The organism is Exiguobacterium artemiae, from assembly GCF_033342815.1.
Taxonomy (GTDB): Bacteria; Bacillota; Bacilli; order Exiguobacteriales; family Exiguobacteriaceae; genus Exiguobacterium_A; species Exiguobacterium_A artemiae_A.
In genome coordinates, this window is sequence record NZ_JAWPEN010000012.1 from 1 (window position 1) to 57671 (window position 57671).

The 57671-nt window shown below is 45.9% G+C and carries 52 protein-coding genes (1 of these 52 running past the window's edge); 36 read left to right on the forward strand and 16 right to left on the reverse strand.

Annotated elements, in window-relative coordinates; translation table 11 throughout:
• Window positions 1-161: 161 nt before the first annotated feature.
• Genes R7V76_RS11530 through R7V76_RS11540 form a run of 3 tightly spaced genes read right to left on the reverse strand, consistent with a single transcriptional unit; the run spans window position 162 to window position 1001 of the window.
• The gene (locus R7V76_RS11530; RefSeq protein WP_026833750.1) at window positions 162-413 is read right to left on the reverse strand and encodes a GlsB/YeaQ/YmgE family stress response membrane protein; all 252 of its coding nucleotides are present in this window, start codon (window positions 411-413) and stop codon (window positions 162-164) included.
• Between the two features lie 33 nt (window positions 414-446).
• The gene (locus R7V76_RS11535) at window positions 447-698 is read right to left on the reverse strand and encodes a GlsB/YeaQ/YmgE family stress response membrane protein (protein ID WP_026833749.1); all 252 of its coding nucleotides are present in this window, start codon (window positions 696-698) and stop codon (window positions 447-449) included.
• 51 nt (window positions 699-749) lie between these two features.
• Window positions 750-1001 carry a GlsB/YeaQ/YmgE family stress response membrane protein gene (locus R7V76_RS11540; RefSeq protein WP_318092593.1) on the reverse strand — a complete coding sequence of 84 codons (252 nt, stop codon included), beginning with the start codon at window positions 999-1001 and terminating at the stop codon, window positions 750-752.
• Between the two features lie 331 nt (window positions 1002-1332).
• Here R7V76_RS11540 and R7V76_RS11545 point away from each other — a divergent pair, with 331 nt between their 5' ends.
• Both R7V76_RS11545 and R7V76_RS11550 read left to right on the forward strand, forming a co-directional pair.
• Entirely contained in the window at window positions 1333-2073 is a 741-nt protein-coding gene (locus R7V76_RS11545) for an ABC transporter ATP-binding protein (protein ID WP_318092594.1), read from the forward strand.
• Window positions 2070-3209 carry an ABC transporter permease gene (locus tag R7V76_RS11550; RefSeq protein WP_318092596.1) on the forward strand — a complete coding sequence of 380 codons (1140 nt, stop codon included), beginning with the start codon at window positions 2070-2072 and terminating at the stop codon, window positions 3207-3209. The genes R7V76_RS11545 and R7V76_RS11550 overlap by 4 nt, the downstream gene beginning before the upstream one ends.
• A gap of 63 nt (window positions 3210-3272) precedes the next feature.
• Here the strand turns inward: R7V76_RS11550 and R7V76_RS11555 are convergent, their stop codons facing one another.
• On the reverse strand, window positions 3273-4568 hold the full coding sequence (locus R7V76_RS11555) for an ammonium transporter (protein ID WP_318092598.1): 1296 nt from the start codon (window positions 4566-4568) through the stop codon (window positions 3273-3275).
• Window positions 4569-4685: 117 nt separating this feature from the next.
• Here R7V76_RS11555 and R7V76_RS11560 point away from each other — a divergent pair, with 117 nt between their 5' ends.
• From R7V76_RS11560 to mscL, 7 genes are all read left to right on the forward strand, one after another.
• Window positions 4686-4988, forward strand: a complete 303-nt coding sequence (locus R7V76_RS11560; protein WP_012369603.1) for a MerR family transcriptional regulator — start codon at window positions 4686-4688, stop codon at window positions 4986-4988.
• 142 nt (window positions 4989-5130) lie between these two features.
• Window positions 5131-6177, forward strand: coding sequence for a uroporphyrinogen decarboxylase (gene hemE / locus R7V76_RS11565; RefSeq protein ID WP_012369604.1), 1047 nt, complete (start codon window positions 5131-5133; stop codon window positions 6175-6177).
• On the forward strand, window positions 6174-7106 hold the full coding sequence (gene hemH, locus R7V76_RS11570) for a ferrochelatase (RefSeq protein WP_214765673.1): 933 nt from the start codon (window positions 6174-6176) through the stop codon (window positions 7104-7106). The genes hemE and hemH overlap by 4 nt, the downstream gene beginning before the upstream one ends.
• Complete coding sequence (gene hemG, locus R7V76_RS11575) at window positions 7096-8520, forward strand: protoporphyrinogen oxidase (protein ID WP_318092601.1); 1425 nt, start codon at window positions 7096-7098, stop codon at window positions 8518-8520. The genes hemH and hemG overlap by 11 nt, the downstream gene beginning before the upstream one ends.
• A gap of 135 nt (window positions 8521-8655) precedes the next feature.
• Window positions 8656-10116, forward strand: a complete 1461-nt coding sequence (gene cls / locus R7V76_RS11580) for a cardiolipin synthase (protein ID WP_318092602.1) — start codon at window positions 8656-8658, stop codon at window positions 10114-10116.
• Window positions 10117-10189: 73 nt separating this feature from the next.
• Window positions 10190-11083: a Cof-type HAD-IIB family hydrolase gene (locus R7V76_RS11585; protein ID WP_318092603.1), complete on the forward strand. Its 894-nt coding sequence runs from the start codon at window positions 10190-10192 to the stop codon at window positions 11081-11083.
• A 20-nt stretch (window positions 11084-11103) separates the two neighbouring features.
• Window positions 11104-11493, forward strand: coding sequence for a large-conductance mechanosensitive channel protein MscL (mscL, locus tag R7V76_RS11590; RefSeq protein WP_318092604.1), 390 nt, complete (start codon window positions 11104-11106; stop codon window positions 11491-11493).
• A 56-nt stretch (window positions 11494-11549) separates the two neighbouring features.
• On the opposite strand, the gene R7V76_RS11595 is transcribed toward mscL, so the two are convergent.
• Window positions 11550-13724: an ATP-dependent helicase gene (locus R7V76_RS11595; RefSeq protein WP_318092606.1), complete on the reverse strand. Its 2175-nt coding sequence runs from the start codon at window positions 13722-13724 to the stop codon at window positions 11550-11552.
• 225 nt (window positions 13725-13949) lie between these two features.
• Between R7V76_RS11595 and R7V76_RS11600 the strand changes: the two genes are divergently transcribed.
• Window positions 13950-14444 carry a GNAT family N-acetyltransferase gene (locus R7V76_RS11600; protein WP_318092608.1) on the forward strand — a complete coding sequence of 165 codons (495 nt, stop codon included), beginning with the start codon at window positions 13950-13952 and terminating at the stop codon, window positions 14442-14444.
• A gap of 69 nt (window positions 14445-14513) precedes the next feature.
• On the opposite strand, the gene R7V76_RS11605 is transcribed toward R7V76_RS11600, so the two are convergent.
• Both R7V76_RS11605 and R7V76_RS11610 read right to left on the reverse strand, forming a co-directional pair.
• Window positions 14514-15974 carry a sucrose-6-phosphate hydrolase gene (locus tag R7V76_RS11605; protein WP_318092610.1) on the reverse strand — a complete coding sequence of 487 codons (1461 nt, stop codon included), beginning with the start codon at window positions 15972-15974 and terminating at the stop codon, window positions 14514-14516.
• Between the two features lie 89 nt (window positions 15975-16063).
• Window positions 16064-17662, reverse strand: coding sequence for a sensor domain-containing diguanylate cyclase (locus R7V76_RS11610; protein WP_318092611.1), 1599 nt, complete (start codon window positions 17660-17662; stop codon window positions 16064-16066).
• 328 nt (window positions 17663-17990) lie between these two features.
• Between R7V76_RS11610 and R7V76_RS11615 the strand changes: the two genes are divergently transcribed.
• Window positions 17991-18908 carry an ABC transporter ATP-binding protein gene (locus R7V76_RS11615; protein WP_318092613.1) on the forward strand — a complete coding sequence of 306 codons (918 nt, stop codon included), beginning with the start codon at window positions 17991-17993 and terminating at the stop codon, window positions 18906-18908.
• Window positions 18886-19629, forward strand: coding sequence for an ABC transporter permease (locus R7V76_RS11620; protein ID WP_318092615.1), 744 nt, complete (start codon window positions 18886-18888; stop codon window positions 19627-19629). Before R7V76_RS11615 ends, R7V76_RS11620 begins: the two co-directional genes overlap by 23 nt.
• Before the next feature lie 56 nt (window positions 19630-19685).
• Here the strand turns inward: R7V76_RS11620 and R7V76_RS11625 are convergent, their stop codons facing one another.
• Window positions 19686-20312, reverse strand: coding sequence for a YczE/YyaS/YitT family protein (locus tag R7V76_RS11625; protein ID WP_214765734.1), 627 nt, complete (start codon window positions 20310-20312; stop codon window positions 19686-19688).
• Between the two features lie 171 nt (window positions 20313-20483).
• Here R7V76_RS11625 and R7V76_RS11630 point away from each other — a divergent pair, with 171 nt between their 5' ends.
• The 15 genes from R7V76_RS11630 (at window position 20484) to R7V76_RS11700 (ending at window position 35251) form a co-directional block, all read left to right on the forward strand.
• Complete coding sequence (locus R7V76_RS11630) at window positions 20484-21047, forward strand: glycerol-3-phosphate responsive antiterminator (RefSeq protein ID WP_214765647.1); 564 nt, start codon at window positions 20484-20486, stop codon at window positions 21045-21047.
• Between the two features lie 189 nt (window positions 21048-21236).
• Complete coding sequence (locus tag R7V76_RS11635; protein WP_214765644.1) at window positions 21237-22061, forward strand: MIP/aquaporin family protein; 825 nt, start codon at window positions 21237-21239, stop codon at window positions 22059-22061.
• 34 nt (window positions 22062-22095) lie between these two features.
• A complete protein-coding gene (gene glpK, locus R7V76_RS11640; RefSeq protein ID WP_290829954.1) occupies window positions 22096-23586 on the forward strand; it encodes a glycerol kinase GlpK in 1491 nt (496 codons plus the stop codon).
• A gap of 134 nt (window positions 23587-23720) precedes the next feature.
• Complete coding sequence (locus R7V76_RS11645) at window positions 23721-25376, forward strand: glycerol-3-phosphate dehydrogenase/oxidase (RefSeq protein WP_318092622.1); 1656 nt, start codon at window positions 23721-23723, stop codon at window positions 25374-25376.
• A gap of 155 nt (window positions 25377-25531) precedes the next feature.
• Window positions 25532-26694 (forward strand): IS3 family transposase gene (locus R7V76_RS11650; protein ID WP_318092623.1). Its coding sequence is split into 2 segments (ribosomal slippage): window positions 25532-25808 and window positions 25808-26694, totalling 1164 coding nucleotides; the frame shifts between segments, so codons are not numbered across the junction.
• Between the two features lie 202 nt (window positions 26695-26896).
• On the forward strand, window positions 26897-27580 hold the full coding sequence (locus R7V76_RS11655) for a DsbA family oxidoreductase (RefSeq protein WP_318092624.1): 684 nt from the start codon (window positions 26897-26899) through the stop codon (window positions 27578-27580).
• Window positions 27581-27610: 30 nt separating this feature from the next.
• Window positions 27611-28600 carry a lipoate--protein ligase gene (locus R7V76_RS11660; RefSeq protein WP_318092626.1) on the forward strand — a complete coding sequence of 330 codons (990 nt, stop codon included), beginning with the start codon at window positions 27611-27613 and terminating at the stop codon, window positions 28598-28600.
• Between the two features lie 51 nt (window positions 28601-28651).
• Entirely contained in the window at window positions 28652-29539 is an 888-nt protein-coding gene (locus R7V76_RS11665) for an SDR family oxidoreductase (RefSeq protein ID WP_012369624.1), read from the forward strand.
• A 124-nt stretch (window positions 29540-29663) separates the two neighbouring features.
• Window positions 29664-31208, forward strand: coding sequence for a fatty acid--CoA ligase family protein (locus R7V76_RS11670; protein ID WP_318092687.1), 1545 nt, complete (start codon window positions 29664-29666; stop codon window positions 31206-31208).
• A gap of 75 nt (window positions 31209-31283) precedes the next feature.
• On the forward strand, window positions 31284-31718 hold the full coding sequence (locus R7V76_RS11675) for a methylglyoxal synthase (RefSeq protein ID WP_012369626.1): 435 nt from the start codon (window positions 31284-31286) through the stop codon (window positions 31716-31718).
• A 97-nt stretch (window positions 31719-31815) separates the two neighbouring features.
• Window positions 31816-31971 carry a hypothetical protein gene (locus R7V76_RS11680; protein WP_318092628.1) on the forward strand — a complete coding sequence of 52 codons (156 nt, stop codon included), beginning with the start codon at window positions 31816-31818 and terminating at the stop codon, window positions 31969-31971.
• Between the two features lie 125 nt (window positions 31972-32096).
• Entirely contained in the window at window positions 32097-32762 is a 666-nt protein-coding gene (locus tag R7V76_RS11685; RefSeq protein ID WP_012369628.1) for a response regulator transcription factor, read from the forward strand.
• Complete coding sequence (locus R7V76_RS11690) at window positions 32759-34132, forward strand: sensor histidine kinase (RefSeq protein ID WP_318092631.1); 1374 nt, start codon at window positions 32759-32761, stop codon at window positions 34130-34132. Before R7V76_RS11685 ends, R7V76_RS11690 begins: the two co-directional genes overlap by 4 nt.
• A 119-nt stretch (window positions 34133-34251) precedes the next feature.
• A complete protein-coding gene (locus R7V76_RS11695; protein ID WP_318092633.1) occupies window positions 34252-34737 on the forward strand; it encodes a competence protein ComK in 486 nt (161 codons plus the stop codon).
• Between the two features lie 103 nt (window positions 34738-34840).
• Window positions 34841-35251, forward strand: a complete 411-nt coding sequence (locus tag R7V76_RS11700) for a hypothetical protein (RefSeq protein WP_214765630.1) — start codon at window positions 34841-34843, stop codon at window positions 35249-35251.
• A 100-nt stretch (window positions 35252-35351) separates the two neighbouring features.
• Here the strand turns inward: R7V76_RS11700 and R7V76_RS11705 are convergent, their stop codons facing one another.
• Window positions 35352-35693 (reverse strand): hypothetical protein, encoded by a 342-nt coding sequence (locus R7V76_RS11705; protein WP_012369632.1) that lies wholly within the window; start codon window positions 35691-35693, stop codon window positions 35352-35354.
• Window positions 35694-35752: 59 nt separating this feature from the next.
• On the reverse strand, window positions 35753-36133 hold the full coding sequence (locus R7V76_RS11710) for a truncated hemoglobin (protein WP_318092636.1): 381 nt from the start codon (window positions 36131-36133) through the stop codon (window positions 35753-35755).
• Window positions 36134-36472: 339 nt separating this feature from the next.
• Between R7V76_RS11710 and addB the strand changes: the two genes are divergently transcribed.
• The 9 genes from addB to R7V76_RS11755 all read left to right on the forward strand — a co-directional run bounded on the left by addB (window position 36473) and on the right by R7V76_RS11755 (window position 51974).
• On the forward strand, window positions 36473-39904 hold the full coding sequence (gene addB, locus R7V76_RS11715; RefSeq protein WP_318092637.1) for a helicase-exonuclease AddAB subunit AddB: 3432 nt from the start codon (window positions 36473-36475) through the stop codon (window positions 39902-39904).
• Window positions 39901-43452, forward strand: a complete 3552-nt coding sequence (addA, locus tag R7V76_RS11720) for a helicase-exonuclease AddAB subunit AddA (protein WP_318092638.1) — start codon at window positions 39901-39903, stop codon at window positions 43450-43452. The genes addB and addA overlap by 4 nt, the downstream gene beginning before the upstream one ends.
• 147 nt (window positions 43453-43599) lie before the next feature.
• Complete coding sequence (locus R7V76_RS11725) at window positions 43600-43977, forward strand: response regulator (protein ID WP_012369636.1); 378 nt, start codon at window positions 43600-43602, stop codon at window positions 43975-43977.
• Entirely contained in the window at window positions 43958-46522 is a 2565-nt protein-coding gene (locus R7V76_RS11730; protein ID WP_318092639.1) for an ATP-binding protein, read from the forward strand. The genes R7V76_RS11725 and R7V76_RS11730 overlap by 20 nt, the downstream gene beginning before the upstream one ends.
• A gap of 62 nt (window positions 46523-46584) precedes the next feature.
• On the forward strand, window positions 46585-46965 hold the full coding sequence (locus R7V76_RS11735) for a DUF1516 family protein (RefSeq protein ID WP_290829981.1): 381 nt from the start codon (window positions 46585-46587) through the stop codon (window positions 46963-46965).
• A 151-nt stretch (window positions 46966-47116) separates the two neighbouring features.
• Window positions 47117-48115: a class I SAM-dependent methyltransferase gene (locus R7V76_RS11740; RefSeq protein ID WP_318092640.1), complete on the forward strand. Its 999-nt coding sequence runs from the start codon at window positions 47117-47119 to the stop codon at window positions 48113-48115.
• 106 nt (window positions 48116-48221) lie between these two features.
• A complete protein-coding gene (locus tag R7V76_RS11745; protein ID WP_318092641.1) occupies window positions 48222-49712 on the forward strand; it encodes a phytoene desaturase family protein in 1491 nt (496 codons plus the stop codon).
• On the forward strand, window positions 49709-51181 hold the full coding sequence (locus tag R7V76_RS11750) for a phytoene desaturase family protein (RefSeq protein WP_318092646.1): 1473 nt from the start codon (window positions 49709-49711) through the stop codon (window positions 51179-51181). The genes R7V76_RS11745 and R7V76_RS11750 overlap by 4 nt, the downstream gene beginning before the upstream one ends.
• Window positions 51147-51974: a phytoene/squalene synthase family protein gene (locus R7V76_RS11755; protein WP_318092648.1), complete on the forward strand. Its 828-nt coding sequence runs from the start codon at window positions 51147-51149 to the stop codon at window positions 51972-51974. The genes R7V76_RS11750 and R7V76_RS11755 overlap by 35 nt, the downstream gene beginning before the upstream one ends.
• A gap of 432 nt (window positions 51975-52406) precedes the next feature.
• Here the strand turns inward: R7V76_RS11755 and R7V76_RS11760 are convergent, their stop codons facing one another.
• The 6 genes from R7V76_RS11760 to ybaK all read right to left on the reverse strand — a co-directional run.
• A complete protein-coding gene (locus R7V76_RS11760; RefSeq protein WP_318092650.1) occupies window positions 52407-53879 on the reverse strand; it encodes a phytoene desaturase family protein in 1473 nt (490 codons plus the stop codon).
• 15 nt (window positions 53880-53894) lie between these two features.
• Entirely contained in the window at window positions 53895-54971 is a 1077-nt protein-coding gene (locus R7V76_RS11765) for a glycosyltransferase (RefSeq protein WP_318092651.1), read from the reverse strand.
• Entirely contained in the window at window positions 54968-55666 is a 699-nt protein-coding gene (locus tag R7V76_RS11770) for a lysophospholipid acyltransferase family protein (protein WP_318092652.1), read from the reverse strand. The genes R7V76_RS11765 and R7V76_RS11770 overlap by 4 nt, the downstream gene beginning before the upstream one ends.
• Window positions 55635-56393 carry a carotenoid biosynthesis protein gene (locus tag R7V76_RS11775; RefSeq protein ID WP_318092653.1) on the reverse strand — a complete coding sequence of 253 codons (759 nt, stop codon included), beginning with the start codon at window positions 56391-56393 and terminating at the stop codon, window positions 55635-55637. Before R7V76_RS11775 ends, R7V76_RS11770 begins: the two co-directional genes overlap by 32 nt.
• A 120-nt stretch (window positions 56394-56513) precedes the next feature.
• Window positions 56514-57260, reverse strand: coding sequence for a CDP-diacylglycerol--serine O-phosphatidyltransferase (gene pssA / locus R7V76_RS11780; protein WP_318092655.1), 747 nt, complete (start codon window positions 57258-57260; stop codon window positions 56514-56516).
• A gap of 21 nt (window positions 57261-57281) precedes the next feature.
• A protein-coding gene (ybaK, locus tag R7V76_RS11785; RefSeq protein ID WP_318092656.1) for a Cys-tRNA(Pro) deacylase crosses the window boundary here: on the reverse strand, window positions 57282-57671 show its 3' portion. 78 nt of this gene lie beyond the right edge of the window; 390 of the gene's 468 nt are visible here — the last part of the coding sequence; the start codon falls outside the window, past its right edge — the gene reads right to left on this strand; its stop codon occupies window positions 57282-57284.

A 57671-nucleotide genomic window follows, 5' to 3' on the forward strand; every position in this document is an offset into this window, starting at 1 on the left:
CATTTCACTTCGCTTGAATATACGTTTTTGCCCATGCAAAAACACCTCCGATGCTAGTACTTTTTAAAAGTGTACCACTCCGAAGGTGTTTTATATTGTCTCAAAATTTTAGGTTAGCCCAGGAGATATAAGATCTCCCGTGGTTTTTTCTGTACATTAGATTATCGTTTGTTCACCGCACGAAGGATGAACGATACGATTAAGATTAAGATGATTGCACCAAGGATAGCTGGTACGATTGCGAAACCGGCAACTGACGGTCCCCAACTTCCGAAAAGAGCTTGTCCGATCATTGAACCAACGAAACCTGCGATAATGTTACCGATGATACCACCTGGTACATCTTTACCGAGAATAAGACTTGCTAACCAACCAATAATACCACCAACGATTAAAGCCCATAAGAATCCCATTTAAAACACTCCTTTTAGTTTTAGTAGTTTAAATTATTTGCGACGTACTGAACGAAGAATCAACGATACGATGAAGATTAAGATGATAGCACCGAGGATAGCCGGAATAATTGCGAATCCGCCGACGACAGGTCCCATTGTTCCAAAGATTGCTTGACCGATCATTGCTCCGACGAAACCAGCGACGATGTTACCGATGATACCACCCGGTACGTCTTTTCCGATGATGAGACTAGCTACCCATCCGATTAATCCACCAACGATTAAAGCCCATAAGAATCCCATTTAAAAACACTCCTCCAATAAAATTTACGTTCTAATTGTTATCTCAAAAAATTATTTACGACGTACTGAACGAAGAATCAGTGATACGATGAAGATTAAGATGATTGCACCTAAGATAGCTGGAATAATTGCGAATCCACCAACAACAGGACCCATTGTTCCAAAGATTGCTTGACCGATCATTGCTCCGACAAAACCAGCAACGATGTTACCGATGATACCGCCTGGTACGTCTTTCCCGATGATGAGACTAGCTATCCATCCGATTAATCCACCAACGATTAAAGCCCATAAGAACCCCATTCGGAACCCTCCTTTTCTTACTTTAGATTTACCTGTTTTCAGGCAGTTGTAAACACATTGAAAGATGAAAGCCTTTAAATAATCATTTCAACCAGTGAGGTAAAAACATTAAAATTAAAATGGCTAGACGATTATACCAGTTACCTCTCGAAGAAACTCGTATTTAAAATGCTACTTTCAATTTCTGTAAGTCGTTTTCATATATTGATGTAACGATTACACTTAGAGTAATTACCGTAAAAAGATGTATTCAAACCTTTTCTTAATAAAAAAATGACTCAAACTAGAAAAGTGAGAATGAATTGTCTAGGATGGTTAATGAAGGGAGTCGATGAGTGTGTTATTAAAAATAAATGATTTATCTGGGGGATATGGAGCAAAAAAAGTCCTCCATGACATTAATATATCGGTAAATCGAGGAGAGCTTGTTGGATTAATCGGTTTAAACGGTGCCGGTAAATCGACGACGATTAAACATATCCTTGGTTTGTTACCGGTCAAGTCAGGAGAAGTTCTGATCAACGGGGTCAGTTTAGAACAGGATGAACAAACATACCGGAAACAAGTCGCCTATATTCCGGAACAGCCGATGTTATATGAACAATTGACATTACGCGAACATTTGCGTTTGATGGCGCAAGGGTATGCCGTCGAGGAGAAGCAGGCGCAAGAACGAATGAATCATTACGCAGAACGGCTCCGGATGACCAAACAGCTGGAATGGTTTCCGAGTGTTTTTTCCAAAGGGATGAAACAAAAGGCGATGATTCTCTGTGCCCTGGTGACAGGCAGCGAGCTGCTGATCGTCGATGAACCGTTTGTTGGACTCGATCCACTTGCGATTCGGGAACTGCTGACGATTTTCAGTGAATTAAAAGCAGACGGGAAAGGAATCTTGATGTCGACCCATATTTTAGAGACGGCAGAACGTCATTGCAACCGGTTCATCTTGTTGCATGAAGGACGGATTGCAGCGGAGGGGACGACGGAAGATCTTCGAAATCGCTACGATTTGATGGACGGTTCCCTTGATGACATTTACGTCGCTGCCATCGAGGAGGCAGAACGATGACAAGTTCTGTTTTATGGCATACACGATACCAGGCTGCCATGGCGGAGATGACGAAGTATACCCGGTATATGGCGAACGGCGGATTGCTGTTTACGGTCTATTTCGTCGTCTTATACGGTCTTGTCGTGTACGGTCGATTTTTGGATCAGCTCGATCCATCGTTTCCGGGAAATCTGGTCATGGGCAGCTTGTTCATCTTGTTGGCGTTTTACCGCTCGACACGGACGTTTTTGACAGAGGCGGACCAAGTCTTCCTGCTTCCGAGTCTGCCGCACCTTGCAGGGTATATGAAGCGAATCAGGGTATATAACGCTCTGTTTGGTATGATCCGGGCAGTGATCCCGTTTCTCGCGGTTGCTGTATTATATGTGCGGACAGAAGAGACTTCACCCATCGGATTGTTCATTCTGTTTGTGGCCTTAAGCATGATTGGTGCCGCAGCTAATTTATCAAAACTTGAAGGGGTTGGTCATCGGCTAGTCCTCTTATACGCAACCGGTGCCGGAATTCTTGTTATGCTCGGAATGGGTTCATTCAGCATCGTAGTGACGAGTCTTTTGTTGTTGACGCTCCATTTGAAGAAACAGGAGCAGTTGCCGTTAATGGACTGGATTGCGTTAGAACAGGAATCACGTGATCGTTTTTACCGGATTGCGAACTGGTTTGTTGATGTACCACGCCTGTCGACGACATACAAACGGCGCCGGCTGTTGAGCCATCTCGTCGAAAAAATCGGATTCGACCGGAAGCGGACGTTTGATTACCTGTACATGAAACAATTTATTCGAAGTACGGACGGAATCGGTTTAATCGTTCGTTTGACACTAATCGGCGCCGTCTTCATGTGGCTCGGGAAAGACAATGAATGGTTAGTAGTGCTTGCCATACCCGCCTTCAGTGGATTAACCAGCTTTCAATTGGCACCGTTCACCCGGGCCATCGATTCCCATCTGTTGACCCGCCTGTTGCCGTTTGGAGACGCTACGGCGTCAAAACGGAAAGTCCTCCGAATCACTTCATTTTTACAAGTGGTGGTTTTAACGGGAATCGGATATGTGATCAGCGGTTTTCCGACTGTTATCGCAGGCGCTGTTTTAGCACTCGTGATCGCTGAATATTATGCGAGGAAAAAATAACCGTAGAATCAAAGACAAAACACCCCTTTGCCGTCACGGCGAAGGGGTGTTTGACGGTAAAATTCAGTTGACCTTTTCAGTCGATTCTTCTTCATACGTAGGATGCAACTCTTTGCTGACCGGTGCAGGGAGGTCATAAGAAGCTTGTCCATGCTCGGCAACGTCCAGTCCACGGAGTTCATCTTCACGCGTAATCCGGAGACCGATTGTCACATCGAGTAACTTGAGGAAGACATAACTTAGGACACTGACGACGACGACGGCAAAGACGACGCCGAGTGCTTGCACCCCAAGTTGTGTAAAACCGCCGCCGTAAAACAATCCGGCTTGTCCGATGCCCGTAATTTCAACAAGTCTCGGTGAAGCGAAGAATCCGGTAGCGAGTGTCCCCCAAATCCCGGCCACACCATGCACGGAGAAAGCACACAATGGATCATCGACGCGACGGGCAAGCAGGATACTGGTTCCGTACGTGATGACACCTGCGAGGAAACCGATTACGACGGCTCCCCATGGTTCGACGAAGGCACAAGCGGCTGTGATGGCGACGAGAGCAGCCAGGACGCCATTGATGATCGACGGGATATCTGCGACCCGACGGTGCCAGAAAGAAATGGCGAGTGCACCAAGCGCACCGGCAGCGGTCGCAAGTAAAGTCGTCAAGGCGACATAACTGAAGAATCCGTCAGCAATCGTTAACGTCGAGCCGGCATTGAATCCGAACCAACATAACCAAAGGATGAACGCACCGACAACGGAGTAGATGACGTTATGGCCAAGTAACGGCGTTTTTTCTGCTCCGATCCGCTTTTTCAAGATTAAAGCAGCGACGAGAGCGGCAATCCCACCTTGTAAGTGGACGACGGTCGAACCGGCGAAGTCTTGCATCCCGAGAGAACCGAGGAAACCGCCGGCCCAGACGGAACGGGCGATGATTGGATAGATAATGGCGACGAAAAATGTTCCGAACAATAGATAGACAGAAAGTTTTGCGCGTTCCGCAAAACCGCCCCAAGCGATGGCGAGAGATACGGCAACAAACGATAGTTGGAAAAGGAATTTAACATCGATGGTTACATTTGACCAGTCAAGACTCGAAAATCCTCCTTGAAGGAAAAATCCTTCTGTTCCAATCAAACTAGGACCATCACCAAACGTCAGACCGAATCCGATTGCCCAAAAAGCAAGGGCGGCAACGGAGAAGCTGATTAATTGCTTAACCGCGACGTGCCCGGCATTCTTCGCCCGTAACATGCCTGTTTCAAGTAATAAAAATCCAATCTGCATCGTAAAGACGAGTAACGTAGCGAATAAGACATAAAACGTATCAACCGAGACTAACATTTCTTCTAAGTTCATCGTCGTTCCTCCTTTATCAATTTAAAGTATGTGTTTACTTTAGACGGAAATCCTTTCCAAGAAACGTCTTGTGTCAGAAAATCTGACATGGTATTTTGAAGGAAAGGAGTGACGAAGATGAACTACCGGGAGAAGAAGGTGATGACGATTGGGATTGTCTGTGAATTGACCGGGTTATCAGAACGTCAAATTCGTTACTATGAAGAACGGAAATTGATTTTTCCGGAGCGGACGAACGGAAAAACAAGAAAATACTCATTTACAGACATTGAACGATTGGTAGAAGTTGCGGAAAAGATCGAAGATGGGTGGCGGACACACGAAATCCGTGAAAAGGAACGGAAAGTAACGGAACAACAACGTTCGGATTTAATTCGAGGACAGTTGAATGCTGCCTTCGGACTTTACAAGAAACGGTGAACATTTGATGAACGGGTAACAGAACTGTAATTTTGTAAACGATTTATTGGCACACCGTTCTGAATTTCAGATATAATGTTTCTGTGTTCACAAACTTATCGTGCGTTATTTTGGGGCGTTAGAACGAGTAAAAGGGGTAGTTATGATGAAAAACTTTAATGATACATTTTTGCGGGCCATTCGTGGCGAAGAAGTAAGCCATGTACCGGTCTGGTATATGCGGCAAGCAGGTCGGTATCAAGCCGAGTATCGTGAAATCAAGAAGACACGGACACTTTTTGAGATTACACATGATCCTGAGTTGTGCGCCTATGTGACAGAACTGCCGGTCAAACAATTGGGAGTCGACGCGGCGATCCTCTATAAGGATATTATGACGCCGTTGCCTTCAATGGGTGTTGACGTCGAGATCAAAAGCGGCATCGGTCCTGTCATTGCTAATCCAATCCGGACAATGGATGATGTTCAAGCGCTCCAAACCTTTAAAAAAGAAGATATTCCCTACATTTTCGAGACGATTAAATTATTACGCGAACGTCTTGAAGTACCGTTGATCGGTTTTTCGGGAGCACCGTTTACATTAGCGAGCTATATGATCGAAGGCGGACCGTCAAAAGGGTATCATAAGACGAAAGCATTGATGTATGGTCACCCTGATGTCTGGCATGCTTTAATGGAAAAACTCGGAGACATGGTCATCGATTATATCAAAGCGCAAGTCGATGCCGGTATCCAGGCGTTTCAAATCTTCGATTCGTGGGTCGGTACGACGAGTCGCAACGATTATGTCCTTTACATCAAACCGACGATGGAACGTATTTTCACGGAATTAAAAGAAACAGGCGTTCCGATGATCATGTTTGGTGTCGGAGCAAGTCACTTGGCAGAAGAATGGCATGACCTTCCGCTCGACGTCGTCGGACTCGACTGGCGTTTGTCGGTAGACGCGGCACGCGAACGCGGATTGACGAAAACCTTGCAGGGGAATCTTGATCCATCTTATCTGCTTGCTCCATGGGAGATTCTTGAAGCTAAAACAAAAGAAATCCTTGATATGGGCATGAAACGCCCTGGTTTCATCTTTAACTTAGGGCACGGCATCTTCCCGGAAGTGGATCCGGAAGTCTTAAAACGTCTCACTGCATATATCCATGATTACTCGAAAGAAAAAATGGAGGTAGCGAAATGAAAACACTAGGATTACTCGTCATGGCGTATGGTACGCCTTACAAACCGGAAGACATTGAACGGTACTACACACATATTCGCCGTGGGCGGAAACCGTCTCCAGAAGCATTGGCTGAACTGACAGAACGGTATGAAGCAATCGGTGGTGTTTCACCACTGGCACAAGTCACGATTGATCAGGCGGAAGAACTGCACCGCCAACTGACTGAAAAATATGCAGGCGAAATCGAATTCAAACTGTATCTCGGTCTGAAGCATATCGAACCGTTCGTCGAAGACGCCGTGGAACAAATGGCGAAAGACGGGATCACGGAAGCGGTCACGGTTGTACTGGCACCACACTACTCGACGTTCAGCATCCGTTCATACAACGGTCGTGCAAAAGAAGTAGCAGACAAACACGGCATCCATTTAGCTTCTGTTGAGTCATGGTACAAAGAAGAAGCTTTCATCGACTGGTGGGGAACGGAAATCCGGAAAACATTTGATGCGTTACCGGTACCGGAAGATAAAGCAGTCCTTGTCGTCTCAGCCCACAGTTTACCGGAAAAAATCATTGCGAACGGTGACCCATACCCGGAACAATTAAAAGAGACAGCAGATTTGATTGCGGCCCGCGCCGGTGTCAAGCATATGATCACAGGCTGGCAGTCAGCTGGCCAAACGCCAGAACCTTGGCTCGGACCAGATGTACAAGACTTGACGCGTGACGTCTATGAAGCAGAAGGATACGAAGCATTCGTCTACGTTCCGGTCGGATTCGTCGCCGATCACTTGGAAGTCCTGTTCGACAATGATTATGAGTGTAAAGTCGTCTGTGACGAACTCGGCATCCATTACGCACGTCCAATCATGCCGAACGCAGATCCTGCCTTCATGAAAGCGGTCACTGAGGCTGTTTCAAAACAGGTCGGCAGTTATGTCAAGTAAACGTCTCGTCATCGTCGGCGGTGGTATTACTGGTCTTGCCGCTGCCTATTACGCAGAACGTGCCTTTCCCGATTTGAACATTACATTGCTTGAAGCCGGAGAACGTCTTGGCGGGAAGGTCGCGACGTACCGGGAAGACGGTTTTACGATTGAGCGTGGACCGGATTCTTACGTCGCCCGCAAACACATTTTGACGGATTTGATTGAAGCAATCGGACTTGGTGAAAAACTGGTCCGAAACAATACATCCCAAGCGTTCATTTTGGATACGGGTGGCCTTCATCCGATTCCGAAAGGCGCTGTCATGGGCATTCCGACGGATCTTGACTTGTTCCGGCAAACGACGTTACTGACAGAAGAGGAGAAACAGGAAGTCGCAGACTTGCTGTTGCATCCGTCTGACAGTCTGAGGATTCCGGAACAGGACATTCCGCTCGGTGAATATTTGCGTCCGCGGCTCGGTGATGCATTAGTTGAAAAACTGATTGAACCGTTGCTGTCCGGAATTTATGCCGGCAACATCGATCAGATGAGTACGTTTGCGACCTATCCGCAGTTCGTCGCGAATGAACAAAAAGCCGGCTCGTTATTTGAAGGAATGCGTCTGATGCGTCCGCTCGATCAATTGCCGCAAACTCCCCAGACAACAATTAAGGCAACGGGACAGTTCTTATCGCTTGAAACAGGACTCGAATCGTTGATTGAACGGTTGGAAGAGGTGCTCGAACGGTCAGAAATTCGTCTCGAAACCCCATTACTGGCGATCTCACGTGAAGATGGACGATACCGGCTGAAAACGGACCACGGTCCAGAGTACGCCGATTATGTCCTCTTGACGATTCCGCATCCGCAAGTCGTTCAACTGTTACCGGATGCTCATTTACCGGAACTTGAGCAGTTAACGACCCACTCGACGGCAACGGTGACGATGATTTTTGATCAACAGGAGTCGCTGCCGATTGAAGGAACAGGTTTTGTCGTCAATCGACGGGCACCGTACTCGATTACGGCCTGTACGGCGATTGATCAAAAATGGAATCATTCGGCTCCCGATCACACGGTCCTTCGGGCATTTGTCGGACGACCGGGGAATGACCATCTGGTTCATGAATCAGATGAGGTATTGCAACAGGCCGTGCTTCAGGACTTGGAAAAGATCTGTGGTCGGACGTTAGAACCGAAGCAGGTCATCATCAGCCGTTTGATGGATGGTCTTCCTGCTTACACCGTCGGTCATGCTGACCGGATTCAGCGTGTCCGGGAAGAAGTGTTGGCACAATACCCAGGCATTTATCTCGCTGGTCTTGCCTATGACGGGGTCGGATTGCCGGATTGTGTAGCCAGTGCGAAAACAATGATTGAATTGATTGAACTCGAACAATCCCATACGGATGAATCCGTCAACAAATCATAATCAGTTTCTCCAGTGTATGAAACTCCACTAGTTTAGGAGTTTCATACACTTTTTTGTTTTATCTGTAGTGAAAATAAGGAATACCTTATACATTCGATTGAAAAAGGCGACAGGTGAAAAAAAGGAGGGAATCCAGTGCTTGACGTGTTGAGTACGATGCTCGTCATATTGGCCTACGGCTTGATTATCGTAAATGTATTGGCGGTCATCACCGTCATTTTTTTAGAGCGGCGGGATGTCGGCGCAACGTGGGCGTGGGTCTTGATTTTATATTTTGTTCCGCTAGTCGGGTTCCTGATTTACTTATTTTTTGGACGTCTTTTGAAAAAAACGAATTTTTATCACGTCGAACAAACAGAGCAACAAGAGCAGACGCGACGTGTTGCTCTGCAACTGACTGAGCTCGACAAGCATGAGACACAACAGCGTCATCCAGCAATCATCCGGTACGATCAATTGATCCGGATGAATTTGACATCAAATGATGCGTTGCTCAGCTTTAAAAATGATGTCGTGATTTTATCGGACGGTGAACAAAAATTCAATCGAATGATGACCGATATTTTAAACGCGGAACACGAAATCAACATCCAGTATTACATCATTCAAAAGGATTCACTGGGACAGGCCTTGATTGCCGCTTTGACGAACAAAGCGAAACAGGGAATCAAAGTCCGGTTACTGTATGATGCGGTCGGATCCCGCGATTTAAAACGATCCGACTTTAAGGAATTAATGAAACATGACGGAGAAGTGTACGCCTTTTTCCCGCCGACAATCGGTTTGATCAATTTCCGTCTCAACAACCGGAACCATCGGAAGTCCTGTATCGTCGATGGGAAGATTGGTTATATCGGCGGTTTTAACGTCGGAACAGAGTATTTGGGAATCGATGAAAAATTCGGCTACTGGCGCGACACGCATTTCCGGTTGGAGGGAGAGGTCGTTCACGATCAACTGGACCGATTCATCTTGGATTGGAACCAGGCCAGCGACAACTATACGCCTAAAAATACTTTTTATTATGGCGCCCACTCGGTTGAACAGGAATTGCCGATGCAGATTGTGACGTCCGGACCGGATTCGAAAACGGAACATCTCAAGAATCTGCTGATTAAAATGATTTCATCCGCGAAACACTCGATTTATATCCAGTCACCTTATTTCATCCCGGATACGAGTTATATGGACGCTTGTAAGATGGCATTGCTGTCGGGTGTGGAAATCCGAATCATGATTCCGAACAAACCGGATCATCCGTTTGTTTACTGGGCGACGACAGCAGCAGCCGGAGAACTGATTGATTACGGAGCGAAAATCTATACGTATGAACCTGGATTTCTTCATGCCAAAACGATTGTCGTCGATCGGGAAATCGCTTCCGTCGGAACGACGAATATCGATGCCCGGAGCTTCCGATTGAATTTTGAGATGAACTCAATCGTTTACGACCGGCATGTTGCTGAAGAATTAGCCCGTTTGTTCGAAGCAGATTGTCTTGTCTGTGAGCAGCTGACCGCTGAAAAATATGCGGAACGATCCCGGTTCGTTAAGTTTAAAGAAAGTATTTCCCGCTTGCTGTCACCGATTCTTTGACGGGAATCAAATGGGTCACAACAGGAATATCATCTTGAAAATGGTATAGTAAAATGGAAAAAGATAAAGGAGAGTGAACGTTTTGGCAAAAGCAATCAAATTATTGATCTCAGACATGGATGGTACGGTGTTATCCAGCAAACAGAAAATAGAACCGGAAACGATTGCGGCAATTGAAGCTGCAAAAGAACAAGGCGTTGATTTTGCGATTGCAACAGGACGAAATTACTTAAATGCAAAAGAATTGACGGACGAGGCGGGCATTACGTGTCCGATCATCGCTTCTAACGGGGCACGTGTGTTGACTGCTGACGGTGAAGAACTGAGTGCAACGACACTGACGACTGAACAGGCGCAACAAATCTACGGCATCATCAGTCAGTATGAAGTTTTCTTCGAGATGTTTTGTGATAAAGGACTGGTCACAGCGCAAGGAGCGACGATTGACGCCGCTTATGATTCGCTGAAAGAAATGAGTCAGGAAAGTGACCGGGCCAAAAATGTCCTGGAATTTTTCCATGACCGGTATTATGTCAACGAAGATGTCAAAATGATTGACGGTTTCCGCTCTTTCATCCGCAACCAGACCAAACAAGTCTTTAAATTCATTTCTTTCTCATTTGATCAGGAGTTGATGAAGAAAATTTGGGAAGAAATCGAACAAAAAGTGGAGGGTGTATACGTGACATCATCCGGGCATGACAATATCGAAGTCATGGCACTCGGTGCCGACAAAGGAACGGCGGTCAAAACGTTGGCAAACCACCTAGGTTTCTCAATCGACGAAGTGGCGGTCATTGGCGATAACTTAAACGATGTTCCGATGTTTAAAGTAGCCGGTATGGCCATTGCGATGGGGAATGGTCACGAGGACGCCAAAGCAGCGGCTCATCAAGTGACGAAAACCAATAATGAGAATGGTGTCGGTTATGCGATTCGTCAGTTGGCCGACGGATCATGGACATGAAATGAGAGGGGCAACCGACAGTGTTCAAAGCGTTTAAAGAGTTTGCATTTCGCGGAAATGTCATCGACCTGGCAGTAGGGGTCATCTTGGGGGCGGCTTTCAGCGGTATCATCAAGTCGCTGGTCGACAGCATCTTCATGCCGTTGATCGGGATCATCATTGGTGGAATTGATGTCAAAGGATTGTCGGTCGAGGTCGGAAATGCTAATTTGTTATACGGTCAATTCCTGCAAGCAAGCATCGAGTTTATCCTGATTGCGTTTGCGTTATTTTTATTCGTTAAAGGCATCAATGCTTTTCGCCGGAAAGAGGAGACGACAGAAGAAGTCGCAGCTCCGACGACGGAAGAAAAACTGCTCACGGAAATCCGTGATGCATTGGTCCGTCAACAGGATGAACGGATGAAATGAATAATCAAAGACGCACTTACTCCGGAACATGATCCGGATGGTAAGTGCGCCTTTTTTTATAAAATCGTTAACAGATGATTTTCAGAACAGACTTGAAGGGACAGTTGTTTATCGATGCCTTTATCGAATTGAATCTCAAGAACATCGTCCATCAAATGGACAATCGTTCCGTCGCCAAACGATTTATGACGAATCCGCATATTTTTCTCGACTTGAAGAAGTGGCCCGGCAGGTTTTTCATTCAAACGCGAAGCATAGCGGGCTTCTTTTTGTGTTTTTTGATCCGGATTAAGAATATGGCGGATATTTGCGATGAATAAGGATTCCTCGACCGGCTTTGACTTATACCGGTAAGACAACAGATGAAGATCATGCCGTGCGCGTGTCATTCCGACATAAAACAGGCGGACGGCTTCTTCCATTTCTTCGAGTTGTCCGTCTTTGTAAGATTTAATATTATCCGACGATGGAAGCACACCGTTGATTAAATCGATCATAAAGACACGATCGAACTCGAGTCCTTTGGCACTGTGAAAAGTCGATAAGGTGACGGCATTTTGCTGTTTGTTCGACTTCGCTTGACGCATGAGTTGTTCGAGGTGCACAATCCGCTCTTTAAAGGCAAGGGAAGTCGGAAGATCACTTGCGACATTTTCAATCGTATTGAGCATCTCGAGTAAAAAATCAATGCTGAATCCAAGGCTGTCACTCATTTTTTTTAGATTTTTTTCATAACCGAGTTCATTGCGAATCAGTGCCAAAGCAGCAGCCGGACGGGCGGTTTGAATAGCAGCAAAGACGGATTTAATGGTTTTTAACTGTTTTTTTTGATAAAACTTCATCTCGACATGTTGAAGCAGCAAATCAAAGACGTTTTCGCCGTTCTGCAATTCATAAAGACGCTGTAATTGAACTTTTGAGATGTACCCTGCAAATTTCGTATGAATTTGCGCCAAAATCTTAACATCAGAAGGATCGTTTGCTAGTTCGATAAAATGTAAGACATCCTTTAAAACCCAATGGCTAAAGAATTTGTGATCGACGTCCTTGATGTAAAAAGGAATTCCGGCTAAATCAAGTGCATTCATGATGTTGATGGATGATGAGTTGTTGCGGTACAAAATCGCTACCTCTTTGAAATTCGTTTCCTCGCGTAATTGGCGAATGACATACCGTGTTTGGTCTTCGTAAGCGGGTAACGTCTCAACCGTGATGGCACGCGAAGAAGGATTCTCTGTATACATCTTTTTCGGATAACGGACCTTATTCCGCTGGATGAACCGATTGGCAGTCTCAACAATCTCTTTTGAAGAACGATAGTTTTGTTCCATGTACAATACAGTCGCGTCGGGATACGTATCCTTAAAGTGGATGATTTTTGATACATCAGCGCCACGCCAACTGTACAGCGTCTGGTCATCATCGGCGACGACACAAAGGTTGTTGTGAGGCAGAGCCAGTTTTTCGACGAGTTGATGCTGCACGAGAGAAGTATCCTGACTTTCGTCCGTTAAAATATATTCGAAGCGCCGTTGATATGAGGCGAGTAATGCCGCATCCTCCGAAAGGATCGTATTGGCATACGTCAGCATATCATCGAAGTCCATCAGTGGATGGAGCGGATCCCGCAACTTAAATTGTTCATAAGCGGAGTAAATCTCCGGAAAATGTTTAATGGTTGTCTTTAATGTTTCAATGTCCTTCGTTGCCAATAAACGGTTTTTAACGAAGGAAATCATACGCAGTAATTCATCCATCTGATCTTCCGTAATGACACTCCGGTTGATTTCCTGGAAAATCCGGCGAAGAATCATCCGCTTATGCAACGGCTGCTCCGGACGATGTGTTGCCGTTTTTTCAATGGCGCCTTCGATGATCGTATACTGAAGGCGATGTGTGGACGCATAATCACGGACGACTTGGAAAGCAAAACTGTGGATAGTCGAGAAAGAAGCCGTTGTTCCGATTAAATGATGAAACCAGTCATGAAAGCGTTCTGCCATCTCATAAGCAGCAGCTTTGCTGAAAGTTAATCCCAGGATGGACCGGGGATTCACCTTTTTCTCAAGGATCAAATAGGCAATTTTAAAATTTAATGTTGTCGTTTTTCCTGAACCCGGGGAAGCGAGTAATAAGAGCGGACCTTGATCGTGCTCAATCGCTTGGCGTTGGACCGCATTTAATTTGGTTCCGGTTTCGATCTCCATCCGTTCGAAAAAGTCTGGGGACATCGGTTTATTCACCTCTTACCTTTATATACTCAATTTTCTTTTCTTAGTTTAGCATTTTCAGTCGGACAATTGATTAAGTCTACACAAGAAGTGGAATATAAGTAAAGATAAAATCTTTTACACGAACGTTCCTGAAGCATTGGCTAAAACATCTAGAACATGTAAAATGGAAATAGATGTAAGGGGAGTGTTGTGTCTCCTTGACTAATGGAAGGCGGAAAAAGTATGTCTCAAGTAAAGCTGTTTATGTATACCAACGAACACTATGAACAATGTGATGCGTTTATTCTTCCGGAGGAACAAATCCAATTTACGACTTTTCCGACCGAGGTCGTGTCGGAAGCATTAAGCAATCCAGACAAGTTTCCGGTCGTCATTAAAAAAGAAACGGAAGTCGTCGGATTTTTCATCCTGCATTTAAATCCTCCGAAAACCCACCGGACGGATGAACGCAGTGTCCTGTTGCGGGCTTTTTCGATTGATGCCAGACACCAACAGCAAGGATATGCCAAAGAAGCGATGATGCAACTTCCTGCCTTCGTAAACGAACATTTTCCGGAAGTAACGGCGATTACGTTAGCGGTCAACAAAAAGAATATCGCAGCAAAATCTTTGTACTTCAAAACAGGTTATGTCGATACCTTGCAATCTGTCATCGGTCCGATCGGCGAACAACACATATTAGCCTTTGATCTTCAAAAAGAGACGGCTCCGCAATAAAAAACACATTCCTCAGCTGATTGTCTGTGAGGAATGTGTTTTTTTGTCGTGAAGATCATGGTCGATGATTTACAGGCTGTAAATCGCCAGATGCGCCGTCGCGTCACCGGTCAGAACGATGCCTTGGCTCGTCGTCTTCGGGAAAATCCGGGCGGAAGCCACGGCCTCCCCGTCATTTAGAAAAACTTCGACGGATGAACGATCGACGAACACGCGTAAAGTATGCAATGGTTCAGTCAGTGTGATCGAACGGGTCGTCCCATAGTCGAGTGCCGGTACTTCTGCACCTGACGATGCACGGTCCATTGTGAATCGTTTTGTTTGTTGATCGTATCGCAGAACCGTTTGTTCCTGGTCACTGACCCGGAGCTTCACCTCTAATTGATCAGAAGAAAGCTGCAACTGAGACAGTTCGAGCTCGAAAATTTCTGCTTGTGCAGGCAGGAGTTGATCTACCAATTCCAGTTCCTGTTCATATAACGTTTCTTTCCGGAGGGATGTCAGTTCCTGGGCGGGTTTTTGACGCAATCGCTGATTTTCGAGTGTCAGTTCTCGCGGTAACGTCAAACCGTGTGCCCAGTTATAGCGGTCACTTGGATACGAGATGTCAGGTAGTCCCATCCAGCCGACAAGAATCCGGCGTCCGTCTGCTGCGAGTGTCGTTTGCGGAGCATAAAAATCAAATCCGAAATCCAGTTCAACAAAATCTTCATGTTGGAAAGTGAGTTCCGGCAGGGCGAGTGGTTGTCCCAACAAGTATCCGGATTGGAAGATATTTTGATACCGGTCGTCCTCAGGGGAAATCCCTTGCGGACTGAACAATAAGAGTCCTTTTCCGTCGAGTTCAAAATAATCAGGGCACTCCCACATATAACCGAATTGATCATATTCGGTTTTAAGTTCACCCATCAACGTCCAGTTTTCCGCATCCTTTGACTGGTACATGACCGTACAGCCGCTTAAATCATCGCGTTGAGCTCCGATGATGCAATACCATGTATCATGATGCTGAAATACTTTAGGGTCCCGGAAGTGTTCGGTATAGCCGGTTGGAACATCCGGAATAGCGGGAGGCAGATGCTTTTCAATCCGACCGTCCGAACGAAGATGGCCGACGATTTGACTCGTGTGGCGATTCCATTCGGCATCCCGTTTGTTTCCTGTATACATAATATGGACCTGATCATTTTTGACGAAACCACTTCCGGAGTAAGCACCATGTGAATCAGGATCGTCGTTCGGAATAAGGGCTGCCCCCTCATCGAACCAATGCACTAAATCCTTTGAAGTCATATGGTACCAATACTTCAATCCGTGGACAGGGCCAAGCGGAAACCATTGATAAAAGAGGTGGTACGTCCCTTTGTGATAGACAAACCCGTTCGGATCGTTCAATAAACCGGTTGGAGGTTGAATGTGGAAAGAAAACCGCCAAGGTGAGTTCCGTACTTCTTCTTTCATGAGTTGATACACTTCCGGTGCAAGATCGGAAAGCGGGCGATAACGTGCTTCGCGTGTCCACTGATTCATGTTGTCAGCTCCTTGTTGTAAGTAGTTGGGGATTGCTTCTTCTATGCGTTCACATTACGGAGAAGCGATGATCTTGTCAATAACGTCTCTTAGTGATGGAAGGTCAAGCATCCTTTGCCCTGGTGTTTTGAATCGTACAAGGCAATATCCGCGCGGTGAATGACCTGTTCGATCGATTCTTCCGCCGAACGGATGGCGACGCCGATACTGGCTCCAATCAATAACGTTTGTTGATTCAGAAGATAGGGATAAGAAAGTGTATGGATGATGTCTTTTCCATACCGGTCGATCTCTTCTGTCGGAATCGACTCATTCAAGACAATTAAAAACTCATCGCCACCAAGCCGTGCTGCAAGACCTTCATAACGTAAGGACTTTTGAAGACGGTCGGCGACTTCGATTAACAATAAATCACCCATGGCATGACCATACTGGTCGTTGACAGCTTTGAAGCCGTCTAAATCCAGATACAGATAAATCTGATCATGCGTTTTACGGGACAGCCCATCCAAATAATCAGATAGACCATACCGGTTCGGCAGACCGGTCAAAGCATCGTGAAGGGCGAGTGACTCATACGTTGTCCGTTCTTGCTCGGTATGGGTTAATTTCGTCGTTAGTTCGCGTAACGCGACGGACAATACTTCAATCTCACGAATCCCGGTATGTGCCGGAATCGATTTGGATCGATCGTGCTGCATAGCTTCTGCTGCCAGTGTGATTTTCTTTAAGGGGCGGGTCAACAGTCTGGCTACGAACCAACCGATGATGGCCGTCAGCAGAGAAGCAATCAATCCGGCAATCAAGATGTAATTTCTCAGAGTGCTTGCGTCTGAAAAGGCAACTTGGCTCGGTTGGCGAACAAGAACGGTCCAGCCGAGCCCGTCGTAGTTTTTATACCCTTTACTTTGGGCGACCCCGGTTAAGTATTCTTGATCATTTTCCCAGTCGGAGATCCGGTATCCTTTTTGATTTCCGGCTAACCAGGAAGACGGTAAGTTTTTTCCGCGCCACTGCTTTGGACCGAGAAGGACAGTTCGATTTTGTTTGCTGACGATGAAAAATTCAACGTCTTTAATTTGCGCCGTAGAACTTTGGAAACTTTGTTCGATTTCCTTGGCCCACTCAAAGCTGAGATGAGTGGCGAGAACACCAGTCATTTTTCCGTTCGTGAACAACGGTGTGCTGATATCAACGAATTGCAACGGTTCGCCGCTCGGATTAGGGAGCAATTTGGCCAGTAAAACCGCATCGTGTACATCTCCGACGAATGGCTTTTTTTGTGCTTCCTGAAAGACAGGGCGCGCTTTGATTGATTGGCCTTCTAATACTTTTCCCGTTGAAGCAATGACTTGCCCATCGGGATTCATCACACCAATCCATGAAAAATCAGGAATTTGTTGTTGCAACTGTTCCAGCGTATTCCGTGTTTCAGCCGGATTTTTCCCGTCCTGAATCGTTGGTAAAGTCCGTAAGACATTGACTTCGGCAGTACGGGACCACATGTAGTGATCGAGTTTATCGGATAATTGATAAGCTGTGGCGGACAAAGTTGTTCCTACTTCATCCTTTAGGCGGTCTGTTGCACGATTACTGATTAAAAATGTCAGAGAAAGTGTCATGACGAAAAAAAGACCAGCAATCAACAAAGCGAGTAAGACATCAAAACGGATAGAAAATTTCTTCATAAATAAACTCCAATTCCATTAATGAGATAAACAGGATTCTTCTCATTATTTTAGCATATGATCATCGAATGATTTCATTTTGATGAAAACTTCGACGGGGTGATTGTGACTGGATATTCCGTTAAATAATCGATTGCCTGATTGGACATTTTTTTGTCATAGGAACAAATTGAAACGGCATTGGTTTCCTTCGCTTACCTGGGGTAATGGATAACCCTAAGTATACAAGTTTAAACTGGAAACGGATTACATAATTGTAAGGATAGGAACTTTTTTATTCGATATCACGTACACTGAAGTAAGAACAACAGCAAGAGGAGGAAAAATGATGCTGAAAATCGAGCACGTATCAAAACGTCTAGGCAAAGAGCAGATTTTAAAGGATGTCAGCTTTGAAGTGGCACCTGGAGAAGTGTTTGGATTTCTTGGACCAAACGGGGCCGGGAAGACGACGACCATCCGAATCATAACAGGGCTACTCGAGCAAGATGAGGGAACGGTCACCGTCAATGGATTCGACGTCGTCCATGAACGCTCAAAAGCTTTGACACAAATCGGAGCGATCGTTGAGAATCCGGCTTTCTACACATATATGACAGGCAAACAAAATCTGGTTCATGCAAAGAACCTGATTCCGGGTTTGAGTCAGGTTGACTATGAGGCATTAGCGAAACTCGTTGGGCTTGAAGGAAAACTGTCTAAAAAAGTCGGAGAATATTCACTAGGAATGAAACAGCGTCTTGGAATTGCCCGCGCCTTGTTACATAATCCACGGGTGCTGATTTTAGATGAGCCGACGAACGGACTTGATCCGGCAGGAATTGCGGAACTGCGTGAATATCTTCGGACGATGGCCCGCGAGCAAAATATTGCGATTCTGATTTCCAGTCATATGTTAGGTGAGATGGAACAGATCAGTGACCGCTATGCGATCATCGATCAAGGTGTCATCAAATCGGTCGAGTCTGTCCGGAATGAGACCGGAGCCAAAATTATGATCCGTGTTCCGGAAATTAATGTACTTGATGTCATTGAAGCATTACGGATCGCTAACTATCCGGCCGAGCGCTTAAACGATCACATCATTATCACGGCACCTGAAACCGAGACACCGGCCATCGCCCGATTAATCGTCCCGATTGCTGATTTACATGAACTGACTGTGAAACGAATGACACTCGAAGAACAATTCTTGCAAGTGACGAAAAAAGAGGGGGATTCACATGCTTTCGCTCATACAAAATGAATGGATGAAATGGTGGACGATGAAAAAATCGAAAATCGTCCTGGCGCTATACGTTCTGATTGCCGTCGGAGTCGTCATTGTCGCGAAAATGAATGATGCTGACCTTACACGCAGTGACTACTATATGCTCATGACGATTATTCTGTTCAATCTGCTTGGTATCATTACGATTGTTTTCACGGCGGAGACGGTCGGGAATGAAGTCCGCTATGATACGATGAAACATTTGCTGATGAGTCCGTATTCGCGGATGACGATTTATTTCTCGAAACTGTTGTTTTCGATTTTAATCATGCTCGGTCAATTTATTTTCATCGTTATCATTACGTACGCCGCCTCGTTTGCATTTTCTGAAGCCGGTGATGGTATCCAGTGGCGCGATACCGTCTTCTCACTCGTCACCCCAGTCTTTACGATTTTCATGACTTTATTCTTCTCGCTGGTCTTCCGCTCTGTCGGTATGATCATCGGTTTTACCGTGCTGGCTCAGTTCTTTACATCGATTGCCGGAACAGTGTTACTTGCCTTTAAACCGGAAATCGCGAAATGGATTGTGTTGATGCATCTGGACTGGTCTATGTATTTCAAAGGCGCGTTGACGTACGGAACAGCAGAACCTATGGGAACGACGCTGACGTTTTCCGTCCTCTTCGTTCTGGCACACATCTTGGTGTTATTCGGCGGATCGATCCTGATTTTCCAAAAAAAATCATATCTTTAAAATTGAAAAAATCCTGTCCGTACTGTGATATTCACATTACGGACAGGATTTTTTCGTCAGGTGACACGACGGGTGATCGGAAATGTTTTTTGGAAAAATTCAATCAGGGGACCGTTTAGAAGGAGGAAGACAAACGTTCCGACGCCAATTCCGATCAATTCGTGTTCGACAAGCGATAAGATGCTGGCAATCAAAAAAGGAATCGCCAGGCTGACCGTTGCACCGATGGATGTACTTTTGAACCGGCTGATCAATGATTTCATCAAATAGTCGGGCGGCATCAGGACAAATCCGATTTGCAAGTAAAGCGCCAGTCCAAGCGAAATCAACGGCATCCCGATAATCATATACAAAATACGTGCCCACAAGGCGACCGGTGTATAGAGGAGCTGGTGGATCGACAAAAAGAAATCAATCGCCGTTCCGAACAGAACGACAAGGGAAAAACTAAGTAAAATCGTCCACCAACTGAACCGGCTCCCAAGCAGCAGAGCACTGGCGAGCGCAAAAACATGCAGGACGACGATGGCCAGTCCGACGGTCAACGGCGAAATACGGGCCAACGCTTCACTGGCAGATGTCCAGGGGGCACTCCCGATGGCCGCGGTGACCATGAAGCTGTTACCAAGGGCGTTAATCAAAATTGAAAATAAATAAATGATGATTCTTTTTTGTTGACTCATGCGAGGCACAGAGAAACTTTCCCCTATGCTTCTCACCTCCATTTCAAATCAGTATCGTTAAGCTATACCCTAATTTAATCGTTCTTTTCATTTGTTTTCATAAAAAGAGGATTGCGAAAAACATTGCCGAGACGACATACTAAGGACAAATCAAAGAAATGGGGACGCGATATGACGTACTTTGGTCAAAAAATTCTGCCGTCTGTCAGAAAGTTAGAAGACTTTGAAAAAATGTTGAAAAGTCCTTATGAATACGGTGTACTGCTTGAGATGCATGTTTCGCGCTTAAAGGCCGTCTATGAATTGGCACACCGGTATGACAAAAAAATGTTTTTGCACATGGATTTGGTCCAGGGGTTAAAAAATGATGAATATGCGACCGAATACGTCTGTCAGGAATTAAAGCCGTATGGTGTCATTTCGACGAAAGCCAGTGTGATCGTAAAAGCCCGTCAAAAAAAGGTCAAGACGATGCAACGGATGTTTTTACTTGATTCCAGCTCGCTTGAAAAAAGTTATCAGCTGATGGAGCGGACGCAACCTGATTATATCGAAGTATTACCGGGATTGATGCCGAAATACATTGAAGAAGTGAAACGAAAAACCGGCAAACTCGTATTCGCCGGTGGATTGATTGATACCGTCGAGGAAGTGGAACAGGCGATTGCAGCAGGAGCCTCGAGTATTACGACCTCGAATAAAGAGTTGTGGAAATACTTTGAACCAAACAAATGAAAACGCTATGACAAAGATCACGTAAATCGTTTGACAGCGTTTTCATCGATTGTTATAGTGAAAACAAGTTGATACGAAGTGACGGAGAAACAGGAGATTCACGCTTTCACGCTTTTTGAGAACATACAAAAAGCCGAGGCGGGAATCTCTTTTTTTGTTGCTTTTTTCACATACAAAGGGGGAAATCATATGTCACCGGTACTAGCAGAATTTTTAGGGACAGCGCTTCTCGTCGCATTCGGGAACGGTGTCGGAGCAGGTGTTACATTAACAAAATCCTACGCAAAAGATGCCGGCTGGATTGTCATTACGTTAGCCTGGGGATTTGCGGTAGCGCTCTCTGCCTATGCAGTCGGTCAATTCAGTGGCGCTCACTTGAATCCGGCTGTCACACTTGGTCTTGCTTTTGACGGATCATTTGCCTGGGCGGATGTTCCGGGATACATCGTGGCACAAATATTAGGCGGAATTGCCGGAGCAAGTATTGTTTTCGTTCATTATCTGCCACACTGGGCAGAAACAAAAGATCCGGCGGCAAAACTGGGTGTGTTCGCGACATCACCTGCGATTCCCCATACATTTGCCAATGTCATGAGTGAATTGATTGCGACATTTTTACTTGTCATCGGGATTTTATCCATTGGAGCCAATACGTTTTCAGACGGTCTGAATCCATTGGTTGTCGGTGTCTTGATTGTCGGTCTCGGAATGTCATTTGGGGGAACGACCGGCTACGCCATGAACCCGGCACGTGATTTAGGTCCGCGGATTGCACACTTTATTCTGCCGATTGCAGGAAAAGGTTCTTCTAACTGGGGTTACGCCTGGATTCCGGTTCTTGGTCCGGTTCTTGGCGGAAGTCTCGGTGGATTGTTTTACCGATCTGTCTTTTCCGGGAAAGATACACCGGCATTTGTGATTGTCGGACTTGTGACAATCGTCATATTAGGTTTATGCTATAAATTCGGTGTTCGTCCGAATAAATCAACGTCAGTGAAGTCGAAGTCAGCTTAAGCTTAACTTACTAGATACAAAGGATGGGGAAGAGATGGAGAACTACATTTTGTCATTAGATCAAGGAACAACGAGTACACGGGCGATTTTATTCAACCGTGCCGGAGAAATCGTTCATTCCGCACAACGTGAGTTTACGCAATACTTTCCAAAACCAGGTTGGGTTGAACACAATGCCAATGAAATTTGGGGAAGTGTCCTTGCTGTTGTTGCAACCTGTTTGACGGAAGCTAACGTCAAAGCGACCCAAATCGCCGGGATCGGAATCACGAACCAACGGGAAACAGCGGTCGTCTGGGAAAAAGAGACAGGAAAGCCGATTCATAATGCAGTTGTCTGGCAATCGAGACAAACAGCTGAGATTTGTGACGAGTTGCGAAGTGCCGGTCATGCCGAATTATTCCGGGCAAAAACAGGTTTATTGATTGATGCCTATTTCTCTGGAACAAAGGTCAAGTGGATTTTGGATCACGTTGAAGGTTCACGGGAACGGGCAGAACGTGGTGAACTGTTGTTTGGAACAATTGATACATGGCTGATTTGGAAGTTATCAGGCGGTAAAGCCCATGTCACGGATTATTCCAATGCCAGCCGGACGTTGATGTATAACATCCATGAACTGAAATGGGATGACGAATTACTTCAGCTTCTCGATGTTCCGAAAGCGATGCTTCCTGAAGTCCGTCCGTCTTCTGAAGTTTATGCCCATACAGCTGGCTATCACTTCTTCGGTGAATCGGTTCCGATTGCCGGAGCTGCCGGAGATCAACAGGCTGCGTTATTCGGTCAAGCTTGTTTCGAAAAAGGAATGGCGAAAAACACATACGGAACGGGATGCTTTATGTTGCTGAACACAGGTGATAAAGCTGTGACATCGGAACACGGTCTTCTGACGACAATCGCATGGGGCATCGATGGTAAAGTCCAGTATGCGCTCGAAGGCAGTATTTTTGTCGCCGGTTCAGCGATTCAATGGTTGCGGGACGGTCTTCGTCTCATTAATGATGCGAAGGAAACAGAAGCTTACGCGACACGTGTGACATCGTCAGACGGCGTCTACGTCGTGCCTGCTTTTGTCGGTCTCGGAACACCTTACTGGGACAGCGATGTTCGTGGTGCAGTCTTCGGTCTGACGCGCGGAACGGAAAAAGAACACTTCATCCGGGCGACACTTGAATCACTGGCTTATCAGACGCGTGACGTCTTGACGGCGATGGAGCAGGATTCCGGAATCGAAATGTCTGCTTTGCGTGTCGACGGTGGTGCTGTCAAAAATGATTTCCTCATGCAATTCCAGAGTGATATCATCCAGGCACCGGTCGAACGTCCGGAAATTAATGAGACGACGGCTCTCGGAGCAGCGTACCTTGCAGGTCTTGCAGTCGGATTCTTTGAAAATCAAGAACAAATCGCGGCACATTGGAAGATGGATCGTCGTTTTGAGATGAACATGGCGGAAGCAGAAAGCGAAGATCTTTACGCTGGATGGAAAAAAGCAGTTCAAGCGGCAATGTTGTTTAAATGATGTGACATATGTTATAGTCAAGACAAGTTAATAAACCGGTCGGAGAATATGGAGAGACCACAGCAACAGTTGACACCGTCAGTCTGTTTGTTGTGGTCTCTTTTTTTTCGAACCCAAAACAGGAGGAACTATTCATGGCAAACCAACCATTTTCAAGCAAAAACCGTGCAGAGGTCTACAATCGATTAACGCGTGAAGAACTTGATCTACTTGTCGTAGGTGGAGGAATCACGGGAGCAGGAATCGCTCTTGATGCCGCGTCACGTGGCATGAAGATTGGACTCGTTGAAATGCAGGACTTCGCAGCCGGAACGTCAAGCCGTTCAACGAAATTGGTGCATGGTGGTTTACGTTATTTAAAACAATTTGAAATCCAAATGGTCGCTGAGGTTGGGAAAGAACGGGCGATTGTGTATGAGAACGGACCACACGTTACGACACCGGAATGGATGTTGTTACCGATGCATAAAGGCGGTACATTCGGACCGTTCAGTACGTCAATTGGATTACGGGTGTATGACTTCTTAGCAGGCGTCAAACGTTCGGAATGGCGTTCGATGTTGTCGGCAAAAGAAACATTGGCGAAAGAGCCGCTCGTGAAACAGGATGGTCTAAAAGGCGGCGGTTATTACGTCGAGTACCGGACAGATGATGCCCGTTTGACGATTGAAGTCATGAAAGAAGCCGTTGCGCACGGAGCACGTGTCATCAACTACACGAAAGCGGAAGAAATTCTGTATGAAAACGGAAAAGTCGTCGGGATGCGCGTGACGGATCTCGCGACAGGGGACGTTCATGAAATTCGTGCGAAAAAAGTCGTTAATGCAACGGGTCCTTGGGTCGATGAATTGCGTGAAAAAGACGGTTCGAAAGTCGGAAAACAACTCCGTTTGACAAAAGGGGTTCACGTCGTCATCGATCAGTCAAAATTCCCGTTAAAACAAGCCGTTTACTTCGATACACCGGACGGTCGGATGATCTTCGCAATTCCGCGTGACGGAAAAGCATACGTCGGAACAACGGATACGTTCTTCGACAAAGATACATCGCATCCGAAGTTTACAGTCGAAGACCAGGACTACGTCTTAGACGCGATTCATTATATGTTCCCTAATGTTAAAGTAACAGCAGAAGACGTAGAATCGAGCTGGGCCGGTGTTCGTCCGTTGATTTACGAACAAGGAAAAGATCCATCTGAAATTTCGCGGAAAGACGAAGTATGGCAGTCTGAATCCGGTTTAATTACAATCGCCGGCGGAAAACTGACCGGCTACCGTAAAATGGGTGAGCATGTCGTCGATCTCGTCGCAAAACTTCTTAAAAAAGAAGAAAATGTCGCGTATGCCCGTTGTGCAACAAAAAACATGCCGATTTCAGGCGGTCATGTCGGAGGAGCAGCCGGATACGCGAAGTTCTTGAAATCACAAGCACCGGCAAACGGATTAACGTCGGAAGAAGTCTTGTTCCTTGCGAAACGCTACGGTTCAAACGTACCGGTTGTTTTGGAATATGCAGCAGAGTATGATGCGGCGGAAACAGAATTACCGCGTGATGTTTACGCACAACTCCATTACGGTATCAACCACGAGATGGTAGCCCGTCCAATTGACTTCTTCATCCGTCGGACCGGCGCAGTCTTCTTTGATATTGCATGGGCACGTCAGCACAAAGAAGCCGTCATCAAAGAGATGGCTCGTCACTTGAACTGGACAGGTGCTCAAACAGCAGAGTATACAAAAGAACTCGAGATTGAAATTGAAGATGCGGCGCACGCGCTCGTCACAGAGTAAATATCAAACATGAGGCTGACTCAACAGTCAGTCTCTCCAAAGAAAAGGGTGGCAGATTCTAATTCTGTCTGGGCTAACCTAAAATTTTGAGACAATATAAAACACCTTCGGAGTGGTACACTTTTAAAAAGTACTAACATCGGAGGTGTTTTTGCATGGGCAAAAACGTATATTCAAGTGAAGTGAAATGGGCAGTAGTCAAAGAAAAACTGAGTGGTGAGTTAACGACGAAAGAGATCATGGAGAAGTACGGAATCAAAAACAAATCGCAAGTCGAAACATGGATGAGATGGTATCGGTCTAATGAACTCTATCGGTTTGATCAACCAATCGGAAAACAGTATACCTATGGACATGGTCCAGATTCTGCGAGTGAGGATGACAAGAGAGAGCGACAAATGTCTCATCTGAAGATGGAAAACGAGATCTTAAAAAAGTACATGGAGATCGAAAGAGAGTTGAGAAAGAAGTAGTCATAAAAATTGTAGAGTGTCTTCGGGGAAAGTATACAATCACCGCCATTCTGAGCACTTTGAATGTATCAAGAGCAAGCTATTACCGTTGGATTAAAGGAGCTGTGGGAGCACCTTCGGTGCTCGAAAAAGCCATCATCGAACTAAGTAAGCAGACGAAGTATCGGAATGGACATCGAAAAATAAAGGCATTATTACAGCAAATCTATCAGTTGAAAGCCAATCGGAATACCGTACAGAAAATCATGCAAAAACACCATCTCCAATGTCGGATCAAGCCGAAACGAAGATGGAAGTCTCAAGGTGAACGCATCATAACGGCACCTGATCTTCTTCAGCGCGATTTCACAGCAAGTAAACCGAATCAGAAGTGGGTAACGGATATTACCTATATTCAATACGGCAGTACGACGAAATATCTTTCCACCATCATCGATCTTTTCAATAACGAAATCGTTGCCTACAAGTTATATGATCACCAACAGACGCCTCTCGTCGTCGATACGTTGAAACTAGCATTAGAGAATCGTAATCACCCCGAGGGGGTCATCCTTCATTCGGACCAAGGAAGTGTCTATACGTCATACGCCTTTCAAGAATTCGTTAAGAGGAACCATCTAACAAGCAGCATGTCTCGGAGAGGAAACTGTTGGGACAACGCGGTCATCGAATCGTTCCACTCCAATTTAAAGTCTGAGGAGTTTCAGTACGTCAAATTTAATTCGTTAAGAGACCAGGAGGTCTCTGAGCGCGTTATCAATTACTTAAATTACTATAACGAAGAACGAATCCAAGAAAAATTAGGCTACCTGACACCGAAAAAATACGGTGTACTGGCAGCCTAATCAAGGTGTTTTATATGTGTCTCATATCGCTAGGTCAGTCTAGTCACCCTTCTTTTGTTTTAAAAAAAAATTAACCGCGTCACGCGACTCCTTTTTGAGTCAGCTCCGCTTTGCTGATCATTGAAATCAGATTCATTGCAAGCAAACGTCCGGACGATTATGCTAAATGTACATGATCACTACATGAAGGAGAGGAAACAAGATGAAAGTTGAAGTTTGGTCAGACTATGCCTGCCCGTTTTGTTATATCGGTAAGAAACGCTTGGAAAAAGCCATTCAGGAGAATGGAGTGACAAACGTCGAGGTGGAATTTAAAAGTTTTGAACTTGATCCGTCAGCACCGGAAACACCAACAATGGGATTGTACGAGATTTTAGCATCGAAGTACGGAACATCTGTCGACCAAGCCCGATCGATGTCGCAAGGCGTCGTGGATGCCGCGAAAACGGATGGTCTCTTTTATGATATGGACCGTGTTGTTCCTGCCAATACATTTAAAGCTCACCGCCTGACTCAACTTGCTAAAAAGCATGATAAAATGAACGAGGTATCAGAAGAGTTATTCCAGGCTTACTTCATGAACGGTGAGAACTTAAACGATGATTCGATCTTGACGCGAATCGCAACTACGGTCGGACTGGATCCTGTAACTGTTGAAGCCTTCCTCGCATCTGACGAGTCTTCCAATGAAGTGCGCCAAGAAGAAGACATGGCCCGTGAACTCGGTGTGACGGGTGTACCGTTTTTCGTATTTGACCGGAAATATGCGATTTCAGGAGCACAGCCTGTTGAAGCATTCAGCCAAGTATTGGACCGGATACAACAAGAACAAAAAGTGGAAATCATAGCTGAAGGTGACGCCTGCGGAGTCGACGGCTGTAACTAAATTTGATTGTTAAAGGAGCACATGAAACTTATGAAATTCATTTTCCATCCTGATATTCACGACGCACGGATCAATCTTGCTGTCGAGGACTTCATCTTAAATAATCTGAACGTCAATGAAGAAGATTATTTCTTGTTTTATATCAACGGTCCATCCATTATCGTTGGGAAAAATCAAAACACGAATGAGGAAGTCAACTTAAAATATGTTGAAGAAAACGGCATTCATGTCGTTCGTCGTTTGTCCGGTGGTGGTGCCGTTTATCATGACCACGGTAACTTAAATTTCAGCTTTTTGACGAAAGATGACGGCGATTCGTTCAACAACTATAAAAAGTTCACGGAACCGGTTGTGCAAGCATTACACAAACTCGGAGTCGAAGCAGAACTATCAGGTCGCAATGACATCCATGTCGGGACACGAAAAATCAGTGGGAATGCCCAGTTTACGACCAAAGGCCGGATGTTCAGCCACGGTACATTGATGCTTGATTCGAACATTGAGGAAGTCGTTAATGCTTTAGTCGTCAGTGAAGAAAAAATGCGTTCAAAAGGTATCAAATCGGTTCGCAGCCGGGTCGCGAACATCTCTGAATTTTTGACAGAACCGTTGACGATGGATGAATTCGTCGAACATCTCCTTGAATCAATTTATGAAGGAAAAGAGATGGAACGGTACGTCTTAACGGACGAAGACTGGGCAAAAGTTCATGCGATTTCAGCGGAACGTTATGGGAACTGGGATTGGAATTTCGGCAAATCACCGAAGTTTGATGTGATTCATAAAAAACGATTCCCAATCGGAACAATTGATTTCCGCTTGAATGTGAAAAAGGGAGTCATCGAAGAAGCGAAAATTTACGGCGATTTCTTTGGTGTCGAGGATGCCGAGGAAATTGCTCGGGCACTCGAAGGAAAACGGTATGACCGGTCTTCGTTACGTGAAGTCCTGAGTCAGTACGAATTAAAGAAATATTTCGGTGCCGTTGAACTGGACGAAGTGCTTGACGTTTTAGCATAAGCTTTTTTGGGAAAACTCTCTCTATCAACTTGCATAGGGGGAGCTTTTTTCATGGGCTACAATAAAGACAACTTTTTAGAGGGTACATTAAACGACTTCATCAATTTTGAAAAAGTTTCGGAAGGCTTACCAAAAACGGAAGATCAACAACCATTGCCGTATTACGAGCGGGACGATTACCGCGCTGCCGGGAAATTAAAAGGCAAAGTCGCAATCGTAACGGGTGGTAATTCAGGCATCGGCCGTGCCATCTCGATTGCCTATACATTAGAAGGTGCTAAAATCGTCATCGCGTTTTATGGTGATCAAGAAGGCGCGGAAGAAACAAAAGCCCGTCTCGAAGAACTCGGTGGCGAAGTGTTACTTTCACAAGGAGACATCGGCGACGGTGCATATTGTGAAGAACTGGTCAAAAAAACGATTGACCGTTTTGGTCGTCTTGATATCGTCGTCAACAATGCTAGTATGCAAAAACCGGAGGATTCGTTGCTCGACATCACAGATGAGTCTATGGAAAAAACATTCAAAACAAATATTTTTGGAATGATGCGTTTAGCACGAGCGGCCTTACCTCACTTGACGCTCGGATCAGCCATCATCAATACGACGTCTTCGACAGCATACGAAGGAAACTCCCTGTTAATCGATTATTCGTCGACCAAAGGAGCCATCGTCAGCTTTACGCGTAGTCTGTCGATGAACCTTGCCAAACAAGGAATTCGTGTTAATGCGGTTGCCCCGGGTCCGATTTGGACTCCGTTGATCACAGATACGTTCCCGGATGAATCCGTCAAAACGTTTGGTAAAAACACACCGATGGATCGTCCCGGACAACCGGCAGAAATGGCTTCCGCTTACGTCTTCTTGGCTTGTAACGACTCAAGCTATATGACAGGTCAAGTCTTGCATCTGAACGGCGGCGTCATCGTCAACGGTTAAAAAGAAAGAGCGTGAAAACGTTTCCATAAAATGCTACACTATCCATACAGGCGGACACGTCATGTATGGATTTTTTTGCGCTAAAAATGAACGGTTATTCATTCGGAGGGGGAAGCTAGTTATGATGGGATTGATTCATTCGGTGGAAGAAACGGCTCGGCAACGTCCGGACAGCATCGCCTACGTATTTGAAGATGTCGCAGTCAGTTATCGTGAATTTGTTGAGAAGTTTCACCGGGCAGCCGGAGCACTCGAATCACATGGAATTCGAAAAGGAGATCACGTTGCTCTAATCCTTGGAAACAGTCCGGCTTTTTTAATCGGATATTATGCCGTGATGAAGCAAGGGGCAATTGCGATACCGATCAATCCAACGTATACACCGGATGAGCTCGGTTATATTCTGATGAACGGGGATGTCAAAGGGATTCTCGGAATTGCACCGCTTGTCGAAGCGGCAAAAGAGCGGTTGATTCATTTACCGCATCTTGCCGTCGTCGTGTCCGTTCCGTTTAACGGTCAAGTCGGTCCGGAAGAACAGCTTGGAACTGTTCAATTCACGACGCTTGAACGTTGGTTGGAGATTGAACATCCGATCGAGGAAGTAACGTATGAAATGGATGAGACAGCCGTCATTCTGTATACGAGCGGAACGACAGGAAAACCAAAAGGAGCGATGTTATCACATCGGAACCTGACTTCGAATGCCCGTTCCATCGGCGAGTACTTAAATGTCTCGGAACAGGACCGGACACTCGCTGTCTTACCGATGTTCCATGTCTTTTGTCTGACGGTCGTCGTCAATGCATCGCTTGCACACGGCGCAACCATTATCATCGCTTCGCGTTTTTCGCCTCAGGAGACATTTGAATTGGCGAAAAAGGAACAGGTGACGATTTTTGCCGGTGTACCGACCATGTATAATTTCCTATTGCAGACGGTTAAGGCGCATCCGGAATATACGAGTGCATTTGAATCGATCCGCTTATTCGTATCGGGTGGAGCAAGTCTGCCGGTTCCGCTGCTTCAATCCTTTGATCAAACCTTTAACTGCCATATCCTTGAAGGATATGGTCTGTCAGAAGCTTCTCCCGTCACCTGTTTTAATCCGCTCGACGGCGTGCAAAAGCCGGGCTCGATCGGCCCTTCGATCGTGAATGTTGAAAATAAAGTTGTAGATGAACTCGGGCAGGAAGTTCCGGTCGGACAAGTCGGGGAACTGATTGTCCGTGGACCAAACATCATGACGGGTTATTACAAAATGCCGGAAGAAACCCAAGCGACGTTAAAAGAAGGCTGGCTCTATACCGGTGACTTGGCGAGACAGGACGAGGATGGTTACTTCTATATCGTCGACCGGAAAAAAGATATGATCATCGTTGGCGGTTATAATGTCTATCCGCGTGAAGTCGAGGAAGTATTGTACCAGCATCCGAAAGTCGTCGAAGCAGCCGTCATCGGTGTACCGGACGAAGAAATGGGAGAAGCAGTCAAAGCGTTTGTTGTCGTACGCGAACCATTGACCGAATCGGAAATCATGGACTTCTGTGCCGTTTCACTTGCCAAGTATAAATGTCCAACGCGGATTGAATTCATTGATCAACTGCCGCGAAATACGACCGGTAAGATTTTGCGGACTGTTTTGAAAAAACAACCGACCAATTCGTAAATCTACTGTAGAAAAAAGAACTTCAGGTTTCTGAAGTTCTTTTTGTGTGCATATAGATAAAGAGGGGGAGAGTAAATGAATATTGCCTTAATTGCACACGATGAGAAAAAAGACGAGATGATGATGTTTACACGGGCATATGAAGCCTACTTTGCCAAAAATACCTTGTATGCCACGGGTACGACAGGGCAACGGATCATGGAGGCGACCGCATTGACGGTCCACCGCTGCAAGTCGGGACCGCTCGGCGGCGATCAGGAAATCGGGGCGATGGTTGCCCGTGGAGAAATTGATATCGTCATTTTTTTGCGGGACCCACTGACCGCCCAACCCCATGAACCGGACGTATCGGCTTTGATCCGGTTATGTGATGTTTACGATCTACCGCTTGCAACAAATGTCGGAACCGCTGAAATTTTGATTAACGGACTGGAACAGGGAGAGTTTCAGTGGCGGGAAATCATCCGGAAACGTCATGAAGAAGAACAGCGGAAATTTTTAACCGATTGATTCTCTGAGAATGCTTCTCATTTTCTATCAGGCATGATATAGTCAATTTGAGGATGATACTGATTATCAATTGCGATAGAAAAGGGTGGCGAAAACAATGGAGATTATTTTAATGGCTGGTGTAACCGTCTTACTTGGTGGCGGTGCCACGTTCCTAACACACATCGTGAAAACGGAACGCCGTCATGTATCGGCAAATACAAAAACACAGGTAGAACGTGCGACATACCCATCGTTGCGTCTTGTAAAATAATTAAGTCTAACGTACGCCGCTCTTTTCGTCAGAAAAGAGCGTTTTTTTGTACAATTTTAGATTCTCCCATAATTCTGCGGAAATCCTTTGTTACACTGAAAAAAAGAACTTAAGCAGGAGTGATGATGATGCATACGATTTATTTAGTTGACGATGAAGTGAACTTGAACCGCGTCTTGGTCAAGTATTTGGAACAGGAAGGCTGGCAAGTAAAATCGTTTACGTCCGGGGAAGCGGCAGCATCCGCCATCATCGAAAAACCTGATTTATGGATCCTTGATATCATGTTACCGGATCTCGACGGATTCCAGTTGATCAAACGGATTAAAGCGCATGACGAAACGACACCGGTCATCTTTATCTCGGCCCGGGATGAAGACATCGATAAAATCATCGGACTGGAGATGGGGTCGGACGATTACATCGCAAAACCGTTTTTGCCGCGGGAATTGGTCATTCGTGTGAAGAAGATTTTAGCGCGTGCGTATGCAACTCCTAAAACCGGTCTCATCCGATATGGAGACTATACGATTTATCCGGAAAAACGAATTATCGAAGAAAATGGTCAAGAGATTGATTTGACCTCAAAAGAATATGATTTATTAATTTTGTTTGCCACACAAATCGGGACACCGATGTCGCGGGAACAAATTTTAGTGAGCGTCTGGGGCGATGATTATTTTGGATCGGATCGTGTCGTCGATGACCTTGTCCGACGGGTCCGAAAAAAACTTTCCAAATTGGAACTTGAAACCATTTACGGGATTGGATACCGTCTGGTGGCTGCATGAAAAACCGCAGTCTAGGTTTTCAAATCTGGGCGATGTTCCTGTTGGTCATTGCAACACTCTCCATTGTCATATTAGTCGTCATGCGCTCATCGATTGGTAATTTCATCGATGAGCAAGTGTATGCGACGTTAGAAAACAGTGAAGTCTTTTTCTCGGAAGATGCCTCTGTCATCGAGATGTTACAAGACAATCCGATTGAATTCGATCGACGGAAACAGGAATCACGCTCTGTCAATGTCTTATTGTTATCCAAAAATGGAAAATTATATTATGGCGGGGCACCGCAACAGCTGGTCAATCAAATGTACCGTGATGCGATTGACCAGGAAAAAGAAATGCAAAAATATACGACGCGTCTGGATAAAGAGGATGTCTACTACAGCATTTTAAAGATGGAGATTAAAGGCGAGACCTATTACCGTGTTTCGTACGTCTGGGATGCATATCGCCAGGAACTGATTACCCAGTTATTTTCGAAAATCGGTTGGGTGGTCGCAATTGTCAGTATCCTGACTTTGTTCATCGCTTTTTGGCTCGCCAGACGATTGACCCATCCTTTAATCGAGATTGAGCGGGCGGTTGGCAAGATAGCGGCACAGAAGTGGGATACGCCTCTTCCTCTTGATCGCGGTGATGAAATCGGACGATTGGCCCGGTCAGTCGATGCGATGCGAATGGATTTGGAAAAACAGGATAAAGCGCAAAAATCCCTGCTTCAAAATATCTCACATGATTTGAAAACACCGATCATGGTCATTCGCAGTTACGCCCAGTCGATTTCGGACGGAATTTATCCGGACGGTGATTTGACAGGTTCTGTTTCCGTCATCGAAGAGGAAGCGGAACGCCTGGAGAAAAAAGTAGCGGCTTTGTTGTATGTAACGAAACTGGATTATTTTGAACTGGATCGTTCAACATGGGATCATGTCGATCTGGACCGGATGGTTCACCTGCTTCAAAAACGGTTTGTGGGTACAAAAGCCTTAACGTGGAAGATCACCGGCGAAGCGGGCATCGTGTTAGGGGAAGGGGAACAATTGCGTGTAGCACTGGAAAATGTGCTGGATAATGCGATTCGTTATGCGGAGTCGACCATTGAAATTCGCCTTTCCGGTACCGGGCAGACGGCCACTGTTGAAATCCTGAATGACGGTCCGCCGTTAGAAGCTTCTTCCCCGCTGTTCCATCAATTTTCACGCGGAAAAGAAGGGAAGTTTGGTCTTGGATTATATATCGTCAAACGGATTGTCGAACGGCATGAAGGAGAAGTGACGATTGAAAATCTCATTGCGGGAAATGAACAAAATAAAGTTTGTGTGAAATTTAATTTTCCACGACATTTTCAGGAAGAATCGTCCGGAAAAAAATAAGATCTTAAAAAACGAGATAGTCATATCTCGTTTTTTATTTTGGGAAATAATGAGAACATCCAAACGAAGTCATGTGGAATTTGATATAACGATACTAATACAAGAAGGGAGAAATCAGGATGCGACATAAAATTACAGAAGAAACATTGGCCCTCGTACCGAAATATGGTCCATACGGGGAACCGCAAACCTTACTTATTCAAGAACAGTCGGAAGTCGTGTTAGAAGGCCATCCGATTAAGCTGATTGAAGAATCCTGTTTATATTTTGGTTCATCGATGCGCGGAAGAATCGAAGCGGCTCGACATATCCTGGGACCGAATCGAAAGACACCCGTTTTGATTGATTGGAAGGCGCAAACGATTTTCTTCCCGACGACCGCAAAAGAGAAGGCGGAATGTATTTGGATCAACTTTAAACAGATGAAGACTGTTCAAAAAAAGGGGAATACTGTTCAAGTGGAGTTTCAAACAGGACAACGGATTGATACCGATGCCTCGGCCTACAGTATCGAACGACAACGGATCAAGACGTTGGAACTGGCGTATGAAATGCAACGGAGATTTCAGGAAGAACGGCCGATGACGTTTAATAATGCGCGATAAGTGGAACATTCTAACAGGAATCACTACTTAACACAGCGAATAAACAGTAAAGTGCGAGAGAGAGAATTAAAGGGAGGTGAAGCGGTCGAAAGACCGCTGCACAATGAATGAATCATACGAATGGTTAAACCGACGAAAATTACAACCCGGATTTGGTGTCAACGGCGGACGTCGTTTCATCAGTTCACGTATCGTCCGACCGGAAAATACACCGGGGAAACGGATCAAGGGAATTAAACGTGCCCGTCAGCTTGTCGTCGACGAGTCAGGAAATCGACGCTGGGTGACGAAACGAATCGTCGTAACAGATGCTGCAAAACATATGACAATCAATCGTCGTGCGTCGGTTGCCCAAAAAGAAGTGACGGAATCCCGTTTGGAGCAAGTAAAACAAAAATTAACGTCGAAAAAAGTTCTTTTACCTGTCTTAGCAGCAACAGGACTGGCCGTTGCCGGCGGAGTGCTTGCTTACGTCATGCGCCGTAAAAAACGAAATACAAAAGAACAACTATAATCTGAAGCAGACGACGTATTGTCTGCCTACAGCAAAAGCCGTGCTCTCCCCATGAATACATGAGGATGACACGGCTTTTATATGAGGAAGAGGGCAGCTCTTACAAGAAACGTTTGCGAATCGATGTCGCAAGCGCCTTCTCAGAGATTTCTTCCAGTTCTGTTTGGTTTGTCGGATCAAAACTGTCATTGTAGAATCGGCCGACAAATTCAACCCGGTCATAATCCAGTTCTTTGAAAATCAAATGTTTATGATCGTCATAGAAGACAACCCGGTAATAATCAGAGCCACGTTCGAGCGTCACGAGTGCCCGTATGTGTTCTAAGCGTTTTTGTTCGTCTGACTTTTCTTCTTCGACAGGTTCTTCTGTCGCTTTGGCTGCTTCAGCCTGTTCGAGTGCGCTTTTTACTAATTCACTCTTTTTATCTTGTTCTTCAGTCATGGTTATCGCCTCCAATTTTTATTTTACCTTGAAATGTACCGATGAGAAAGAAAAATCCCTTATCCGTTCTGATGAGCATCACAAATCCGGAGAACATTGAAGGCACCGATTCGTAAGCGTTCGATTAAACGTGTCGCGGCACCTGGATCAGAAATGGTCTCTTCGATGGTCATCGTCATCAGTTCAATCCACCGGATGGCATGCATTTCTTTGATGGGCAAAAGACGATGAATCATGGCGAGATTCATTCGTTCATCATACGAATCATATTGTTTCGGACCACCTGTCAGTTGAATTAAAAATCGTGTTTGAGCCTGTTCAACGTGCCGGCGGTCGGAGGGGAATAAAGGACGAAGAAGATGATCTGCATACACACGCTCATAGAAGCGTGCGACGAGCTGTTCGATTGCTTGTTTTTGACCAAGGTCTTCATAAAGCATGTCTGTCCCTCTTTCTGTTCAGTCTGATGAAGACAACCATTATCTCAATCTTTACCCGCTTTTTGCAACTCCACACGAATCAATCGATAAATGATGTAAATTCGATCGGACGAGCACAAATAGAAAAAATGTAATCTCAATTTAAAACGGACGTTTGTTCGTATTTGTGAGATAATCATACATATGCTACGTCTTGCACGCGAGGTCTCTTCTGCTATTTTCAGCACTCATTTAATATGAGGAGAAAAGAACAGAACAAAACGCCTCAATACTAATTAAAGGAGGTGGAGATCAGTTCTGCCCAGGGTGACAATCATGGGTGTAGGCTGATCTGGCAGAATGAATTATATGCATTTAGGTCGTGCCGGTACCGGTAAGACAACGAAATTAATTGAACGGGTAATCGATCAGTTGGCCGAACAACCACTTGGTCCATCGATCTATTTCATCGTACCGGATCAGATGTCCTTTGAGATGGAACGGCGTATTGCGACGGATCCTCGGCTGTCCGGTCTTGTCCGGATGGAAGTCATGAGTTTACGGCGGTTTGCGTTCCACATGATCCGGGATTACGGAAACCAGGCGATTCCGTTTTTAGATGAAACGGGAACACAATTATTATTACGCCAAGTCGTTGAAGAGGCGGAAGAAGAATTGAAAATCTTTAAACGGACGAAAAACATGCCCGGCTTTTACAAAGGATTAGACGAATTGATTGCCTCGTTTAAACGTTCTTTAGTAAATCCGGATATGCTACGTCAAATCAGTGGAGCGTCACCGGAACGCTCACCGAAATTAAATGATCTAGCCCTGATTTATGAACGTTTTACTGAACGAATCTCAGATAAGGCCCTTCATGCCGACGATTATTTTACGACCTTGATCGAGCTGTTGCCAAAAGCTGATTTGAGCGACGTTTCTGTATTCGTGGACGGTTTTTATGAATTTTCGTTGCAGGAACAGCAAGTTTTGCTCCGATTGATGGAATTGACGAAAGACATGCACCTGAGTTTTACACTCGATGTCGAAGACGTTTATACGAAACAGTCTGAGTTTGGGGTTTCACAACGCTGTTACATGCAGTTGATTGAACAGATGAAAGAGCGGCAGATTGCGCATGAAGACATTTATTACGGACAGACCGTTAAATTTCAGAGCACAGGCTTGCGGATGCTCGAACAAGCACTTCTGTCGCCCGGCTACCCGGCAACGGATGAAGAGGTGACTGGAGTGACGGTTTCTGCTGCCGTCAACCGTCAAGTCGAGACGGAAGCCGCCGTCAGAAAGGCCATTCAACTCGTGCGTCATGACGGATATCGTTTTAAGGATATCGCTTTTCTTGTCCGTCACCTGGAGCCATACGCCGATCACTTGGAACGCGCTTTTCAACTGTATGATATTCCGTACTTTTTGGATCAACGGGAATCGATGGTACATCACCCGATCGTCGAATTAGTCCATGCCGTCCTTGAAATCGTGATGACGGGTTACCGGGAAGAGTCTGTTTTTCGTCTGCTGAAAACAGAACTGATTTCACTTCCGGCAGAAGATCCGCGGTTAGCACTTGATCGCCTGGAAACATTTGTGCTTGAGCGTGGAATCAAGGGTTCGATGTGGAAAAAAACATGGCAACTGAAGCGCCGTTTAGCCGATGAAATCAGTTTGACGGATGCGGAATTACAAGAGGAACTCGAACTGAACGAATGGCGTCAATTCCTGGTCGAGGCAATCGAACCGCTTGAAAAGCGATTCAAGGCCTCTAAAACAATGAGTGAATATACACGCGCTTTGTACCGCTTCCTGGAGGAACATCATTTGACAGACCGGTTGACGGCGTGGAAGCAACAAGCGCTTGAAGTCAACGAACTCAGTCAGGCACGTGAACATGATCAAGTGTATGAAGCGGTACTGCATCTCTTTGAACAGTTGGAAGCTGCAGCACCTGAAGCTACGCTGACAACGGAACTGTTTGTCCAAATGGTCGAGACCGGGCTTGAAAGTCTCCGCTTCTCACTGGTCCCGCCTTCGCTCGATCAAGTGATTGCGACGGATTATGTCCGCGGACGTTTACAACAGGTCAAAGTGGTCTTTTTACTCGGTGCCAACGACGGATTGATTCCGCTCGTGGAAGATCAGTCTAAACTATTGTCAGAAGGCGATCATGACTTCCTGCATGATCAGGGTATTCCGGTAGGCAAAGCATCCTTGGATGTATTTGACGACGAATTGTATTACCTCTATCAAGGGGTGACGGCACCAAGTGAAGCTTTGCATATTAGTTATGCACTTGTGGATGAGGACGGAAAGGCACTTCAGCCGGCATCAATCGTTAAGCAGATCAAACATCAACTGTTGCAGGATCGTCCGGTAAAAACATACTTTGCAGAAGCAGGGGATCATGCGCCGGATGATCAGCTTCAGTTCGTGACGAGTCCGGAACGGGCAGCAGCAGCAGCGGCAATCGAGTTGAGACGGCTGCAACGTCGTTATCCGATTCAACTGTCCTGGTTTGATGTGTATAATCGGTTGCTTGAGAATGGACGAGGCCGCGAACGGATGGCACTGTTCTCCAACGCCTTGTTTTATCAAAACCAGGCAGAGCCGTTGCCGGAGGATTTGGCACGCAATCTGTACGGTGACACGATCAAAGCCAGCGTCTCCCGCTTTGAGACCTACAATGCCTGTTCCTATAAACACTTTGCCCGGTACGGATTGCGGTTAAAAGAACGGAAATTATATAAATTCGAAGCGCCGGACATCGGGAACCTGTTCCACGGAGCTCTCAATGATTTGTCGATGAACATCAAAGCCTCGGGAAAACGCTGGCGTGAACTGGATGACCAATCGTGCAGCAATCTTGCGAAAGAAGCTGTCGAGAAAGTGACGCCGGAAATTCAAAATGCGATTTTGATGAGTTCGAACCGTTTTGGTTACATCAAGAAAAAATTAACAGATGTCGTCGAGCAGACAGCCAAAATGCTTGTTAAACAAGCGGAACGTTCCGAGTTCGAACCTGATTTGTTTGAAATCAGTTTTGGGAACGCCATGTTCCCGCCGCTTCGATTCACGTTACCGGATGGCACCGAAATTGAATTTACAGGCCGAATTGACCGCGTGGATCAGGCGACGATCGGTGATCAGTTATACGTCCGGGTCGTCGATTATAAATCGAGCGCCAAAGAGCTGGATTTTGCTGAAATCTATTATGGTTTGGCGATTCAAATGCTGTTGTATCTAAAAACCGTCGTTGAACAGTCGGAAGTTTTATTTAATCAGCAGGCTAAACCGGCCGGGGCCCTGTACTTCCACGTCAAAAATCCGATGATGCGCGGAGATTTGTCGGCGGACGAAATCGAGCGGAACCGGTTACTACTCGAGTCGTACCAAATGCAAGGGGTTATCGTTGAAAATGATGAAGTATTACGGGCGATGGATCAGATTGCATACGATGAACGTAAAAAATCGCCGCTCGTCAAAGTAACATTCACCAAAACCGGTCTTCATAAGTCACATACGAAAGGTGTCGTCAAAGAAGAGGAATTGACGGCATTAATGGATCATGCCTGGGATGAGTTGAAGACGAGCAGTCAATCGATGTATGCAGGAGACATTGCGATTGATCCGTTTGATTATCAGGAGCGGACGCCTTGTACATTCTGCGAGTATCGTTCCGTCTGCCAGTTTGATCAATCTCTCGGAAACGACTACCGGCAATTAAATCCGTTGTCGGAAAAAGAAGTCTTGGAACGGTTGAAGGAGGAGACGGAATGAGTGTGCAGTGGACGGATGAACAGCAACGGGCAATCGATGCGAGAGGCGGGCATATTTTAGTATCCGCCGCCGCCGGTTCCGGAAAAACAGCAGTATTAGTAGAGCGGTTAACGCAACGTGTCATCAATCAGGAGGATCCATTAACAGCGGACCGAATTCTGGTCGCGACGTTTACGAACGCAGCAGCAAAAGAGATGAAGACGCGTGTCATCGAAGCCATCGAAGCGAAAATCAAAGTTGCACCGGATGATCTTTATTTAAAGAAACAACGGCAAATGATGAATCGTGCTCAAATTACGACCATTCATTCTTTTTGTTTATCGATTTTACGTGAAAACTATTACCGGATCGGTCTTGATCCGGCGTTTCGGATTGCCGAGGAAGCAGAGCTGTTATTACTGCAGGATGACGTGTTGGAGGAAGTGTTTGAGAGCTTCTATGCTTCGGCGGATCCGGCATTTTATGAACTGATCGATAGCTATACGTCGGATCGGGACGATCAGGCGATGTTGACGCTTATTTCGAATTTATACCGTTTTTCTCGATCACTTCCAGACCCGGAAGCATTTTATGACCATTTGATTGCTCAATACGATCAACCGATCGACCCGGATGAATCCAGTCTGTTGACACGATTATTTGAACTGGAATGGGAACGGGTTGCCCCGGTCATCAATCGGTATATGGAATTATCGTATCGCCTGCGACAGTCCGGATACGACGAGATGGCAGATATGTTAGTGCAGGATGTCGCCCCGGTCCGGCGGATTAATCCGGAACAGGATCGTTGGACTACCGTCGCCCTGGCTTTTCAAGCTGTCGAGTTCGGCCGTTGGAAAGGAATCCGTGGAGACGAGGAGATGAAAAAATTCCAGACAGAGCGGACGCGTCTTGTCAGTGATCTCAAAAAAATGCGGGATTTGTTTGTTGAGAAAGACGGAGTCGATTATCTGGAGGATTTACGTTCGCAACTGGGGCATGTCGAGATGATTGTCACGCTCGTTCGAAGTTTCTCGGCAGCTTATCTCGAAGCGAAGCAACAGCGGGGAATCATAGATTTTTCTGATCTTGAACATTTTGCATTAGCAATCCTGGAAGAGGACGGGGAGCCGACGGATGTCGCCCGTCTCCTTCAAGAACGTTTCATCGAAGTGTTAGTCGATGAGTACCAGGATACAAACGAAGTACAGGAACGGATCCTGCGGCTTGTCTCCAAATCAGATGAGGCCACCGGGAATCTGTTTATGGTTGGCGACGTCAAACAGTCGATTTATAAATTCCGTCATGCCGAACCGGGATTGTTTTTGAATAAGTTTAAACGGTTCCAACAAACCGAAGTCGGGACACGCATTGATTTGACGAAAAATTTCCGGAGCCGTTTGGAAGTCTTGGATGGAACCAATCATATTTTCCGTCAAGTCATGGACGAAGCCGTCGGAGAAATTGATTATGATGAAGCGGCTTACTTGCGGTTAGGGAATCTTGGATATGTTGATTCGACTCAAGTTGATCCCGAATTGCTGTTAGTCGACCAGACCGATACGAACAAAGAGGAACTCGAAGCGCAAGTCATAGCGACACGGATCATCGAGATGGTAAACGATGAGAATCCCTATCTTGTCTTTGATGCGAAACAAAAACGATTCCGGAAGTGCGAATACCGTGATATCGTCGTCCTCGTCCGATCGAGGGGGAAGCGGGTTCAGGCACTCGTCGACGTTTTTGAACAATATGAACTGCCGGTTTATGCGGATACAACGGGTGGTTATTTCCAAGCAACTGAGATTCAAATCATGATGTCGTTGCTCAAGACAATCGATAATCCGTTGCAAGACATCCCGTTCGCCAGTGTCTTGCGGTCACCGATTTTCGGTTTGACGGATCGGGATTTAGGACGAATTCGTGCTAAATCAAAAGACGGGTCGTTTTACGAAGCCGCTATACTTGTGGCGAAAGAACAGACACCGCTCGGTTTGCGTGTCGACGAAGCGCTTAATCAACTGCAACACTGGCGGACGGAAGCGCGCGGAAAGTCGCTCGCGAGCCTGATCCGTTCCTTGTTTGATCAAACCGGCTACTTTGAATACGTCGGTTGTCTGAACGGCGGACGGAGCCGACAGGCGAATTTAAATGCTTTATACGAACGCGCCCATCAGTATGAGGCGTCCGGCTACCGGGGATTATACCGTTTCTTACGTCTGATTCATCGTCTGGTCGAACGCGGGGAAGATTTTTCGGAAGCCCGGTCGTTAGGCGAGGACGAAGATGTTGTCCGAATCATGACGATCCACCAATCGAAAGGACTGGAGTTCCCCGTAACGATTGTCAGCCAGTTAGGCAAGCAGTTTAATAAACAAGATCAAATCCAGGCAATCCAGCTCCACAAGACGTATGGTATCGCCCTCGATGCCATTGATCCTGTCAAACGGCTGCGTTCCGGTACGCTTCTTAAAGAAGTCATCCGCCGGGAAATGGACCGGGAAATGAAGGCGGAAGAGATGCGTGTTCTCTACGTCGCAATGACACGGGCGAAGGAAAAGTTGATTCTTGTCGGAGCGATTAAAGGTTTGGAAGATCAATTGATCAAATGGCAGGATCAACCGTTGGATGAGCTTTTATTGCCGGAAATGGATCGGCGGAATGCCAAGACATATGCGGACTGGGTGGCACCAGCTGTCCTGCGTAATTTCCTGTTGAGCGAAGAGGGTCCGCGCTGGTCATTTCGGGTCATCGCGCTCGATGAGATTGCCCCGTACCAAGAACTGACCAAGATGGTCGAACAACTTGAACACGTCCGTGTTCTTGAAAAAATTGATCATGCCGGTGACGAGACGCTGAATGCTGAGATTGAAGCTGCTTTTGCATATCAGTATCCGTATCAGGTCGCAACGGATACCGCGGCGAAACAAACCGTGACGGAGTTGAAACGGACAGAACAGTTAGAACGGGCTGCCTTCGAATCGACGCATCGTCAGTCGACCTATTACCGGACTCCGCAATTTTTAGGTCCGACCTTGACCGGTGCTGAACGTGGGACGGTTTTGCATTTAGCCATGCAGCTTTACGAATCCGGTCGTTCATTTGAGGAACAGATTCTCGACTGGGAACAGGCGGAACGTATTTCGAGTTTAGAGGCACAGACGATGCGGGAAGCTATTCCTGAACTAACGACGTTCTTTGCTTCTGATATCGGGCAGTTATTTGAGGAACGTCTTCTGACAGGAGAGGTGTACCGGGAACTCCCCTTCACCTATAAAATCGATTCAGCCAGATTCCGTACCGATTGGCACGGTCCGAGTGACCAAGCCGTCATGCAAGGGATTGTCGACTGTCTGATTCAAGACGGAGACACGTATATTCTGCTCGATTATAAATCGGACCAGGTCTTTGAAACGACCGACGATCAAAATCAAGCTGACGTGTTGCGGACACGATATGCGACCCAGTTGAATTTATATCAGGAGGCACTGGAAGCCATCCTGAACATCCGGATCAGCCGGAAACTGATTTATGCGTTTGCTCTTCATGAAGTGATTGAAATTTACTGATGATCTTTCGTCTGACGAACCGATTCTTTCACATATTCAGTGAGCAGAACCGATTCGTCAGACGATTTTCATTTCTAAATATGAAAGAACTGTGTAAAATGAGAAGGTATGTAAAAGAATAACCGGATACCATAGGAGGTTTTATAGATGGCACGGATTTTATTAGCGGAAGATGAAGATGTATTACGTATGCTGGTGCTCGATACGTTAGAAGACGAAGGGTATACGATTGACGAAGCGACAGATGGTGATGAAGCGTATCAGAAAATCATGAGTCAGCACTATGATCTTGTTTTACTGGATTATATGATGCCTGGAATGACCGGGATCGAAGTCATCGAAAAGGTACGACGTCATCCAGATAAACAAAACTTGAAAATCATGATGTTGACAGCAAAAAGTCAACAATCTGATCGAGAACGGGCGGAAGAGATCGGAGCCAATTATTTCTTCTCGAAACCATTCAGTCCACTCGAATTGATTGATGTCGTAGGAGGAATATTGAGTGATCATCCAGTGGATTAATCGAAAAATCGGACGCCAGTTAATGGCTTCCTTTTATATCGTGTTAACGACACTTATGATTTCTTCGCTGGTTGTCTATACTTATACGGATACAAAATTACAGGAAACCCGATTAAAACTGGAAGACATCAGAGAGCGCAGCGTCCGTGCGGGTGCACTATGGGAAGAGTGGCAGGATTTGCAGTTCAACATGCGGGGGTATGCGCTGATTGGGGATCAGGATATTTATCAGAAGATGATCAATCAACGCAAAACGATCGATGAGCAGACACGCTGGTTTGAAGAAAATGCGATTTATCAGCAAGGAAAAGATTATGCGCGTTCTTCACGTGAACTCTATGCTTATTATTTTGAAGCGATTTTGCCGTTGATTCAATCGTATGTGGAAGCGAAGTCATCCGGAACGGTCACGGAATCCTTTTTGGAAGGGAAGACATTAACATCGTTGCCGCTCGGTAAAGAGTTGCTGGCAAATGGACAAATTAAATTAGACGCTTCCGGAAACATTGATGTGTTATCGGAAATCAACAAAAGCGAGTTAGCGCTTGGCGGGTATCGGGACTTTCTGGAAGACTGGTCGGATAAAACGAGCCGCCAGTTGGAGCAGGAAATTCAGACGACCCAATTGATTTGGCTGTCGAACATCATCGTATTAGTCGGTGTCTTGATTTTCTTCGTCTATCCGTTCATCCGGAAAATTACGGCAGAGCTGTTGTCACTCGTTAAAAACAGCCAGCGTCTAGCCGGCGGCGAAGATATGAAACATGTCAAAATATCCGGCCGGAAAGATGAAATCGGAGTTCTGGCTTTGTCATTCAATCAAATGGCGAGTTCCATCTCAGATAATAAACAGCATCTCTTGGCTAAAAACGAAGAACTGCAGGCGCAACAGGAAGAATTGCAGGCACAGCAGGAAGAACTGCAGGCGCAGCAACAGGAACTTGAGGAAGCTCTTGAGTTAACGATTCGGAATGAACAACATCTGCAATATCGCAATGATTTGACAGAAACGTTGGCAACTCGGGAAGCCTTGACGGCATACCCGGAAATCATTGAAAAGCTGATTGCCATTACGGATTCCGAAATCGGAGCCCTCGTGTTTGTCGATGAAGGATCTGCGTATTCGATTGTAACGCACGGGATGACGGAAGAACTGTCAGAACGGTTGCTCGGAAGCGATCTGTCTTTGTTGAAACGTGCTGAGTCATTAAAAAAAGCCGTTCATTCCTCGAAGCAAGTTGCGAGCGATCATCCGTTGCCGTATCCGTACTATATGTATGAGACGGCAGTTCCGATTTTTGATCCAGCATCGGAAGAAGCCATTGCGTTCATTTATCTTGTTCGTTACCGGGATCAGTTTACAAATGAACAGATGCGCGACATCATGTCGTTTTCACGCCAGTTGTCTCTTTCCCTGTTGCGCATGCGATTATTTGATGAGATGAACCGTGAAAAAACAAAAACCGAACGCATTTTGGATTCGATCCGCGAAGCGGTCATCTATATTGAACCGGGAAAAGACGAAGTGTTCGTCAATCGTCCGCTGTACGATTTATTTCCGGAGCTTCAATATGGCACGACCAAAAACGAAACGCTGCAAGGATGCCTTAACACGATTCGGGCGGTGGTCGATGAACCTGAAATCTTTGCCCGGTACATGGAAGGTATTTTGCGAGGCGAAGTTCCGAAGGACAGTCTGCAATTTTCGATCCATCAGCAAGTCGTATTCATTCAATTTTATGTGGAAACGATTGAAGTCGAAGGAATCCGAAAAGGGACGATGCTTGTCTTGCGTGATGTGACGAAGGAAACCGAGATGGACCGTCTGAAGTCGGAACTGGTTTCGACCGTCTCGCATGAACTACGTACACCTTTATCCTCGATCTACGGTTTTACGGAACTGATGCTGAACCGGAAGATGGATCTTTCGAAACAAGATAAGTATTTAAAAACCATTCATTCGGAAACGGAACGCTTATCGAATCTCGTCAATGATTTTCTGGATGTCCAACGGATGGAAGCGAGAATTCAATCCTATCAAAAAGGATTACTGGATCTACAACCGCTGTTAGAAGAAACGACGCAATTCTACGCGGCATCGACAACGAACCATACAATCACGTTCCGTTCCCTGACCGATGCTTGTCCTCTGATTGAAGCGGATGAGGAAAAAATGAAGCAGCTGATGAATAATCTGTTGAACAATGCCGTCAAGTACTCTCCGTTCGGCGGTAACATCGAAGTCGTGTTGGAAGCGGACCATCATCATGTCCAGTTTGCAGTACGAGATGAAGGAATCGGAATTCCGAAGTCTGCCTTGGCGAAGTTATTCGATAAATTTTACCGGGTCGATAATTCAGACAGCCGGAAAATTGGCGGAACCGGTCTTGGTCTTGCCATCTGTAAGGAAATCGTCGAAGGGCATGATGGAGAGATTACAGTCGAGTCGGTCGAAAAGCAGGGAAGCACGTTTACTGTCAAGCTGCCGCAGAGTGTACAGGAATACATGGTGGTTTCTGACGGGCTTGATATGTCGGAAAAATAATACTATGTCTGAAGCGAAAAATCAGATACGATAAATGAAGAATGAACAAAGGGGGAAATCAAATGCCGATTACTGCATTTGTACACACACACGTTTTATTATGGGTTTTACTGCTGGTTACATTTTTTGTTGCGTTCTCGATGTATAAAAACGGAAAAAGTGCCGCGAAAGGCGTTCACATGGCATTCCGTCTCTTATTGCTCTTGACGTTTGGGACCGGTCTTTATCTCTACATCACGATCATGGGACAGTCTGCTAATCCGGACGGCTTGTACCATGCGAAAATCACAGCCGGTCTGCTTGTCCTGATTTTTGGAGAACTGACACTTGTTCGTCTTAAAAAAGGGAAATCCTATTCTGGTTTCCTGCTTGGATTTGCGGTACTCGTCCTCGTAACGATTTTCCTCGGATATTCGTTACCGTACGGTATGCAATTCTTTTAAACTAATTCCTGTCAATCCTTGATCAGACAATCCGTTTGATCGGATTACACACACGTTTCTCGTCATGAAGAGGAACGTGTGTTTTTTTGTGTTTACAAACTGTTGTTATTTGGGAAAAGGGATATATTACGCAGTCGAGAGGGGAACGCTTGTGGCACAGTTGAAAGAATGGACGAAAGTTTTCCGGGCAAGAAAGTGGATGAAACGAGCTGAACCTGTGTTACCTTTATGGCATGGTTACATCGGGTATAAATACGGTCTCTTTGATGTACTGGGATCAGGGGCGACGCAAGCTGAGGCTCAGGTCCGTCTCAAGCAACCATTGACGACAGAAGCCTTATCCCGTTGGTTTGAAGTCGGATTGGCGGTAGGACATCTGAAAAAGAAAGACTTACGATATACAGCTACACGTCACGTATTGCCGGAATTATCGAAAACAGATGAAAGAAGTATCGGCTTTATGTTATCCGAATTGATGGAACTGCATCTGCCTGCGTTATTCTCTTATCCACAATTTTTGGAACATGGCCAGCAGAAAAAGTTCGATGGGGAAGAACACGGCGACATTGTGGCGGAAACATCTGCATTAGTGGAGACCGTTGCGTTTCCTGCCGTCCGTCATATCATCCGCAGTCAAAACGTGACATCATTGCTAGACATCGGCTGTGCTTACGGCGGTTACTTACGTAAAATTCACGAAGCTTTACCTGAATTGCGATTAGCAGGAATTGATATTGAAGAATCAGTCATCGCGGAAGCGAAACGCCGGGATACGACCGGTGAAATCGACTTTACCGTCGGTGATATTAAAACTTTTGATGTCAAAGAAACATATGACGGCGTCATGATGAATAACATCTTATATTATTTCCCGAAGGAAGAACGTCTTCGTCTTCTCGAGGGGGTGCGGCGTTTCGTTAAGGATGACGGAATGGTCATTTTAGTCACGCCATTACGTGGCAGTGAACACGGTGCGCCATTCTCTGCCGCATTCAATGCGTTCATGACGTTACATGAAAATCTTTATCCGTTGCCGGGTAAAGAAGAACTAACAGAACAACTTCATGCTGCAGGTTTTAAAAATGTGTCGATTTCACCATTTTTAAAAGAAGGAGCCTGGTATATTGTGACTGCAAACGCCACTTCCTAAGGGAAGCTTGGCGTTTTTACAGTTTTAGGGCAGTTCAAATTTGTGGGGAGTAGTATGTGATTAGTATAATAGTTAAAACGAGTAGAGAAAAAAGGGAGAGATTCGTGTGAAGCAGCGTGTAGCCGTTATTGGAGCAGGACCTGGAGGGCTCGCTTGTGCGATGTTGCTTGCAGGTAGAGGAATAGATGTTACCGTATATGAAAAACAACCGATTGTCGGAGGCCGAACTTCTCGCGTGCAGGTTGGGGATTACCAGTTTGATCGGGGTCCTACCTTTTTAAATATGCCGCATATCCTAGAAAACTTATTTACGAGTATCGGTTTGGATATGAAGGATTATTTGGACTTAAAAGCACTTGATCCCATGTACACACTTTATTTCAACGGCGGGAAAGATCATTTTACGATGACAACGGATCGTGATCGGATGAAACAGACGATTGAGCAACATTTTCCGGGAAATGGTGAAGGGTATGATCGTTTCATGGCAGAACAAGCCTTGAAGCTGGCGAAGCTGATGCCGATTTTACAGACGAAACACGATAAATTAACGGACTATCTGTCTCCACGCGTCATCACGGCGCTTCCGCGTCTTTCCTTAGGGCGATCTTTATACGATGTCTTATCAGATTATTTTACAAGTGAAGAATTAAAGTACGCTTTTACTTTCCAAGCGAAGTATTTAGGGATGTCGGCATGGGAATGTCCGGGCGGTTTTTCTATCTTGTCCTATATGGAACATGCGTATGGTGTCCATCATCCGATCGGCGGAATGAATCAAATTCCGGAAGCCATGAAACGGGCGGTGGAAGAGCTTGGGGGGACGGTCCATCTCAATACAGGAATCAGTCAATTGATTTTAGATGGAACGACTGCGACCGGCGTCATTCTCGAGTCCGGTGAACATGTTTTATACGATGATGTTGTCGTCGGAGCAGATTTTGCCCATGCGATGAATCATCTTGTTCCCGAAGGTGTCCTGAAAAAATGGTCGCGTCCGAAAATTGACCGCAAGAAATTTTCTTGTTCGACCTTTATGCTGTACTTAGGTGTCAATAAATCATTTGATGCTCCGCACCATACGATCTATTTTGCCGATGATTATGAAAAAAATGTCCGGGAGATGACCCAGACACTGGAATTATCCGATGATTTTTCATTTTATGTCCAAAATCCATCCATCATCGACAGTACATTGGCACCGGAAGGGAAATCATCGTTGTACGTGTTAGTACCGGTTCCGAATAATTACTCTGAACTTGACTGGGCGATTGAAGGACCAAAATTACGCCGGCGTGTCCTCGATGCCCTGGAACACCGTTCGCCTTATACAGGTGTCGAAGCGGCGATTGAAGTGGAAGAGATGTTCACACCGGATGATTGGGAAGCGATGGGAGTACACCAGGGAGCAACTTTTAATTTGGGACATCAGTTAACACAAATGATGTACTTTAGACCGCATAACCGGTTTGAAGAATTGGAGCATGTCTACCTGGTTGGAGGCGGAACGCATCCTGGTAGCGGCCTTCCGACCATCTTTGAATCAGCCCGGATCACGGCGGACTTATTGACAAGAGAAGTGGGTGTCGGAAAATGAAAATTGGATTTGTCGGAGCAGGTGTCGGAACACTCCACGCCGCTTTATTACTAACGAAACGATATCCGGAAGTCGAAATCACGATTTTTGAAAAAGAATCACGCGCAGGCGGTCGACTCGCCTCTGTTGATTTTGAGACAGGCGGAAGAATTGATCAGGGACCGACGATTGTCTTGATGCCCGGAAAACTGCAGGAACAATTAAGAGAAGCGGGGCTTGAAGGTGTTGAGTTGGAACGGATTGATCCTTTATACGACCTTCATTTCGACGACGGAACGATTGTGACAAAACAAGCGGATGTAGTCGATCAAACGATTGCAATTGAACGTCAATTCGGAGAAGGACGCGGCTTCCAAGAATTTATGCAACAAAAAGCAAAGGATTATGACGTCAGCGTATCGAAATTTTTAGAGCGGACATATTCACGTAAACGGGATTTGTTGCACCCGGATATGTTAGCGCCCTTAGTGAAGATGCATGCGATGGAAACGGCACATGATCACTTAAAACGTTTCTTTAAAAGTAAACACCTGCGAATGGCTTACAGTTTTCCGACCTTTTACATCGGGGGCAATCCTTACACGACGCCTTCCATCTATGGATTGATTCCTTACCGGGAACAGGAAGAGGGTGTCTGGTACGTTAAAGGCGGATACTTCTCTTTAGCCGAGCGGATGTATGAAGCGTTAGTTAAGCGGGGCGTTACGTTTAAGTTCAATCAACCGGTCGATCGCGTCTTGATCCAGCAAGGTCAGGCAAAGGGACTTATTGCTGCAGGACAGGAGTACGCATATGATACGGTTGTCCTGAACGGAGAATTTCCATTGATGGAATATCTGGTCGAAGGCAAGCAACCGAAAAAGTATGTGCCGTCCGGCGGAACATTACTGCTGTACTTTAAGATTGACGGAAAAGTTGATTTACCTGTCCATCGTTTTTTAATGCCAAGTGACTTAAAACCGTTGATGACTTCCATCTTCAAGAAAAATGAGTTGCCGGAAAATCCTGCCGTCTATTTATTCAATCCAAGTAAGGTTGATGACGCGTTGACGGCATCCGGTACAAGTGTCGTCTATGCATTGGTTCCGTCACCACGTGGATTTGATCAGGCTAGCTATGAAGCGCACGGATTTATTGATCAAATTTTAGGGAAAATTGAGCAACATCTTCCTGGATTCCAAAGTCAAATTACCGAAATGAAAATACGAACACCTCAAGACGCTCAAGATTTTGGATTGTATGAAGGCGGAAGTTTTGGCATTGCACCGACGATTCGCCAATCGGCTGCTTTAAAAACACAAGCTAAACCTTATGCTGATATTGAACGATTGTATGCAGTAGGCGCATCTGTCCATCCGTGTGGAGGCGTTCCGATCGTTATGATGGGAGCGACATTACTTGTCAATCGAATGGAACAAGAGATGAGGTGGAAAAATGGATACAGTGACGAACGCATATCTAGTATGTGAACAAACGATTCAAGGTGGATCAAAAACCTTTTATAAAGCCTTCTCTTTACTGCCGAAGCAAGATCGGATGGCAGTCTACGCCATCTATACGTTTTGTCGTCATCTCGATGATACGGTAGATGAGTCAGCGACACCAAAAGAAAGCTTAACGGAATTCCTGGAAGAGTTTCGTTTATTCCGGGCGGGTCACTCGATCAATAAACCCTTATGGATTGCACTTGCGGATGTCTTTAAGCGGTATGAGATGGATGAGACGCCGTTTTTAGAACTGGCAGAAGGTATGCGGTGGGACATCGAAAAAAATCGGTACCACTCGCTGGAAGAGACGGAGAAATACAGTTATTATGTCGCGAGTACGGTTGGCTTGATGCTGTTGCCGATTCTTGCACCGAAACAAAATGATTTACGGGAGTCCGCCATTCAACTCGGAATCGCGATGCAATTAACCAATATTCTTCGGGATGTCGGAGAAGATGCAAAGCGGGGACGTATCTATTTACCGAAAGATTGGATGGACCAGTACGGTGTGACAACGGAATCATTATTGGCGGGAACTCCTTCCGGCGACTTTGCCGGATTGTGGGAAGCATTGGCATTAAGAGCTGAGCACTTATACGATGCAGCAACGCCTTCGTTTGACCGCTATCCGAAAGAAAGCCGTCGTGCACTGAAAGTGGCGGCTTTACTGTACCGGGGAATCCTCGACGCAGCACGTGACAATCAATACGATGTGTTCACAAAACGTGCTTACGTCAGCCGGTGGCAAAAGATGAAGTTACTTGCTACGATTTAACGAAAAAACTCCATAAAAAAAGACCTTGGCGGGGACCAAGGTCTTTTTTTATGGAGTTTAGACCGGGGAGTCTAAACTGAAATCTGTTTGTACAAAATCAGATACATCGTTCCAACAAGACAGGTCGCGATCCACGGGGATGGATCTGATGATGATTGAGCTGTCCGTAAACGAATCGGGATGAGACGATCTAAGGGGGAACGTCGTAAGTCATGCCGAACCGTTTACAGTGGTGTATCTATTGGACAAGTGGGTCTTGAACAAATGATTCAGACGAAACAGATATGTTAAGTTCCTAAACGCGTTTGACTCGGGGAAGTCACCATGCGCTTGATTGAGGATGTGGGGTCAATCACTACCTCTTGAACTCGAAGTAATCGTATCAAATCTAAGTTGTCCGTACAAGTAATTGATATGCAATTCACATAACGTTCACAGGGAGGCAGCGACGGCAGACACGATTCGTTCGCTTGCCAGTTTTCCTGAAAGCGTCACCATTGGACTACCGCCACCGGGATGCGTCGATCCACCGGCAAAAAACAAATTGTGAACATTCTTTGAACGGTTACTTGGACGCATGAAAGCTCCGCGTGTACCATTCGAAGAAAGACCATACAGCGAACCATGATACGCTGAAAATTTCTGTTCAATATCCTGCGGTGTGATCCGCTGTTCAAATAAAACGTCAGACGTAATATCGATTCCGAATTGCTGCAAGCGTTGATCGATGATTTTATCATACGTATCAAAATCAACGGCAGATCCTTTGTGGGTAGCCGGAGCATTGACAAGAACAAACAGGTTGTCACCCGCTTCTCCCATTTCCGGTGCCGTGACCGAGGAATTCGAGATGTAGATGGTCGGCTCTTCTGCGTAGCGATGTTGATTAAATAATGCTTCGAATTCGGCTTCATAATCGGAAGAGAAAAAGACGTTATGATGAGCAAGTCCGGCAATCCGGCGTCCGAGTCCGATGCACCGGACATAAGCAGAAATCGACGGCTCCATTTGCGCAGGAGTCGGATTTTTGAAGTCAGGTCGGACTGTTTCTGAAATCAACCGCGGATATTGGGTGAGCAGGTCACCGTTTAACACGATGAAATCAACAGACAGATAATCGACATGGTTGAGTTCGATTTCGGTTGCCAACTGATTGGTTACTTCGATTTGCGTCACTTCGTCTCCCAAGCGGAAAGTAACACCAAGTTCGCGGGCGCGACGGGCAAACCCTTCGGCAATGGTCGTATTTCCGCCGCGGGTGAAATAAACGCCGTCATTCAGCTCGAGATGGGCAATTAAACCGAATGTTGCCGGCGCTTGAAACGGGCTGCTTCCGATATAAGTTGCATAGCGGTCGAGTGCTTGGATCAGCTGGGGATCTTTAAAATATTTTTTGTGTAGCCCGTGAAGTGTTTTGAAGGGATGGACCTTCGTCATGTCACGCAATAAGGAAAAATTAAAATAAGAGTCGATATTGATGAAAAATTGTTGTTTAGCGATATTGTACAGTTCCCGGACTTCATCTTGATAACCCGTAATATCATTTTTGGCAAGTTGCCCCTTCGTGAAACGGTCAACTTCAGTCCGCATCGCTTCACGGCCGCTGGCAAATGTCAACGAACGTCCGTCCGGAAAATGATTGACCGTATGACGCGTCAATTTTTCAAACGTGAAATAGTCATCAGGATCTGCTCCCGATTCCAAAATGACGGATTGAAAGATTTCAGGCATCGTGATGGTATTGGGACCGAAATCAAAACGGTGTCCCTCTGATGTGATGGGCATCATCTTTCCACCAATGTGTTCATTACGTTCGATGACGGTGACTTTAAATCCTTTTGAAGCAAGTGAGATGGCGGCACTCAAACCGCCGAGTCCCGCGCCGATGACTGCGATATGTTTCATAACAATGAAGCCTCCTTAAGAATATGTCCGACCCTTCCAACTGATTTCCCTTTTCTTCAGTCTTCGAATCATCGCCGTCGCGAGTAATACGACATAAAGAATGGACGCAACAGGATGCCAAAACCAAGCATGGGAAATCATGGCCTTCCGATCGATGCGGTAACGGGCAATCATAATCAAAAGAAAGGCTCCGAGCGTCCAAATTGACGGGAAGAAGAGGACAAGCGGTAAAGCGGCTGCTTGGATAAGGTAAAACAGCAGGAAATAGCTCCCGGCGATATAGGAATCATTCATACCGCGAAAGACGTTTTTCAGGAAACCTTGCCAAACGTCACGATTGGTCGCATACATGTCACAGCTGACATAAGGAGCCACGTCGACGAGTGTTGTCGTAAAGCTGTTTTGTTTGAACGTCCGGCAGAGTTCCAAATCGTCGACGAGCGCCATTTGAATCGCCTGATGTCCGCCGACCTGTTCATAAGCGTGCCGTTCGACGAGCACGACCATCCCGTTTGCTGCTGCAAAGGCGGGATGCTTGACCTTCCGGAAAGCAATCGGAAGGTGTTGGGCGATCAAGACATGTTGCATCGGAATGAGACACTTTCCGAGAAAAGTCGGAACAGGGAACGACGGGAAGCCCGATAAGAAAACCGCTTGTTCTTTCTGAAGCGTTGCGTACAGCCGGGGAACCGTGTCTGCTGCCAGCGTGATGTCAGCATCTAAGAACAACAGGTATTCTTCATGGGTCGCCCGTGCCAATTGATGACAGGCATGGACTTTCCCGGCCCATCCGGATGGTAGGTCGAGACCGTCGATGATCGTGAACTGATTTTCGTCACCGACCAGCCGGACTAACAAATCGCGGGTCCGGTCAGTCGAGCGGTCTTCGTATAAATAGACGTGCATATTCGGATGAAGCGCTTGTCGGAGGGAATGAATCAGTTTCTCGACATTCCGTTCTTCGTTCCGTAGTGGAATACAGATGGCAAGACTTGGAGGAACTGCAGGTGCGCTTAGTTTAGGTAAAAAGGACAGATTGATGAACGTGTAGAGACAAACGAGAGCCGCAAAGACAAACAGTATGACGATCATGTGCGAATTGCCCGTAACCATTGTTCCGTCTTCACAGGAAGTGGCTCCTTTCTTGTGGTCAATACACGGTACGATTCAACGCGTTCTTCAACGGCGTCAGTCCGGACATCATCATACAGCCGGGTCATCGCATCCGTTAGATAACGCAACTGTTCCGAAGCACGCGCTGCAGGCAGTTCAATGGTCCGGGTCCGGATGTAGATGTCCGGCTGTTGTTCATGACCAAATGAATAATAAAACGAAAACAGGGAAATTGACCGGGCTGTTTTGGCAAGATGTGTCGCTCCGCTGCTGAGTTGCAGCGGACGCTTTTCTTGATGCCGTTCCTCCCCTTGAGGGAACATCCAGACACTGCTTCCGTCCGCCAACCGCTCTTTTGCATACTGCAGACTTTGCTTGATTTCTCCAAATGAACTCCGATCGATCGAGAATCCTCCGAGACGGGTGAAAAAAGGAAACCGTTCCAGTCCTTGCTGATCAATCATGACGTAAGGATCGTGACGCAGGACTGTTTGATCCAAATGAAACAAAATCATTCCGTCCCACCACGATCCGTGTGTCGCGAGCATCAAGCCGGGTGTCGGTAAATCATCTGCCCGGTACAGAACACGGTGAAACTGCTTTCGGATTAAGCGTTCTTTTACGTATAAATGAAAAGTATGTTCAGCCCATTTGCTTTTGTTTGCTTTTTGCAAAACGCACGCCTCCTTGTGTGAGCCAATAGGTGATACCAGCGAGAAGACTGATAAGTGTGACACCGTAAAGTCCTGCGACACCTGCTGTCAGACCGAACAGCGCATGAAGCATCAGAAAAAGATACTGGTTGTTTCGTTCAAGAGCTGTGATGGTAGACTGTTGTTCAAACCGGGCGATCAGGATCGAGAAAAAGAGTGCCGTTCCATACCAACCAAAAAAGTTTTGTGTCGGAATGTCATAATAGAAACCGCCGTCCTGCCAGAGCCAATAGGATTTGACGTTGGCAGCCACCGGATCGATGGCCATATCCAGCCAGACTGCAAACAACGGGACTAAAATGACAGTGTTGAAACGAATCGGGAATCGTCTTGAGAAGGCAAGGCTGGCTCCCATGACAGACAACCAGGCAGCACCAATCGTAACCGGTACACCAAACAGCTGGACGCCAAAATCAGCCTCATAAGCATATGTACCGAACGGCCAACCGGTATGGACACCGATTGATTCGATGATGATGGACCCGAAGAAAATGACAGGAATGATGAAACGTCCTTTCGGTACGACATCCCACAGATACAGCGCAGCATATAAACCCGATGCAAATAAAAAAACAGCGTTTGCCCATTCCAGCCAAGGCGGAAGTAAGGAAAAACCGACTAAAATCAGTCCGATAAAAAACCAGACCGTAAAAAATAACCAGAGTTTCTTTTGAAACCGATCCATCATGAGTACGTCCTCCATCTCTTTCTATTCTGATATTAGTATACCTGTAGCAAAGGGCGTCGAGCCAGAATGGAGGTGGAATTCATGGTATTAAAAAAACAGACCGGACGAACCGGTCTGTTTTTAATCAGTCTGATGATTTTTTTGTTTTTTCTTTTTGATGAAGGAAAACAATAAAAAGGCAATGTAGAGCGGAACGGCGACGAACCAGAAAGTCGACCATTCGTTGCTGCGGGCAATCATGACATAGGTTACGTACAGCAATGTAAAGGTGATGACAAATGTATGTCGCGGTACCGGAATATCCTTGAAGCTCGGAATTTTGACTCGGCTTACCATTAAGAAAGCGAGAGCCGTAAAGACGAGCGGCACCATTAAATCATTCATACGTCCGCTGAACAGGGTGACGACGGCTAAAATACCTCCGGCCGCTGTAATCGGCACACCGGAAAAGTAGGCGGAAGCTACATTAGTAGCCGACAGATTAAAACGGGCCAAACGAAATGCACCAAACAGAGGGAACAACGCCGCAATCAGCAAACCGATTTCTCCAAAATCATAAAAATAAGTGTAATAGGCCATCATGGCTGGAGCGACACCAAAGGTCACGACATCAGCGAGTGAGTCCAGTTCTTTTCCGAAGTCACCAGCGACACCAAGCATACGGGCAATTCGACCATCCAGACTGTCGAGCATCATCGCGATTACGATCAGTAAGGTCGCATTTTGAAAATCTCCCCGCGCCGCCATGACGATGGCAAGAAAACCACAGTATAAATTTCCGAACGTAAAGAGGTTCGGAATAGAGTTACGCACACGTTCTTTCCACAAAATGATTCCTCCTGCCACTTCTTCGATACTATCCATCATATCATAAACAACTGATAGATATCAGCGGTTCATGAAGACAATCCCGTTCGTGAAGCGGAGAAAATCATCAGGAGCGAGTTTGACCTGCAGACCGCGTTTGCCAGCCGAAATGATGATGAATTCTTGATTCAGAGCCGAATCGGATAAAAGGACTGGAAAAGGTTTTTTCGCACCAATCGGGGCGACACCTCCTCGGATGTACCCCGTCAGTTGCTTTAAATCTTTCATTGGCACCAAATGTGTTTTCTTGGCAAACACCGTCCGGGCGACTGCTTTTAAACTGACTTCCTCTTCGCCGGAAATGACAGCAAACACATATTGATGGATGTCTGTTTCTAAAACTAATGTTTTAAAAATAGACGAAAGCGGGTAATTAATCTTTCTAGCGACATTTTGAGCGGATAAATCCTG

Bases quoted from the DNA above. Each gene is read 5' to 3' on its own strand.
- pssA (WP_318092655.1), bottom strand. From the start codon at position 57,260: ATGATGGATAGTATCGAAGAAGTGGCAGGAGGAATCATTTTGTGGAAA.
- R7V76_RS11605 (WP_318092610.1), bottom strand. From the start codon at position 15,974: ATGAATCAGTGGACACGCGAAGCACGTTATCGCCCGCTTTCCGATCTT.
- R7V76_RS11725 (WP_012369636.1), top strand. From the start codon at position 43,600: ATGGCACGGATTTTATTAGCGGAAGATGAAGATGTATTACGTATGCTG.
- R7V76_RS11555 (WP_318092598.1), bottom strand. From the start codon at position 4,568: ATGAACTTAGAAGAAATGTTAGTCTCGGTTGATACGTTTTATGTCTTA.
- R7V76_RS11550 (WP_318092596.1), top strand. From the start codon at position 2,070: ATGACAAGTTCTGTTTTATGGCATACACGATACCAGGCTGCCATGGCG.
- R7V76_RS11540 (WP_318092593.1), bottom strand. From the start codon at position 1,001: ATGGGGTTCTTATGGGCTTTAATCGTTGGTGGATTAATCGGATGGATA.
- R7V76_RS11615 (WP_318092613.1), top strand. From the start codon at position 17,991: ATGCTGAAAATCGAGCACGTATCAAAACGTCTAGGCAAAGAGCAGATT.
- R7V76_RS11755 (WP_318092648.1), top strand. From the start codon at position 51,147: ATGGATACAGTGACGAACGCATATCTAGTATGTGAACAAACGATTCAA.
- hemG (WP_318092601.1), top strand. From the start codon at position 7,096: ATGTCAAGTAAACGTCTCGTCATCGTCGGCGGTGGTATTACTGGTCTT.
- R7V76_RS11775 (WP_318092653.1), bottom strand. From the start codon at position 56,393: ATGATGGATCGGTTTCAAAAGAAACTCTGGTTATTTTTTACGGTCTGG.
- R7V76_RS11695 (WP_318092633.1), top strand. From the start codon at position 34,252: ATGCGACATAAAATTACAGAAGAAACATTGGCCCTCGTACCGAAATAT.
- R7V76_RS11545 (WP_318092594.1), top strand. From the start codon at position 1,333: ATGAGTGTGTTATTAAAAATAAATGATTTATCTGGGGGATATGGAGCA.
- R7V76_RS11535 (WP_026833749.1), bottom strand. From the start codon at position 698: ATGGGATTCTTATGGGCTTTAATCGTTGGTGGATTAATCGGATGGGTA.
- R7V76_RS11560 (WP_012369603.1), top strand. From the start codon at position 4,686: ATGAACTACCGGGAGAAGAAGGTGATGACGATTGGGATTGTCTGTGAA.
- R7V76_RS11655 (WP_318092624.1), top strand. From the start codon at position 26,897: ATGAAAGTTGAAGTTTGGTCAGACTATGCCTGCCCGTTTTGTTATATC.
- R7V76_RS11765 (WP_318092651.1), bottom strand. From the start codon at position 54,971: ATGATCGTCATACTGTTTGTCTTTGCGGCTCTCGTTTGTCTCTACACG.
- R7V76_RS11645 (WP_318092622.1), top strand. From the start codon at position 23,721: ATGGCAAACCAACCATTTTCAAGCAAAAACCGTGCAGAGGTCTACAAT.
- R7V76_RS11690 (WP_318092631.1), top strand. From the start codon at position 32,759: ATGAAAAACCGCAGTCTAGGTTTTCAAATCTGGGCGATGTTCCTGTTG.
- R7V76_RS11660 (WP_318092626.1), top strand. From the start codon at position 27,611: ATGAAATTCATTTTCCATCCTGATATTCACGACGCACGGATCAATCTT.
- R7V76_RS11635 (WP_214765644.1), top strand. From the start codon at position 21,237: ATGTCACCGGTACTAGCAGAATTTTTAGGGACAGCGCTTCTCGTCGCA.
- R7V76_RS11700 (WP_214765630.1), top strand. From the start codon at position 34,841: ATGAATGAATCATACGAATGGTTAAACCGACGAAAATTACAACCCGGA.
- R7V76_RS11625 (WP_214765734.1), bottom strand. From the start codon at position 20,312: ATGAGTCAACAAAAAAGAATCATCATTTATTTATTTTCAATTTTGATT.
- R7V76_RS11620 (WP_318092615.1), top strand. From the start codon at position 18,886: ATGCTTTCGCTCATACAAAATGAATGGATGAAATGGTGGACGATGAAA.
- R7V76_RS11710 (WP_318092636.1), bottom strand. From the start codon at position 36,133: ATGCTTTATGAAGACCTTGGTCAAAAACAAGCAATCGAACAGCTCGTC.
- R7V76_RS11675 (WP_012369626.1), top strand. From the start codon at position 31,284: ATGAATATTGCCTTAATTGCACACGATGAGAAAAAAGACGAGATGATG.
- R7V76_RS11735 (WP_290829981.1), top strand. From the start codon at position 46,585: ATGCCGATTACTGCATTTGTACACACACACGTTTTATTATGGGTTTTA.
- R7V76_RS11630 (WP_214765647.1), top strand. From the start codon at position 20,484: ATGACGTACTTTGGTCAAAAAATTCTGCCGTCTGTCAGAAAGTTAGAA.
- R7V76_RS11685 (WP_012369628.1), top strand. From the start codon at position 32,097: ATGATGCATACGATTTATTTAGTTGACGATGAAGTGAACTTGAACCGC.
- hemH (WP_214765673.1), top strand. From the start codon at position 6,174: ATGAAAACACTAGGATTACTCGTCATGGCGTATGGTACGCCTTACAAA.
- R7V76_RS11670 (WP_318092687.1), top strand. From the start codon at position 29,664: ATGGGATTGATTCATTCGGTGGAAGAAACGGCTCGGCAACGTCCGGAC.
- R7V76_RS11680 (WP_318092628.1), top strand. From the start codon at position 31,816: ATGGAGATTATTTTAATGGCTGGTGTAACCGTCTTACTTGGTGGCGGT.
- R7V76_RS11705 (WP_012369632.1), bottom strand. From the start codon at position 35,693: ATGACTGAAGAACAAGATAAAAAGAGTGAATTAGTAAAAAGCGCACTC.
- R7V76_RS11600 (WP_318092608.1), top strand. From the start codon at position 13,950: ATGTCTCAAGTAAAGCTGTTTATGTATACCAACGAACACTATGAACAA.
- R7V76_RS11595 (WP_318092606.1), bottom strand. From the start codon at position 13,724: ATGTCCCCAGACTTTTTCGAACGGATGGAGATCGAAACCGGAACCAAA.
- R7V76_RS11665 (WP_012369624.1), top strand. From the start codon at position 28,652: ATGGGCTACAATAAAGACAACTTTTTAGAGGGTACATTAAACGACTTC.
- addA (WP_318092638.1), top strand. From the start codon at position 39,901: ATGAGTGTGCAGTGGACGGATGAACAGCAACGGGCAATCGATGCGAGA.
- addB (WP_318092637.1), top strand. From the start codon at position 36,473: ATGAATTATATGCATTTAGGTCGTGCCGGTACCGGTAAGACAACGAAA.
- R7V76_RS11530 (WP_026833750.1), bottom strand. From the start codon at position 413: ATGGGATTCTTATGGGCTTTAATCGTTGGTGGTATTATTGGTTGGTTA.
- hemE (WP_012369604.1), top strand. From the start codon at position 5,131: ATGATGAAAAACTTTAATGATACATTTTTGCGGGCCATTCGTGGCGAA.
- glpK (WP_290829954.1), top strand. From the start codon at position 22,096: ATGGAGAACTACATTTTGTCATTAGATCAAGGAACAACGAGTACACGG.
- R7V76_RS11750 (WP_318092646.1), top strand. From the start codon at position 49,709: ATGAAAATTGGATTTGTCGGAGCAGGTGTCGGAACACTCCACGCCGCT.
- R7V76_RS11760 (WP_318092650.1), bottom strand. From the start codon at position 53,879: ATGAAACATATCGCAGTCATCGGCGCGGGACTCGGCGGTTTGAGTGCC.
- R7V76_RS11610 (WP_318092611.1), bottom strand. From the start codon at position 17,662: ATGAAGAAATTTTCTATCCGTTTTGATGTCTTACTCGCTTTGTTGATT.